The sequence below is a fragment of the Verruconatronum alginivorum genome (genome assembly GCF_056590205.1).
The window spans coordinates 1,268,770-1,326,440 of sequence record NZ_JBWPVQ010000001.1; the positions used below are offsets into that span (position 1 = coordinate 1,268,770).

The window sequence follows — 57,671 nt, forward strand, 5'->3', positions numbered from 1 at the left end:
CGTAAAGCTCAATGTCGTCGCCGACGCTGTTGGCTGGCCAGAATCCGATCACCCCGCGGGCGGTGAAAATCTTCTCCTCGACGATTCGCTTGAGCAACGCCTGGGCGTCGCGGAACAGATCGCGGGCCTGGGCGCCGACCACTTCGTCGTCGAGAATTTTTGGATACCGGCCGGCCAACTCCCACGCCTGGAAGAACGGAGTCCAGTCAATAAACTCGGTCAGTTCCTCCAACGAGAAATGGTCGAAGCTCCGCAGACCGAAAAACTCGGGCCGGTCGATCGGGAGCGTCGGCCAGTCGTAGACCGGACGCTCCTCGCGGGCCGCTTCCAGGGTGTGGAGTTTCCGTTCCTTCTGACGGCCGAAATGGCGCTCGCGGAGGCGTTCGTGGTTGGCTTCGACTTCCTTTACGTAGCCGTCGCGGGCGGTCTCGCTGAGGAGGTTGCTCACCACCCCGATCACCCGGGAGGCGTCCAACACATGGACCACCGGCTCGGCGTAGGCAGGGGCGATCTTCACCGCGGTATGGGCCGGACTGGTGGTGGCGCCGCCGATCAACAGCGGCACCTTCATGCCGCGCCGGGACATTTCCGCCGCGACATGGACCATCTCGTCGAGCGAGGGAGTGATCAGGCCGCTCAAGCCGACGATGTCGGCTTTTTCCTCGACCGCCTTGTCCAAAATCTTGTCGGCCGGAACCATCACCCCGAGGTCGACCACGTCGTAGTTGTTGCAGGCGAGCACCACCGCGACGATGTTTTTGCCGATGTCGTGGACATCCCCCTTGACGGTGGCGATGAGGAACTTCGCTTTCGGCCGGGCGTCGCCGAGCCGTTTCTTTTCCTCCTCCATAAACGGCATCAGGTAGGCGACCGCCTTCTTCATCACCCGGGCGCTTTTCACCACCTGGGGGAGGAACATCTTCCCGGCGCCGAACAAGTCGCCGACCACCCGCATCCCGTCCATCAACGGTCCTTCGATCACCTCGAGCGGGGCGGCGTATTGCTGCCGCGCCTCCTCAGTGTCCTGATCGATATGGGTGACGATTCCCTTGACCAACGCATGGGAGAGACGCTCCTGGACCGTTCCTTCGCGCCAACTCTCGGTTTCCTTAACCTTGGCCTTGTCGTCGGCCTTGTAGGATTCGGCGAAATCAATCAATTGCTCGGTCGCGTCGGGGTGCCGATTCAAGAGCACGTCCTCGACCTTCTCCAGGAGGTCCTTCGGAATCTCGTCGTAAACCGCCAGCATCCCGGCGTTGACGATCGCCATGTCGAGCCCGGCCTTGATCGCGTGATAAAGGAACGCCGAGTGCATCGCCTCGCGGACAGGATTGTTGCCGCGGAAGGAGAAAGAGATGTTGCTGACCCCGCCGCTGACCTTGCAGTGGGGGAGGGTCGCTTTGATCTCCCGGACCGCTTCGATGAAATCGACCGCGTAGTTGTTGTGCTCCTCGATGCCGGTGCCGACGGTCAGAATGTTCGGATCGAAAATGATGTCGTTCGGGTCCATCCCGACCTTCTCGGTGAGAAGGTTGTAAGCGCGGGTGCAGATCCGGACCTTGTCGTCCTTCGTCGCCGCCTGCCCTTCTTCGTCGAAGGCCATCACCACCACGGCGGCCCCGTAACGCATGACCAGGCGGGCCTGTTCGAGGAACTTTTCCTCGCCTTCCTTCAAGCTGATCGAGTTGACCACGCATTTCCCCTGGGCGCAGCGCAAACCGGCCTCCAGAACCGACCATTTCGAACTGTCGATCATGATCGGAATCCGGGAAATATCCGGTTCCGAGGCGACCAGGTTGAGAAACCGGGTCATCGAAGCCTCGCTGTCGAGGAGGGCTTCGTCGAAATTGACGTCGAGAATGTTGGCGCCGTTCTCCACCTGCTGGCGGGCGACCGTGAGCGCGCCGTCGAAATCATCGGCCTTGATCAACTTCTTGAACCGGGGCGATCCGGTGACATTGGTCCGCTCGCCGACCACGATGAAACCGCTGTCGGGCCCGATGGTCAGGGCTTCCAAACCGCTCAACCGGGTGCGGGGCGGCACCTCCGGGATTTGGCGGGGTTTGAAATCGATCAACGCGGTCCGGATCGCCGCGATGTGCTCCGGCGTGGTGCCGCAGCAACCCCCGATGATGTTGAGCCAGCCGTTTTTGGCGAACGGCCGCAGGACGCTCGCCATGTGCGCCGGGTCCTGATCGTACTCGCCGAAGGCGTTCGGCAAACCGGCGTTCGGATAGCAACTGAGCGCGCAATTCGCCAGCCCAGAGAGTTCCTCGATGTAGGGACGCATCTCCTCGGCGCCGAGCGCGCAATTGATCCCGACCGCCAATGGCCGGGCATGGGCGACCGAATTCCAGAACGCCTCGACGGTCTGCCCCGACAACGTCCGGCCGGAAGCGTCGGTGATCGTCACCGACAGCCAGACCGGCAGCCGCACCCCGGTATTTTCGAAGAACGATTCCAAGGCGAAAATCGAGGCCTTCAGATTGAGCGTGTCGAAAGTGGTCTCCGGCAAAAGCAAATCGACGCCCCCGTCGACCAACGCCTCGATCTGTTCGTAGTAGGCGTCGACCAACTCCTGGAACGTGACCGCCCGGTATTCGGGCCGGTTGACGTCCGGGGAGAGGGAGGCGGTCCGGTTGGTCGGCCCGAGGGCGCCCGCGACGAAACATTTCCGCCCCGGATTTTCCTTCTGGAATTTCTCCACCGCCTGCCGCGCGACCTGCGCCGACGCCCGGTTCAACTCCGGCACCAGATCCTCCATCGCATAATCGGCCTGGGAGATGCGGGTCGAGTTGAAGGTGTTGGTCTCGATGATGTCGGCCCCGGCCTCGAGAAACCGCCGGTGGATTCCCTCGATTACATCCGGACGGGTGATCGAGAGTAAATCGTTATTCCCCTGCAAATCGCTCGGATGATCGGCGAACCGCTCGCCCCGGAAATCGTTTTCCCCCAGCTTCTCCTTCTGGATCATCGTCCCCATCGCCCCGTCGAGGACCAGGATCCGCTCCTTCATCAACTCACGGAGCTCGTTCGCCACCGGATGTTCCTTTTGCTGTTTCGTCATATCTCGAAAAAATCTGTCGCCGCTCCCGTCTCCCAACCGACTTCCGGCCGGACGGTTCTTCGCACAATAAATCAACATATTTTGATACGTTGATATGAAATAGCAAACGGAAATACTCCCGTAGCGATGAAGCCGCGCTTCATCGACCGCGTCCGCTCACCGTAGTCGGGTTGGCTCCGCCGCCCGACCGCAGCGGTCGGAGCGATCCGAACGATATTGATGTCGCGCGTCGCGGCCGAGACGGCTCCCTCGTCGTTTCGTGATCTTTTAGCAGACGGGCTCTTTCGCCCGAGGAACCCTCGCGACATCTCTCCCCTTGATCCATCGGGCATCCTCCGCTATTCTTCTCCTCAATGTCATCCGGTTCGCCCATTCGCATTTTATCCGATCTCCACGTCGGCCATCCGGCCTCGCTGGTGAAGGACGTCCGGCAAATCGCCCCGCTGGTGGAGGGAATGACCAAAATCGTTTTCAACGGCGACACCGTCGAGCTCCGCTTGACCCGCCTCCGTTCCCGCGGGTTGCAGGCGCTGAAGGAATTGCGCCAACTCTGCCAAATCCACGAAGCCGAAGCGGTCTTCCTCAACGGCAACCACGATCCCGACGTCTCCTCCCGAAACCACCTCGATCTGATGGGCGGCCGGGTGTTCGTCACCCACGGCCATGCGCTGTTTCCCGCGATCACTCCATGGGGACGCGACGCCGACCGGCTCCGGGAACACCATCGTTTGGCCCTGGAAGAACTCGTCGGCGACCGCGACCCGACCTTGGAGGAACGGCTCGAAGCGGTCACCCGCGCCGTGCTCCGGGTGCCGCCGAAGGAAGGACGATCCCCGCAAACCGCCCTGGAATGGACCGCCGCCGCCCTTTCCGAACTGGCCCATCCGCTCCGGACCTTCGAAGTGTTGCGGGCTTGGTTCACCGCCCCGCGGCTCGGCCACGCCCTCGTCAGCCGGCATCGCCCTCTCGCCCAATGCGTCGTCACCGGGCACACCCATTTTCCCGGATCCTGGCGCCGCGAGGACAAATTTTTCATGAACACCGGGGCTTTCCTCCCCGGATTCGGCCGCCGCCTGATCGACCTCGCCCACGACGAAGTGGTGATGCGGCAAATCGAATGGACCGGCACCCATTTCCGTCCCGGCCGGGAAATTGGCCGCTGGACCATCGGCGCCACCGAGATCGATCCCACCGGAGCCCGCCAAGCCGGCGCGACCAACTGGTAAAGGGGAGCGCCCCCCTCACCGACGGTCTCCGGTAGCATCCCGGCTTTCGCCGGATGAAGGGGAGCGGCGCGCTTCAGCCGCCGGCGTTGGACGGACGAGAGTTACGGACGATCCCCCTCACCGACGGTCTTCGGCTAAAGCACGAAGGTCCGGTAGCATCCCGGCTTTCGCCGGAGGAGGGGGCGGCGCGCTTTCGCCGGATGAGACCGTTCCGCAAGAATTACGTTGAGCCGTCCGGGGAAAGCGGTCAGAACGTTTTTCAAATCCCGATGAATGCCAGAAACGAACTTTCGGTGGCGAAATGGCCTTTTTTTGTGGCGGATGGCGTGCTGGTGGCCGCCGCCGGACTCACCCTCTGGTTTTCCTCCTCGCCACCCGGCCCCGGGGCCGTCGCGACCGCCGTCCTGCTATTGGTCGCGGGCGCAGTGGTCTCATTGATTCCTTTCTTCGTCGAATTCTATTGGAATTGGCAGGAACGCGAGAGCGCCATCCGCGATCAACTCGACTCCCGCCAACACCACCTCGCCAAACTCACCGCCGAGGTCGAAGCGGTCGTCTCCGCATGGGAACGGGCCTCCGCCCACGGTCCGGCCACCGCCGAACCGTCCAGAAACCCCGCCGCCCAATTCGAGGAAATGGCCCAGATGCTCCAACAATGGCAGGCCCAACTCGAAAAACGGGAAGAACGGCTGTCCGCCGAATTCGACCGCCTTCTCGAGCAGATTTCCGCCTCCCGGATCGCCCCAAACCCACACGCGCACGTGCAACTGCATGAGCACCCGAATGCGACGGCAGACTCCGGTCCCGACGATTTTGACGCGGAATTCACCGCCGATCCAAGTCCCGAAACCGATTGGGACGAAGCACCCGAAAAATCTTTCGACGAAACGCCTGACGAAGAGGATTTCCCCGAAGCGGTCCCCGTGGCCAGCAACGCTCCCGATGAAATGGATGCGGAAATCGAAGCAGAGGCGCCGGAGGAACCGGAAGCTCCCGCTCCGACGCCCCGCAAGCGGAAGTCGGCCGGCGCGAAACCGAAGATTAAAGAAGAGACCGGTATTTCGCTTTTCTCCACCACCACCCTGATCGCCACCGCCTTCATCGGCGCCGGAAACCGCCTGTTCATCCGCGGCGACGGCCCCGGGCTCAGTTGGGAGGAAGGGGCGATGATGCAATTCGTCGAAATCGGCAAATGGAGTTGGACCACCGCCGACGCCGACGGTCCGATCAAGATCCAGGTTTTCAAAAACGACGAGGAACCCGACAAAGCCGGCGTCATCACTGTAGAACCGGGCCAAACCGTCAACCTTCGCCCGGAGTTTTGATCCGCTCCGGACTTCCGCAAACACCACCCTCCCGCCCCCGTCGGCGGGACCCGCGCCACCGCATTATCGTGAATCATTCCGCACTCCTCCTCGACCGCCGGGAATTGACCCGCTCCAAACAAGCGGCCGCGAACGGCCATCCGGCCCTCGCCGCCGCCCTCGCCGACCTCCGCCGCGCGGCGGATGAGGCGCTGAAAGCCGGACCGTTCTCCGTAACCCACAAGTCCGGACTCCCCCCGAGCGGCGACCGGCGCGACTTTATGTCGGTCGGACCGTATTGGTGGCCCGATCCCGTCCAGCCGGACGGCTTGCCCTACATTCGCCGCGACGGTGAAATCAATCCGGAGAGGACCAACGACACTTTCGACAACGTCCGCGCCGACGAAATGGTCGAAACGGTGAAAACCCTCGCCCTCGCCTATCACCTGACCGGCAACGAAACTTTCGCAGAGCGGGCGGCCGGGCTGCTCCGGGTCTGGTTCCTCGACAACGAAACCCGAATGAACCCCCATTTGGAATACGGCCAAGCCATCCCCGGACGGGTGGAAGGCCGCGGCATCGGCATCATCGACACCGTCGGATTCATCGGTCTGGCCGACGCGGTGCTGTTGTTGCGCGACTCCCCGCACTGGTCCGACTCCGACCACCAAAAACTGCAAGCCTGGTTCGCCGACTATCTCGACTGGCTGAAAACGAGCGACAAAGGGGCCGCCGAACAGCGTCACCATAACAATCACGGAACTTGGTTCGACGCCCAAATCGTCGCCTTCGCCCTTTTCGCCGGTCAACCGGACCTGGCCCGGCAACAGGTGGAAAACTTCACCCTCGCCCGTCTCGAAGCCCACATCGAGCCCGACGGACGACAACCGCACGAACTCGAACGGACCTTGTCGTTCGATTACAGCATTTACAATCTCACCGCCTTCCTCCAGATCGCCCGGATGGCCGAATCGATCGGGCTCGATCTGTGGAAACACGAAAACCAACGGGGCGGAACCCTCCGCAAAGCCGTCGATTTCCTGCTCCCCTACCTCCGCGAGCCCGCGAGTTGGTCGCATCAACAAATCCGCGCTCCCCGCCTCGACGAGCCGGCCGCGGTCCTCCTCGCCCTGGCCTTCCACGGCTACCGCCTCCCGGAATACCTCGAAGCGATGCCCGCCCACGGCCCGACCCACCTGATGTTTCCAGCCACCCTCCTCGACCACTGAAAATAAGAAAGTGGGAAAGTGGGTGAGGTGAGGCGTCCCGCCTCCGAGCCGAAGCCTTTTCCAACGCACTGAGGCGGGACGCCTAACCCACTTTGGGACCTTCGGCTCTTACGCCGGATCCAGAGTTTCGCATAGCCCAACGGGCTTACACCCCTCCAGCCCAGGGTTGAGCCGAGGGAAACGAGGCCTACCCTGGGAACCGATCCCCGACGCCATCGAACCGCAACGCGGTTCCGCCCGTCTTCGATCACGGTCGATCTCCCCATACCGCGGGCCGGGGCGCAACCTCTTCGAGGTAGATCCTCTCGCGACCGATACCCAGGGTAGCCCCGCATTCGCGCGGCAACCCTGGGCTGGAGGACGAAACGCCGTTGGCGTATTAACCCAAAGTGGCGGGACCGTCCCGGCTCCGTGCCGAGCATCAAACCTCGACCTCAACGGACCAGACGGAGCTGGTCCCTCCCCCGAATCCAACGCACTGAGGCGGGACGCCTCAGCCACTTTGGGACCTTCGGCTCTTCCGCCGGATCCAGAGTTTCGCATAGCCCAACGGGCTTACACCCCTCCAGCCCAGGGTTGAGCCGAGGGAAACGAGGCCTACCCTGGGGACCGATACCCGACGCTACCGAACCGCAACGCGGTTCCGCCCGTCTTCGATCACGGTCGATCCCCCATACCGCGGGCCGGGGCGCAACCTCTTCGAGGTAGATCCTCTCGCGACCGATACCCAGGGTAGCCCCGCATTCGCGCGGCAACCCTGGGCTGGAGGACGAAACGCCGTTGGCGTATTAACCCAAAGTGGCGGGACCGTCCCGGCTCCGTGTGTCCCAAGCCAACTGATCTGGCCGCCGCAGCCCACGGACCGCACCACCACCGCACACGGAGGCGGGACGCCTCCGCCACTTTGTGGCGACCGACACCGGTGCCGCAGTTCCATAGCCCAACGGGCTTACGCCCTCCAGCCCAGGGTTGGGCCGAGGGAAACGAGGCCTACCCTGGGGACCGATACCCGACGCCAACGAACCGCAACGCGGTTCCGCCCGTCTTCGATCACGACCGATCCCCCATACCGCGGGCCGGGGCGCAACCTCTTCGAGGTAGATCCTCTCGCGACCGATACCCAGGGTAGCCCCGCATTCGCGCGGCAACCCTGGGCTGGAGGACGAAACGCCGTTGGCGTATTAACCCAAAGTGGCGGGACCGTCCCGGCTCCGTGCCGAGCATCAAACCTCGACCTCAACGGACCAGACGGAGCTGGTCCCTCCCCCGAATCCAACGCACTGAGGCGGGACGCCTCAGCCACTTGGGACCTTCGGCTCTTACGCCGGATCCGGAGTTTCGCATAGCCCAACGGGCTTACACCCTCCAGCCCAGGGTTGAGCCGAGAGAAACGAGGCCTACCCTGGGGACCGATACCCGACGCTACCGAACCGCAACGCGGTTCCGCCCGTCTTCGATCACGGTCGATCCCCCATACCGCGGGCCGGGGCGCAACCTCTTCGAGGTAGATCCTCTCGCGACCGATACCCAGGGTAGCCCCGCATTCGCGCGGCAACCCTGGGCTGGAGGACGAAACGCCGTTGGCGTATATGTCAAAGTGGCGGGGCCGTCCCGGCTCCGTGTGTCCCAAGCCAACTGATCTGGCCGCCGCAGCCCACGGCACCGCACCAGCACCGCACACTGAGGCGGCACGCCTCACCCACTTTGGGACCTTCGGCTCTTACGCCGGATCCAGAGTTTCGCATAGCCCAACGGGCTTACACCCTCCAGCCCAGGGTTGAGCCGAGGGAAACGAGGCCTACCCTGGGAACCGATACCCGACGCCAACGAACCGCAACGCGGTTCCGCCCGTCTTCGATCACGACCGATCCCCCCATACCGCGGGCCGTGGCGCAACCCCTTCGAGGTAGATCGTCTCGCGACCGAGACCGAGGGTAGCCCCGCATTCGCGCGGCAACCCTGGGCTGGAGGACGAAACGCCGTTGGAGTATATTCCCAAAGTGACGGGGCCGTCCCGGCTCCGTGTGTCCCAAGCCAACTGATCTGGCCGCCGCAGCCCACGGCACCGCACCACCACCGCACACGGAGGCGGGACGCCTCCGCCACTTTGTGGCGACCGACACCGGTGCCGCAGTTCCATAGCCCAACGGGCTTACGCCCTCCAGCCCAGGGTTGAGCCGAGGGAAACGAGGCCTACCCTGGGAACCGATACCCGACGCTACCGAACCGCAACGCGGTTCCGCCCGTCTTCGATCACGGTCGATCCCCCATACCGCGGGCCGGGGCGCAACCTCTTCGAGGTAGATCGTCTCGCGACCGAGACCCAGGGTAGCCCCGCATTCGCGCGGCAACCCTGGGCTGGAGGACGAAACGCCGTTGGAGTATATTCCCAAAGTGACGGGGCCGTCCCGGCTCCGCGTGTGTCCCAAGCCATCCGTCCGAGCAAACATCCGTGGTTCCGCACCGACGCGGGACGCCTCACCCACTTTGGGACCTTCGGCTCTTCCGCCGGATCCAGAGTTTCGCATAGCCCAACGGGCTTACACCCTCCAGCCCAGGGTTGGGCCGAGGGAAACGAGGCCTACCCTGGGGGACCGATCCCCGACGCCATCGAACCGCAACGCGGTTCCGCCCGTCTTCGATCACGGTCGATCCCCCATACCGCGGGCCGGGGCGCAACCTCTTCGAGGTAGATCCTCTCGCGACCGATACTCAGGGTAGCCCCGCATTCGCGCGGCAACCCTGGGCTGGAGGACGAAACGCCGTTGGCGTATATTCCCAAAGTGACGGGGCCGTCCCGGCTCCGCGTGTGTCCCAAGCCATCCGTCCGAGCAAACAGCCGTGGTTCCGCACCGACGCGGGACGCCTCACCCACTTTGGGACCTTCGGCTCTTACGCCGGATCCAGAGTTTCGCATAGCCCAACGGGCTTACACCCTCCAGCCCAGGGTTGGGCCGAGGGAAACGAGGCCTACCCTGGGGACCGATACCCGACGCTACCGAACCGCAACGCGGTTCCGCCCGTCTTCGATCACGACCGATCCCCCCATACCGCTGGCCGTGGCGCAACCCCTTCGAGGTAGATCGTCTCGCGACCGAGACCCAGGGTAGCCCCGCATTCGCGCGGCAACCCTCGGCTGGAGGACGAAACGCCGTTGGCGTATATTCCCAAAGTGACGGGGCCGTCCCGGCTCCGCGTGTGTCCCAAGCCATCCGTCCGAGCAAACAGCCGTGGTTCCGCACCGACGCGGGACGCCTCACCCACTTTGGGACCTTCGGCTCTTACGCCGGATCCAGAGTTTCGCATAGCCCAACGGGCTTACACCCTCCAGCCCAGGGTTGAGCCGAGGGAAACGAGGCCTACCCTGGAAACCGATACCCGACGCCAACGAACCGCAACGCGGTTCCGCCCGTCTTCGATCACGACCGATCCCCCATACCGCGGGCCGGGGCGCAACCTCTTCGAGGTAGATCGTCTCGCGACCGAGACCCGGGGTAGCCCCGCATTCGCGCGGCAACCCTGGGCTGGAGGACGAAACGCCGTTGGCGTATTAACCCAAAGTGGAGGGGCCGTCCCGCCCTCCGCGCCGAGCACCAAGCCTCGACCTCAACGGACCAGACGGAGCTGGCCCCCCCCCGAATCCAATGCACTGAGACGGGACGCCTCACCCACTTTCCGCCGCCCGGGCCAGCAACCAAAGGAGGTCCGACAATCGGTTCAAATATTGCAACAGAATCGGGCGCACCGGAAAGCCCGTTTCCGTCAACCCGACCAATCGGCGCTCCGCCCGCCGGGCCGCCGCCCGCGCCGTCTCCAAGGAGGCTTCGTGCAAATTCTTGCCAGGAAGCGCCCACCCGTTGAATCCGCCGGTGACCGCCTCCAATTCATCGACCCAACGATCGAGCGCGGTCAAATGCTCCTCCCCGATCCGGGGGAATTTCGACTCTTGATACCGGTTCTGGTCGTCCGCCGACGCCGATATTTCCCCCATCAATCCAATCAGATCGCGCTGAAAGGTCTCCAAACGACCGACCGCCTCCCCGGGGATAGTCGGGGCGGTTGCTTTCGCCATCGCGAGCGCCGCACAGAGTTCGTCGACCGCGCCGCCCGCTTCGATCTGGGGATGCGATTTCGGCACCCGCTGGCCGTAAAGCAGGCTCGTCTCTCCGGCATCCCCCCGCCGGGTCGAGATCGACCCGCCCCCCTTTCCTGTCCGTTCCGTCATAACCGCATAGGCTGCCAAGCGTCGTCAAACAAGGCAACGATTCCCGGTTGCCCAAAAGTATTTTGCGGTTTTGTTCCCGAAGATTGACTCGCTCGATCAAACCGAGAGTAACTTGATCGCATGTCCGAGACACGCCCTGCTCGACCCCACGAATACGATGCCATCCTGCGTTTCCTGGCTGCCGCCTACCGCCAGCCTTACGATTTCTTCCCCCTGAATTACCCGGGATGGTGGGGGGAGCACACCGACTTTTCCCGAATCTGGCTGAGCCTCACTCCCGACGGGATCGCCGGCCTGGTCCGCGTTTTCCCGCTCCGGCTGGTGATGGGCCAAACAACGATTACGGTGGGCGGCATCGGATCGGTCGCCACCTCGCCCGCCGCCCGAGGCCAAGGGCACATGCATCACACGATGCGAAAAGCGGTCGTCGCGATGCAAGGAGAATTCCCCCTCTCCGTTCTGTGGGGAGACCGCCACCGTTACCGCCCCTGGGGATACGAACACGGCGGTAGTTGCCCACATCTTCGGATCACCCCCCGGGGACTGATGAAATCCAACATCGTCCCGGCCGACCCGATCCGATTCCGGGGAGAACCTGAACTCCTGCAACGTATCCAAACGCTTCATTCGGAATGGCCGTTCCACCGCCTGCGGGAGCCCCACGAGGACGCCCTCTCCTATGCCAGGCCCGATCTGATCACCTGGCTGGCCGGGCGCACCGACCCCGACGGCTACGTCGTGTACTCAAGCCATAACGACCAAGTCAAAATCATGGAATTCGCGGGGAGGCCCGGAACCGTCCTGTCGCTGTTGGCCGCGGTTTTTGCAGAGACCGGCTCTTCCGAAGTGACGTTGGTATTTCCCGCCCGCGAAGTCGTGGCCGAAGCCTATTGGAACGTCGCCACCGGTTGGTCGATCCAAGCCGGAGGGATGATCAAAATCCTCGATCTCGGGGAGGTGATCGACCGGTTCCGTCCCTGGCTGCTGGAAGATCATGCCGCCACCGATTCGACCCTGTCGACCTTACCCGACCCGCAGGTGGTCGACCGTATTTTCGGGGTCGGACGAACCGGCGCGGCCCCCTTCTTCTGCTGGCCGCTCGATCACATTTAAGAAGGCGCCAATTCGGTCGCCGCCCCCCTTTGCCATAGCCAGGTTGGCTTCGCCGTCCGAGACGCAGCCTCAACGTCCGCGCTGTTGGCCCGCCGGCTCGGGGGCCGAAACAAATTGGCCCGCGTCGATCTCTTGACCGTCTTTCCAGAGGGAATCGAGGCGGTAGAGGTCCCGCATGTCCGGGGTGAAGAGATGCACGATCACATCGTGCGCGTCGAGAACGGTCCAACCGGTTTGGGGGTTCATTTCATGCCCGACGATGTGATGCTTTTCCTCTTTCAACACCCGTGCCACCTCTTGGGTGAGGGCTCGCAAATGAGGTTCGGAGTTTCCGGTGGCGACAATCAGGTAATCCGTGATCGAGGAGAGCCGGCTGACATCGAGGATTTTGATGTCTTCCGCCTTTTTGTCATCCAAGGCCCGGCAGCAGAGCCCGACCATTTGAAGCTTAGGATCGCTGGGCTTTTCCTTTGGTTTTTTCATTTATTGATAGAGATTCCGTTCATAAATGTAACTTATTACGGGTTCAGGGAGAAGAAAGTGCAATGGCCGTTTTTCACGAGTTCGCTGGCGAACCTCCGTCGAGCTGATTTCGACCTGATGGGAACGGAGCCGGTGCAGGCGGAGCCCCGGGATCGGCGGGGTTTCCGGATCCGGATAACCCGGACGCCGCAAGCAGGCGAATTCGGCCATGCGACAGAGTTTTTCGATTTCCTTCCACCGATGGAGTTTTTCCACCTGGTCGTGACCGATGATCCAGAGCAAGGTGGCATCCGGATGTTGTTTTCGCAAAGCCGCGATCGTCTCCACCGTGTAACTCACCCCCCCGCGCGCGAGTTCGATTTCGCAGACTTGGAAGGCCGGATTCAAACAGGTGGCGAGCCGGATCATTTCCAACCGGTCCTCGGGAGAAGTCCGGTAACCGGCGTCGCGCAACGGAGCCTGGGCCGCCGGAACGAAGTGAAGGGAAGTCAGCGCCAGCTGTTCCAGCGCATCTTGGGCGGCGATCAGATGTCCATGATGGATCGGATCGAAACTCCCGCCGTAAAATCCCAGCCGAACGCTTTGGGTCACACTTTTACCCTGTTCCACCGGAGGGCATTAGGCAATGCAAAAGGTTGAGGCGCTCCCCTCAACAAACAGCTCATCACGTTGGAGTTCGGCATTCATGCGACCTTCGGACCCTCGGAAAAGGCCCGGCTGTCTGAAGCCGGATGGGTCTCCTTCCTCAGGTAAAAATCTCCGCCAGATACGGGGCCAGAACTCCTTCGAGCTTTTGCAGCGCCCGCTTTTCGCGCATGCTGACCTGTTGGTGGGAAATCCCGATCGCCCGGGAGATTTCCGCCAACGTCTTCCCCTCGCCGTGGCCGTTCAAGCCATACCGCAACTCCAGCACCTCGCGCTGCTTATCGGTCAGGCCGGCAATCAACATCCCGACCAAATCCCGGAGGTCCTTCCGCATGATCTGCGACCGGGGCGAACTGGCGTCCTCATCGGGAATCTGCTCCGCCAGACTGCCACTCTCGTCGTAAACCTCATTTAATGAGATACTTGGTTGGCGCAGTTGCTCCATCAACACCGCCATCTTGCGGGCGACCTGCTCGTCCGGCTGACCCGGCTTCGAATCGGCTTTGGTGTCCTGCCGTAACGTTTTCGAGGCCAGATTGATCGGAACATGAACCGGAAACCGTTCCCCCATCATGTAATTCTTCACCTGACGGCGAATCCACATCTGAGCGTAAGCCCCGAGAGAAGTCTTCGAGGTGTCCGCCTTGTCGATGGCATGGAGCAAAGCCAAACAACCTTCTTGCATACAATCGTGGCGCTTCGACGAATCGAAGACGATCCGATTGACCATCCGTTCGATCAAATCCTGGTAATTGAAAAACAAGAGCGCTTGAGCGTGTTTATACCGCCGGTGCTCCTTGGAAAGGGCGAACAACAAGGCCTGCTGAAACTTAAGCCATTGACTGACAGACAAATGCTCGTCAAGATCAAGGCTCGAAAACAGATCGAGACCAAAATGAGCGCTCAAACGGACGGCGTGACAGGCCGGAAACAGGTGCCGGTATCGCGGAAGCATCCACCGGATGAGTGAATACTTGTTCTCGATCAGCAAGGCATTGAGCGCCGGACGGAGCCCGATCCCTTTGCGCGGACCAGGCAGTTGCAGTTCCTCAAGTCCCTCGGCCAAAAGCGCTTCCCATTCCGGGACCCGCAGCATCCATTCGAGACGTTCCCGATAGGAAGCAATGATTTGCCGGGAAACAGTTTCCTCAAGGCTCGGCTCAAAAACTTGCGCGCGAGCCCCATCCATCGCTTCTGACTCAGGGGAATGCATCGGAGGAATTTATCTTACCCGGGACCTTCCGTCAAGTTAGCGGCCGGAACAGCCCCCAGGTTCAACGCAATAGCATCGACGAGTTGTCGGCCGATGCCGAGAAAAAAAACCGTTTGAATCTAATGGAAGAAGCGCCGCCTACCCGCACGATAAGCAGGACAAAACGGCGTCGATTGGAGCCGCGGCCGATCCAATTATTCGTGACCGGCTTGAATCGAAATCCCCGGAAACATTGACACCCCATCCCGAACGGTTAGTTCAGAAGGTTTCCATCGCTCGCCCGGGTGGCGGAATGGTAGACGCTGCGGACTTAAAATCCGCTGGCCGTAAGGCCGTAGGGGTTCGAGTCCCCTCCTGGGCACCAACGAGTTAGGGAATACACGGGCGGGAAGAAAAAGGGGCCGTATGCCTCTTTAAGAGCAACCTTTGGCATTAGCCTAACAGGGCAATCGGGGTTTTGCGGTCTCCGAGCTTCCGAGCAACCGCTCTCCCCAGGATTTCGCGATTCAGGTAGGCGACCGCCTCCTCCTCTGACCGATGGCGTATTTCTCTGGCATCGGACTTGAACCCAGGCCGGCAACCTGGGGAAAAATGAACCCCACCCAGTGGGTTCGCTTATTCCCCTGCTTCAGCTCCTGCAGAGCGGAGTCATAATGGTCAGCCTGAGCGGCCACGAAACGGTGGAGATCGAATGAATTAATCTTCCTGTTTCAACTACCAAACTTCAAGAATGATGGCGATCGGTAGTAAAACCGCTGCCAGGCCGAGTGACGCCACAGCTAAGACAGGGAGAAAGTCTTTAATTCGCGTGTCCAGAATTTTTCCACCAAGGAAGGACAAGCCCGAAACAAAGATCGACAAGTAGGCGAGCGCCAGCAATCGGGCAGAAAGTCCGGTATAGTGGTGTGATCCCATTCTTCCGATAATCAATATTTCAGCCCGGACAAGGCCCGCGACTCCCTGATACAGGAGGAAGCTCATCAATGCTAACCCGGCACCAATCGTCACCAGTTTTCCTATGGGCGTCGTGGTAAGATCTTTCGTCCAGATCGAGGTGGATTTCTTCATTTCTCTTCCGTCGAACGTGAAGGCCTGGGACAACGCCTGCGGCTATCGCTCCTCGCGGAGCGGCTTCACGCCGTTCCCTTCCCTGATTGGTTCGGCCATCGGTCCGTGCCGTCCAATTCGCATCAACGCGAGGGAAACCCCCACCAGCATGACCGCCCAGAAAGCTGTATTCATCAGGAGTCGATCCATATTCCACCCGCCCATAATACTGATTCCCGGAGCGCTCTTATAGAACCAGATGGGGAAACCGCAATACTCGATAATTCCGACTGTGCTTAATTCCTCCTCGGAAGTTCGGCGCACGAGAAGACCGGTAGAATAAGATACGGGGCCAGCCAATAAGGCAGCAAGAACGGCTGCAATAAACTTCCTCATTTCCTCATCTTTCTGCCGAAGGTCGAGGCCACTCGTAGAATGGGCGCAAGCCCATTCTGATGAGCGCTCCGATTTCTTCGCACTTTTGTTCAGTAATACTCGGAAGGTTCGATCGCTATCCGGTATGCCCATTCTCCATTTCTTCTATTGCAGCCTTCTCAGCCGGTCGAACTACTCGACTCCGGAAAATCTGTCCAACAACTGAGAAGACGACAAGTCCCACGACCATCCGGAGAATAATATGTTTCGGTTCAGGAGTTCCGACGAGCGAATTGTGCCAGTAAATGAAAAGGATGAATCCGACGACGGTCGGCAATATCAGGATAGCAATCCACGCAAAGAAGAGCCCGGGGCGAATGTGACGCCCAACCCGTTTCCAGTAGCCAGGACCGATCTCATTCATTTTAACCACTCTTGCGAACTTCGAGCCTAGGCATACTGAGAGGCGCCAGCCTCTCAGGGCTGCCTACGACGATCCGTTCTGTCACCGAGGCCTTGATTGGTCCATGTTCGCTTCCCACCATGTTGCGAGCGGGGGACGATCTGAAGAAGTCGCATACCATCGGCTCAAGGATTCATCAAGCTGAGGATCGTCCGCAATCGCGAAGATGAGCGTTCGCCACTTTTCGGTCGGATTCGGGAATTCGAAAAGTTCCGTGACCAATGTCTCGTCATTCAATAACCGCATCAAAATCTCCGGGCCGGGCATCGCTACGCCTTACAGCTTACCGCCAACCCATCGACGTTCCACGGTTTCCAAAAAGTAATACCGAATCCATTCATGATCACAGTCGCTCCGATCTAAGGCCGTTGACATGGCTGTGGGGCGCAAATCTTCTTCCCGAGACAAGTAAACGATTCCTTCAACACGCCATTGGAAACGCACCCCTGTAATTGCGCAGCCGGCACATACACGGCGCTCGGACATTCCATATCTCTGGGCAAACCCGTAGATCAGGATGGAAACAAGGAAGACAATCGCTGAAAAAGAATAGATAAATTGCTTCTTCACTTTGCAGACGTCGAGGACACTGAACAGAATGGGCGGGAGCCCATCCTGTTCAGTGCTCCGATTTGTTCTCGCTTTCTTTCAGGGTTCAAAGTGGTAACCGCAACACTCCCCAGTATGCAATCAATACCGCCGCGCCAAACCCCCAGGGGAAGAAAACAGCCCATCGTCTGATGAATCCGAGATTTCGGCGACAGATATGCGCGAGGACACCCATGGCAACGACGAGGGGGGCGAGGAAAAAACTAGCATTTTGAAACTGTCCGTATCGCCACATCAGTATTGTCCCGCACCATCCTCCACGACCAAGGGAATTCAAATATTCATTCCCACTGGCCATAGTGGAAAATGCAATTGTCAGCGTGACGACAGCGAGGCAGCAAAGTATCCGAGTAGTCCGGTTCAAACCACCGTTCTCTGTCGGCCTGGTAACGCGGTTCTCCGAAATCTGATTCATTCAAATTTCTGTTTCGAGTGTCGAGACATGGCACGCCGCCTATGGCTTCCCCTTAACACCGGGCGGCTTCTCGGCGTTGCCATCGCCGATTCACTGGGCTCTGATTCTTTCAATTGGCTGAAGGACTTTACGTCCGGCTAGAAGCAGGAAAATCGAAATCAATCCATGCGTCAGCTTCCCCCACCAAGTAGAGGAATCAATCGAAATCCCCAGTATCGCAATGTATGGACCTGTGACATCGGGAGATCCGAAAAGGCCAAGATCCTGGAAAATGAGGTGAGAAAGAACTCCCAGGATACCAAGTGTTCCCATAGCTACCAGGAGCACGCCTCCCGTGAATCTCAAACCTATTCGTATCATATTATCTCCTCGCCAAACGTCGAAGGGAGGAACCCCGCCAGCGGCTTTCGCTATGGCAGCGCGGCCTCACCCGTTGGCATCTCCGATTTATTTGGGCTCTCTGTCTTCTTTGTCAGATGTTCGTGAGGAAAGGAATCCGCACTCGATCAGCAACCAAAACCATCCCGCTACTGGAATCAATCCGAGAACGACCGTCCACGCCGGTCGACCTCGATCCCGAAGTCTTCTAATCGTCACTGCGATCACCGTCCAACCCAGCGCGATCGGGATGACTGCAATTACGAAAACAACAAAATCGATAACATCATTCCGGAAGAGCGGTGCGAAGGTGAAAATAAACGCCCAAACGGTTGTCACGATGTTCACCAGAATAACTGCGATCCACCATTCCACGAGATCGGCAGTCCCAAATGGAGAGAACAAATCCTTAATCATTGGCTCTGCCTAACGTCGAGGTGACTCGCGAGATGGGGCGCAAGCCCATCTCGTTGGGCCTACCGATTTGTTAGGGACTCCGTAGCGACCTTCTCTCCGGAACGGATTCGTCCTCCCACGGAGCCCGTTTCAGCGTCATATTTCCATCCCGGTGACGCCAGGAATACCAAAACCTCTTTTCCCCTTCGTCCAAAAACAGAGTGCCATATGCATCGATAGAGGCGAACTGGATTGTTCTCCTGTAAATTACGGAATCAATGACGACTTCCGTTCCGGGTTCGATCCAACCGGATTTTCTCCAGGCATTCGAATCTTCCCTTCGGTCATACAGCTGGAATGGAGCACCGCGAAACCAATCCTCCTCACCCTCGGTGACTTGATCCCACGAGGATTGGCCCGAAGCTAAAAGGCAAACTCTTTTAATTTCCAAACGGGTATGAAGCTGGTCAACGATGAGGGGATGCGAGGAAACATCTCTCACGGTCGTGCAACCGGAGCTGAGCAGGACGAATGAGACCGTCAAGAGTAGAGATACGATTGAGTTTTTCATTCTGCTCTAACGTCGAGGCCATGCGCGGTGAGAGGCGTCAGCCTCGCGCCGCGCATGCGTCGATTTGTTAGGCTGGTGTTCGTTTGGCGGTGGGCCCTCGCGCTTTCGTCCAGAGCGTCACCATCCCGATCTTGAATCCGAACAAAATACCCGCGTAGATCAATCCCGGAATCCATCCAAATAAAAACCAAATCGCATCATACATTCCCATGCTTCGCTCTGGATCTAACCTGTTCAATAGTCTTCCGCTTCCGTCCAAGATCAACCAGAAGCACACAGCCGCGAGGGGGATCGCAATCCACCATTTCTTCACAGCCACTATCGTAGCGATCGGCAAGATCAAGGCGAACGCCAGATAAAGTAGATCCGCATGCTCAGGTTCCATTTAATTTTATCTTTTGCCTAACCTTGAGCAGGGGCATGCGAGTCATTGACTATCGCTCTCGCCGGGCGCGTACATCGCATTGCCTCCTGCGTCTGGTGGCCCATCACTCTACGAGTTCGAAAGTTTCAAAGAAGACGTTAGCGTCCCAAGTGTGTCTTTCTCCATCGGCTTGTCGTAGCCAAATAACTTCAGCCTCACCTTTGACTCCGGCGAGGACCGTCCAAATTTCGCCGATTGGATACACCTTACCCGTAGGCTTCCCTTTCTGATTAAGCACTACAATCTCTTGCTTTATTCTTACTTTCTGCCCCGCAACTATTCCGCAGGGATACGCTGAAAGTCCGTATTCCGTTACCAGTCGATATTTGTCGGAATTATCACTCATTATATTTCTGCCCAACATGAAGGGGAGGTGCGAGTGAAAGTGCCAGCTTTCACTCGTTACCTTTCCCCACTAGCGTCCAGTTAAAAGTCCTTGAATACCAGTTGGTTCGAAATATCATTCGCGGGTTTTCCGTTATTATAGTTTGCAAATAGCTGATTCATAGGGGTCTTCTGAAATACGTTGACGCTCAAGATTTGTAGAATTCGGCTGAGACTTTCATCGAGTCCATGGACCTTATTGAGACAGGCCACCATGAGGTAGACGCACGTGGCGATCCATATCTGGGTGCGCACCGCGTTGTCACTGGTTCCGTAGAATGCTTTTATTCGAAGATTCTGCTTGATCCATTTGAAGAAGAGTTCGATCCGCCAGCGGCTCTTGTAAATCGCGGCGATGGTTAACGCAGGCAACGTTAAATTGTTTGTAAGGAATGTCAGGCGCTTGTTTGTTTCGGTATCGAAATAAGAAATACGGCGAAGGCGGTCAGGGTAATCCCGTTTTCCCTTTTTCGTCCGCAAGACGATCACTTGATCGCATCTGAGACCAGTGGATTTATCAACCTGCCGAGATTCACACACGGTGAATCGGGTATTGGATTTACTGCGAATAACGAAGAATGCACCAGCCAGATGGATACGGAAAAGGCGGGCGAAATCCAGGTAGGCACGATCAAAAACATAGATGCTTCCCTCCTCAAATGCCATGCGATCGAGAAAGTTGACGTCATGAATTGATCCATCGGTAATGCTGATGAACACAGGGATCGAGCCGGCAAGATCGATCTGGGTATGCAGCTTGATCGCCGCCTTCGTTCTTCTGAACTTCGCCCACGGGAAAATAGAAAGGCACAGGTCGATAGTCGAGGCGTCAACCGCGTAAACCATCTCATCCATCTCCAAGCCGTTCGGCTCGTTGACGTAAAGGCGGCGCGCCTTACGAATGAGAATTTGGCCGAGCGCTTCATAAATTCGCCAATCCCGAAACTCGTTCGCGTAAGCAATGTTGGTTCGGGTGATGTTGCCCCGAATTCCCATGGCGTAGAGATGTTGACTGTTACGTAAACAAGCTTCGATATCACGCAATCCTTCGCGAAATGTGATCTGCGCAAATGCCATTGCCAGGAATTGGTCACGTGCGCTCATTCCCCGACTCTGGCGAGGCATCGGGTAGAGAGCAACGCAACGCTCAAACTGCTCGCGGTGCAGCGTATCCATTACTTGGGTGAAAATGAGACGGCCTTCGTTCATGAGGCCAGTCTCAATAAGCCCGCCCCGAACACCAGACCAAGCTTCAAATGCGTCACAACAAACTCACCTCTTTAGATCATGAAAATCCGTTACTTACAAATCCGAGGTGGCCCCTTAGCTGGACGCTAGTGACCTTTCCCGATTGGTTCTGCCATTCGCTTTTCGTGTGAAATCTTCCAAGAACTCAAAAACCTTCGGTGACCCCGGAACCTCTTTCTTGAGGAGTCCCAGCAAGACCGAGAGTTGATGAATTCCCTCCGAGCTGCAAAAGTGTCCCTTATTCTCAGGAGGGTAAACGAAATCCAATGACCCACAGAAATATCCAATGAGTTCGCCTTCTCTACTTTTCTTTGGGCCAGTCATCGCCCAGTCCCAGTCATAATCTCCGGCAGTCCCCGAGATGAAGGCGTCTATACTTTTAATTATGTCCGTTCTTTCATCAGACGGCATATTTCTCGGCAGACGGGTTATTGTCTCGTCCCAAGATTCGAATCCGAATATCTGTTTCAGTTTCTTAAACATTCTGCAGAACGTCGAGGCCATGCGCCATGAGAGGCGTCAGCCTCTCGCGGTTGCATGCGGCGATTTGTTCGGTGAATTCTACCGCTGAACCGATGACGAAGCCGAAAAACGCGACGAGAACCGGTTTCAAATAGATCGAATATGACCACATCGGCGAAACAACCATCTCTATCCTGTAGAGATAGAAATATAGGGCGGATCCAATACCTCCGAGAATCAGCGTGAGGAAAAATGCGATTCTTCTTTCGGGTTCGAATCCCGCGATAAGCGCCCCTCCGACAGCAAACGGCCAGGAAATCGGAATCGCTGAAACCAAATCCAGAAGGATGAGGGAAGTAAATACGCGGTCCCGGGTCGTGACGTCGTGCCAGAAGGAGGACAGGCTAATCTGGGAAATGAAGGCCAAAATTAGGACCCCGATGAAGATCGAAAAAATGGTCTTCTTACTATTCATTCTTACTACCGAACGTCGAGGAATGGAATGAGGGCCAGTCCGAAAACTCACGAACCTTGCCGAGGGCGCGGATGGCCCTCATTGCCATCTCCGGTTTGTTGGGCGGTTCGGTCGGGAGCGATCCACCGATATAGCCCAGCCGAGACGAGGGCCACGAATGCTGTGAACGGGATCAAGAGTAGAAAGTAATTCAGCAGAAGGGAAACGGTCGCTCTGCCCCACTGCGTCCCAGATGGATGACGCGCCGCAGTAATTACTTCCAGAATCGTGATCCCAATGGCGAGAACGAAAAGGAGTCGCGAAAATGTGATCCAAAAAACTCGATTCGGTTTCGATGGCCATTGCGAACGGGCATTGATCCTCCGGACGAGGATGAATGAGAGGCAGACGGGAACCGCCAAGACCGCTGCATTGAGAACCACCCATACCAGATCTCCAATCATTTATTCATTTCTGCCCAACGTCGAGACATGGCACGCCGCCTACTGCGACCGCTCATCGCCGAACGCCTTCTCGGCGTTGCCATCGTCGATTTGTGTGCGCCCAGCATGGGCGCGTTGTAAACGGGGTGCAAGTCCCCTGTAGGAAAACCAAACATGAAAACTCATCATGACGAGACTACTACCTGAGGCCAAGGCGGAAAGGGCAAACGATCCGCTGGAGGAAGGCTAATTGGGAAACCTGCGAGCTTATGGACAAGAACCGCATAGAAGGCCGACACAGGGCGACGAGCTGGCACAACGCAGCGAAGTCGTTTGGTTTGTCCGTGGAGGTAAATGCGGAGGTTGTGCAGGGAAGCAACGCGCTCTTACCTGGGGAGATCCCGCTGCCCAAAAGGCGGCGGGAAGTCAGCAGAGGTCGTAGTAGTGAGCGAACAAGCCGGGGGCTGGAATACGCCCGTTTAAACTTGGAAACCGGAAGTCTTGATCGATCATGAAGGGCCGAACCGAAGAGGAATCTCCTGACCCCGCGAAGGACGTGGCAGACGCTCAAGCCGGACGGCCCGCGTCGCACGAGAGCCTTCGCGGCGGGAAGCATGAGGGGGTTCAAGATCGATCCTTGATGGAGCAAGTTCTCGATCGGGAAAACCTGAATACGGCCTGGAAACGGGTCAAAGCGAATAAAGGAGCCCCCGGTCTCGACGAGATGTCGATCGAGGAGTTTCCCGCGTTCCTTCGGGCCAACTGGACGAGGCTTCGCTTCATGCTGGTGAAAGGAACCTATCGCCCGGCGCCTGTGCGCCGGGTGTTTATTGCGAAACCGGACGGGTCTGAACGCCCGCTCGGAATACCGACGGTGCTGGATCGATGGATTCAACAGGCGTTGGCACAAGTGCTGGGGCCGCTTTTCGAGTGCGACTTCAGCGATAGCAGCTACGGTTTCCGTCCCAACCGATCCGCTCATCAGGCGGTGAGACAGATGGAAGCCTGTTGGAAGGAAGGACGCGTCCATGCGGTGGACTGCGACCTCAAATCCTTCTTCGATACCGTTAACCACGACCGGCTTATGGAGCAACTGCGAGAAAAGGTCCGGGACCCTCTGGTCCTTGGCTTGATTCGCCGCTACCTGCAAGCCGGCGTCGTGCTGCCCGAGGGAATCCGCGAGGCCACGCCTTGCGGCGTACCGCAGGGAGGGCCACTGTCGCCCCTGCTGGCCAATATCGTGCTCGACCCGCTCGACAAGGAGTTGGAGCGGCGCGGACATCGTTTTGTCCGCTACGCCGACGACTTTCTCGTCATGGTCAAAAGTGCAAAAGCGGCCGAAAGGGTGAAAGAGAGCCTGACGCGATTCATCGAAGGAAAACTGAAACTGGTGATCAACCAAACCAAAAGCAAAGCCGCTCCCCTGCGCCAATGCTCCTTCCTCGGCTTCTGCCTTGGAAAGCGCGGCCAGATCATGTGGACGGACAAGGCACTCGCCCGCTTCAAGCTGCGGATCAAGGACGTAGCGGAGCGGAGATGGAGCGCCGGCAGGCGGCCCGAAGGGTGGCGAAGCCATCAAATTACCTCCCGAAACCGCGGTCGCCGGGTCGAGGACGTCATCCTTGAGCTTCGCCGGTATGTCACCGGCTGGCTCAATTACTTCGGGATAAGTCATACCTGCAAAACGGTATTTGCACTCGATAAATGGATACGTCGGCGAGTGAGGTTGTATTATTGGAAACAGTGGAAGCAGCCGCGGACGCGCCGTCGTCGCCTGATCGCCCTGGGTATACCGCCCGAGGAAACCAAACGAGCGACGCGCAGCCGGAAAGGCTACTGGAGAATGAGCAACAACAGCATTCTTCAACGCGCTCTGACCAACAACTACCTGACAAAACAAGGGGTTCCCGATCTACGCAAACAATGGATCGTTCTTCACTACGGGCCAAAAGCCCGGGTCTAGTCGGAACCGCCCGGTGCGGACCCGCATGCCGGGTGGTGTGGGACCTGCTGCTGATTGACTTATCCGTCAGTCAGCGGTGGGGGCTCCCAATTCGATCGGATAAGTAAAGCAACAAGCGTCCTTGTGCGTTCGACCGGAAAGACTCCACGATACAATATCCACAGGCAAAGAGGTTCAAGGCGATGAGGGTGAGGCTCAAATGAATAGGAATCATAGCATGAATCGAAGCGATTCGAATCACTTCGGCGGAAGCACCCTCTGAGATCTCCCACGTATCTATCATCTCGATTATGCCGTCAACTCGTGAGTAATGCCAAAAGGCGACAGCAGCGAAAATCATTGCAAGGAACGGCCAGAAGACCCGTCGATATTTCAAGTCACGGCGTACGCGTTGAACAAGCTTTTCGAATTCCTTTCGATCTTTCATTCACTCTTTTCAGCCAACGTCGAGGCCATGCGCCGTGAGAGGCGTCAGCCTCTCGCGGTTGTATGCGTTGATTTGTTGTGCTATTGCGCTTCAGAACGGGTCGTCGTGATCGTCACTATCGACAACGCCCCCCGCCGCCTTATTTCGTTCCATTTCTCTTTCATGCAGGATCTCAAAATAACCCTCCTGCTTCAACCAGATGTCATCAGCATTCAGTCGGATAAATTCCTCGGTATCGATTCCGTCAACCGTACGGACCTCTTCCGCTTCTGTTTCCCTCCAACGAAGTAAGTCTCCCACCGGAATTGACCCTTTTCATCAAAATGCAGCTTTGGCTGCTTCTTCTTGGGGTTCTTCTTCTTTCCCATTATTCTTCTGCACAACGCTGAGTGGAGGCATCCGAGCCAGTGAATACCGTTCCTCGCCGGGCGCGTAAATCGGATTGTCTCCCACGATTTGTTAGGGTTCCGGTAGCCTCCGAAGGCAGAGGGGGACAGAAACGACGATTCCCGTCAGAATTACGAGAATCGGATACTTCCATAATCCCTCGATTGAATCCTCTCTAATCTTAATAGGATCACGGTCTACCCAAAGAATTCGGATGCTGTCCTGCGGTGTAAATACCCCCTTTCGAACCCATCCTTCTCTCGTCACACCTTTCGCGTCCGCGAAACGAACTTTCAAATACTTTTCGGAGTGATTCGGGCGGCTATAGTCAATAGCTCCGATCATTTCGCCGATGGCGGATTCGGACTCACTGAGAAAGAGGAGAGATGGTGTGGCGAGCAGGCCGGCAAGGCAAAATGAAGACACCTGAAGAATACATATAAATCGAATCTTTCTTCTCATTTATTCATCCCTAACGTCGAGGTGACTCGCGAGATGGGCGCTAGCCCATCTCGTTGAGTCCACCGATTTGTGTGTGCCCGGCATGGGCACGTTGTGATGGGGTTAAAGTCCCCTGTTTCATGAACTCAACTCAACAAATGAAACTAGATTATGGCAACTGCGGAGTCGCGAGGCTCCGTGGGGAGGAAGCCTATGTCAAAGATGTGAGCCCACGTACAGAAACGCGGTACAAGGCCGACGGCACGGGTAAGCTGGCACAACACAGCGAAGCCCTGAGTTCACTGCCGGAGGTAAACCGCGGGGTTGTGCATCGGAACAACGTGCTCTTACCCGGGGAGGCCTCGATGGGGCGCAATGCCGGTTTCAATCTACCGTCAAGGCATTGCCGCCGGTCCAGTAATGGGCCGGTTGTCCATCGAGGAGTCAGCCGAGGTCGTAGTAGCCGCATCGAACGAGCCGGGAGTAGCTGCCGACGGGTAACCCGTCCAGCGTTCCGAGGCCGAAGGCCGACAAGACCGGGTGCGAAGCGAGCCGGACCAATGGACCGGAGGCCTCAGGAGTGGTGAAGGACCGAACTTAACGTGCGGGACCAACCGTGAGAGTCTGCGAGTCATCGTGCGACTTCTTGCGAGGAGAACCGTGTTCCGTGGGACGATTCGCTTCGGCGGATCGTCTGGTTAGGAACCGCCGTGATACGGACCCGTATGTCCGGTGGTGTGGGGGCCGGGAGAGTTAATGCTCCCGGCTACCCGATTCTCGGTTCTTAGCGTCGGTATGCCTCCCCGCGATGAGCTACCCTGACCACAACGATGGTAATCAGTGCATCGTTGATCTCATACAGGATGCGGTAGTTCCCTTGGCGAACGCGGTATTTTTCTTCGCCGGATAGCTTCTTTACCCCAGCAGGGCGAGGATCATTCTCCAGTGCCAAGATCCGCTCAATGATTCTTTTTCTGTCCTTCTGTGAGATCTTTCCGAGTTCCTTTTCGGCGGAACGTCGAATCTGGATCTTATAATTTCCCATCCGCCTTCAACTTTCTCAGGAACTCCTCGAAATCCACAGTCGGTTCATTTGCCCGATCTCTAAATGCCTGCAGATCTTCAAGATCCTCAGCGAATGACTGGCGAATAGCGTCATTCACCAGATCAGAAACTGATGACGACGCTTCCGCCGCTTTCACTTTCAGTGCCCGGTGCAGATCTTCATCGAAATAGACGGTTGCTCGTTTCATACTCTCAAAATGGAGTTAAAACGTCATAACGTCAAGGGGTGATTTACTTTTCTCCGAGAACGTCGAGACATGGCACGCCGCCTACGGCTTCCGCTCATCGCCGGGCGGCTTCTCGGCGTTGCCATCGTCGATTGGTTGGCTGTTCTCGTCGCGTTCCCAGAATTCCGAGAGCGCCCGCCTGATCTGAGGACGCTCATGGTGAAATGCGCGATTGCTCTCCACCCACTCCAGATACATCACTACCGCCCTCTTTTGCTCAGCGGTGAACAGCGAGAAACGATCAAAATCCGATTTCGTAAGCCAGTAGACCGGGTCATGGTCAAAATCGTAATCGAAGCTAAATATTAAATACGGCGGCAGGAGAAACCTCATGCCTTCATCATCCGTAAAAGACAGGCAACTGTGTCCGCGATCGATATCTTCCTTTTTGATCCGCCTCCAGTCGAGGCGCTCATCTCTTTCCCTCGCTTTGCTCCTTACTTCTTCACTCTGATAATCGTCGATCGCTTGACTTTCCCACAGGCCGATCCCGTTACCAAGGGCAACGTCTCGAAATGCCCGATGGATCGCATCTTTGATCTCATCTGGTTTCATATCCTTTTAGCCAACGTGAAGAGGAGGCATGGAGAGTAGCGCGTCAGCGCTACTCGGAATTGTCTCCCTCGTCTGGTTGTGCCTCCGAGATCGTCACCATGGCCAGGCAGCCGCGATGAAACTCGTAATGGCAGGAGTAGGTTTGGTAATCGAGGCGAATCCAATCTCGGCGGACTCCCAATAGGTCTGAAAATCCCTTCTTTATTTCAGCATCCCCGGATCTGGCGTGATCTTCGGCCTCTGAAACAGACGAGAAGAACGGAACATCACATTCATCTTGGGAAAGTGGTTCAAATCCATCAAGGGGCTCAAGGTAGAGAAAGACCGTGACAAGTCTTTGCTGCTCATCAAACCGGAACTCGAATCCTTCTGACTTGGCCACAGACGAATAGGAATCCAGCTGGTTCTCGTGCAATCGGTCAAAATCGTATAGCACCTCCATTTCGAAGGTTTCGAGAACATTCATGATGTCGTCACTCTTCAGCGGTTGTCCAAGGAGAGGGAGGAATCTCATTTCTTATTCTTTCTCTGCACAACGTGAAGAGTAGTCGCGGAGAGAGGCGCCAGCCTCTCGGAGTTGACTTCCGGGTAAAGACCGGGGTTGCCCCCGATCCTCCCCACAGACCCGTACGTGAGCTTTAACTCATACGGTTCCTCAGGGTCCAGCCCTTTTCAGGTGGACCATCCTTTGGTAACGACTCCGCTGGACGCATAACTTTCACTTCCCGGCATGGCTCAGACTTGTTTCATGATGCGCGGTTTCGGTAATGGGTAGGTGTTGAGGATGGTGGCCTTAAAGCAGGCTGCACTTTTGGGATCTTTGCTGTTGCGGCGGTTCGTCCACCGTCGCCAGGCCTTGATCACGTGTTCGTAGTAGACTTCCATCTGCTTGTAGTTTCCGATGATGCCGTAGTATTGGTAGTGCCCGCGCAATTTCGCCACGAGCGTCTTCCACTGCTCTTTCATCGGCTCGTGCATTTGCTCCTTGCACCATTCCCAGATCCGGGTCATCCCGCGTTGCTGACGCTTCTTGCAGGTGCGGCGCTTGATCGTCCAATTCCCTTTTAACGACTTCGCCCAGTAATGAGTGAAGCCGAGGAAGTCGAAGCTTTCCGATGGCTCGCCGACGATGCCCGGAGGCATGAAGCGGACGCATCGGGTCTTCTCCGGATGGATGGTCAGACCAAACTTCTCGAATCGCTTCGAGAGCACCCGCATGACGCGCTTGGCGTCGCGGGGTTTTTCGAAACCGAGAATGAAATCATCGGCATAACGGATGAGAAAAATCTTTCCGTTCATGACCGGGTCCACCTCAGTTTCGATCCACAGATCCAATACATAGTGCAGGTAGATATTGGCGAGGACAGGACTTACAATCCCGCCCTGCGGGGTGCCCGTTTCCGGGTGGATCAGCTCACCGCCTTCCATCACCCCCGCCTTTAACCATTTGCCAATGAAGCGCAGCAACGTTCCGTCGTTCACCCTTCGCTTCACAAAGCCTACCAGTTGTTTGTGATCGATCGCGTCAAAATACCCTTGGATGTCCGCATCGATAATGGTCGATGCATCCCCCCGGAAGCAATTGTGACGCAGGGCCGCCAACGCGTCATGGGCGCTGCGACCTCGCCGGAAACCGTAGGAACAATGACTGAAGTCGACCTCATAGATCGCTTCCAGAAGCATCGCCACGGCTTTCTGCACGATTTTATCCTCAAAGGCCGGGATTCCGATGGGGCGCAGTTTCCCGTCGTCCTTCGGTATCCAGCCGCGTTTTACCGGCGGCGCTTTGTAGCGCCCGCCTTTCATGCGCCGGTGCAATGAACGGATGTTTTCTCCAAGCGCTTCCGCGTAGCTCCCGGCAGTTTCTCCGTCCACTCCACTGGCCCCATCCTTGCGGATGAGTCGATGGGCTTCCCAAAGGAAGTTTTCATCGATAAGATGCATCAGGTTCGTAAACACGAATCCCGCATCCCTCTTTGCCATTTGCGTGATGCGGTTCAGCTTTGTTGAGACGCTTTCCGGGGTTCGATCTCCCCACGTCGTTCCGCCGACCCGCTCGTTATGCCCGGCCTCGACTTCGCTGTGGCATGGGTCGCTTGGGACACACTTCCCCATGCTTGCCGGTTCCCCTTTCGGAAAACCTTCGCTACTATTCTTGGCTAAGACTGCCATACGACTATCTCACGCCCCTCGCTTTCGCTCGTCGGCGCGATACCCTCCATATCCGGTTCGTTCGCTCGTCGAGGGCTCCGGCAGCCAACGACGCCCGGGGACTTTGCAAGCGCCTCCCCGCTTCGGCGCTGTTGTTCTTGTTCTGGAGGGAGGCCTGCATGGCTCTCCCGGAGTTCCCGGACAATCCCATTTGAGTGCATGAGTGGTTCTAAGAACCCGACGGTGCTTGGTCGCGTTCGTCAAGTTAAACGACCTCCCTTTCGCCTTCGTCCCGAAGCACAGACTCGGCGTTCGTCCCGTGCGGACGGGACTACTTCCGCAATTATACAGTTTTCGTGGGCTCAATAGCACCCCTACACTCTCGCTCCACACAGCTACGATCACGGTCGGTTACCCTTCCGCAAGTGTGCTTCGCTTCCGCATGGGATGACGAGTCCCTTTGCGGGTTGGATTTGCCGCCGCCAATGGCAGCGACTCACCAACTGGATTGATATGACAGGTTTCATGAGTCTTCACTCAATCCCCCTGTCCCGTGCTCGTCCGGCACGAACCTCGCCTTGTTCGGTCCTCGGTCTGTGTCAGGAGTGATTCCGCCTTCCGCTTCGTCGGTGGGCGAATCCCATTCCATATCAAATCCTTTCCTGATCCTCGCAAGGACTTCCTTTCGATCCATTCCTTCCTCCTCAGCGTAAGCATTGGCAACGTGCTTCGCCAGATCTACAAGCATCAGTCCCCACGCTGTCGGATCTTTCCATAGTCCGGTTCGCAACGAAACGTGCTGCTGTCCCGTAGCCGCCCAGATCCGAGCAATCTCTAATCCTTTCGGGTCACTCTTCGCGATAGGTGGAATCTGAAGTTCACTCATAGGGATATTCTTCAAGTTTTTCTGACCGAACGTCGAGAGGATGCACGGATCAATGGCGTCCGCTCAACACCGCCGCGTTATTCCGTTGCATCCCTCGCCTTGTTCGGTTGTTCCTCGAAGGCCGAGAACTGCCAGAGAAGCCAGGTCACAAAACCAAGTGCGCAGAGGGAAACAATCATATACCATAGATCGCCGGATCCAACGGAATAACGCCACAATATTCGGATGAGCATTAGAATGCTCGCAATGGAAATAATAAGTCGCGACCGGGAATGTCGTCGGTAGATACAGAATACTGACGCGGCCAAGAAGATCCCGCTCAAGACCACCAACCAGAGAAGAAACGGATCAGTCTGTATCATGTTCTTTTCTTCCGCTTTCCTTGTCTTCTTTTACCGAACGTCGAGCACACTCGCAGAATGGGCGCCAGCCCATTCTGTTGAGTGCTGCGATTTGTTCGCCTTATTGGATTATACCCTTTGATCGAGAAGATCCTCATTACTCACCGATCTGCTTCTGGAGCATACAAAACCTCCCCTTCAGCTCTGATAAGTCGCATTCTTAGGCCTCCCGAATCAACGTTTGCCAACCATCGCAAGTTATTTGACAAATTATTAAAGTCTACCACGAGTCCGTCGTCACTCGGAGTCACATGAAAAACCATATCAAAACTATCCGAACCATTATTATAGAAAAAAACGACACCTCGTTCTCCCGATTCTACATCCCCGGAAGCAAATATCTCAATAATTTCATCACTATAAACAAGAGGAGTTTCGCTCAGATTAGCGGATGATGTAATCGAAACTGTGTTCATGGAATCGTCAGTGCATGAGCAGCAAATCGCGACCAGAGGGATAAGAAGGTTTCGAAATTTCATGGATCTTGTCGTTCTTTCGTTTTCTTAGGCGAACAATATTATTCGGGGAGCAGTTCCCTTTTTCCAGGACCTTCTTCCCCTAGGATCTTCCTTAACCGACTGAGAGGCAATCGATTTTACTCATCCTCGGGAAAGTTCCCATATCAATTATGGGAACCGATCCGATAGGGAACTTTCGAAATCGTTCCCCGAATCCGTTTTTTGCCGGGAAGAAGGAACTTTAAAGTTTCCCGATCACCTGTTCGTGGAACCCCGTTTCGTCCCCTATCACCTGTTCGTGGAACGCTATTTGTCCCCGAACGGGCGAAAGGGAACTTTTCCCTTGGCATCGCGCCCCTTTTCAGGGTCGACCGATGGCTATTATTCAAAATTCTCGCAATCAGCGTGCGCAATGGAGTGATATTGAGGCCGGGGTGGCACGGCTGAAATGGATGACTGAACGGCAGCGCTCCTTCTTTCGCGGTCATTCCCAGGTGGAGACCACCATGGTCTATACCCCTGTGATGAACAAGCCGAGCATGGATGCCAGAAGCCCGCTCGACGAGATGTAACAGCGAGCGACGTTTTCCGTTTTATTCGATCAGGCAGCTCAAAACGGAATCTCTTCCTCTTCCAACAAGTCTTCTGGCTGGGCGTGACGATGCCTCACCCTTTCCTCCTTGGACAGGCTGGAGGAGACGCCTTCCTGCAAGAACAGGAGAGCCTCCATCTCCAGCTGTTCCGCCGGATAGTCGCCGATCCAGTCATCAGGTCCATCGTCGTCCTCCAACGGTCCACGATTGGCACGATAAATTTCCTCTGGAATCCAGTTTTCGAGCAGCCCTGCTTCTCCGCAGGCAATCAACAACGCCTTGTCAGTCTGGCCGACTTTTCGCCATCGTTTACGCTTTCCTTCGGCGATCTTTGCCACCCGGATCAGCAATTTGGCCTGCCTGGCCACCATCGCATCGGAATGGGAGGTCAGCTCCTGCAATCGCATAACGTTCTTTTTTGAAATCCGCGATTGTCTTAGAAAACCAGACAACTCGGCTTCGAGGTCGATCTTCTCACGCTCCGCTTTGGGGAGCCGGTGGCACTCCTTGCAGACGTGGGTCCTGTGTCCCTTGCCGGAAAACTTCTCGTTGGGACGAACTCGCCCGCAGATTCTGCAAAAATGGCCCATTTCTTTGCTTTTACACAGCTTCGCCCCGTCACTTCCCCTCTGTCTTTCTTGGACGCAGACGACGAAAAGATCCTTGGACAAACTTTTCCCCGGAATCCGCCATGGGTCAGTGAGGTAACACCAAGGGGGAAACCGATAAAGCGTTATGGTGAAAATCTGATCAAAACCGGGGTTCGGGCAAGTCTCTTGTGCCAGAGAAGGTTCTTTTGCTCCGGGGCCGCGGACATGTTCGAAAAACGAAATAATTTCGCTTTTGCTCTATTTGAACTCTCAGGGATCATCGTTCCCGCAGGTAAAATATCCCGTGAATTATCACCACGAATCCGGAGAACATTCCAATGAGGATCCAAATCTTCCCGCTGTATGCATCCGGAATGAGAACCGCTATCCCGGGGTTCCCCGGCTTGTAGTAGGCTCTCCACTCGTGCTCTCCTCTCAAAAAGACTGGAAGGGGTCCTCCATTCGGGGTGGTGCGAGTCCCCTCGTATTCAACGCCTTCGACAAAATATCGAAACCGCGCCTCCCGGGTATCGATCGCAACCGTTCCGGATCCAGTCCGAGTTTCAGTTCGTTGGGTTGAGACCGATCCGACCTCCCGAACATCATAAGCCTCGACACTCGGCCACTCCTGGACACCCGCGTAGCGAACATATCCTCGAATCAGAAAGACGAGGGAAACGAGGAGCATGATGTAAAACAAAGAGACGATTCGTAGCTTTTTCATCATTTATTCCCCACACGGCTGATGAATACACCCAGTCTGTGCCTTTATCGCTTGGTCCAAAATCAATCCGGCTCCGCCCCCTTCTTCCAGAGCAGAATGCGATTTTCCTCGAAAACGGTCCGTGTGACCTCGCTGTACCAGTGATCGGGAAAAGAACCCAACTTCTCATCGAGCACCTTCAGCAGAGAAGCATAGCCCTCTGCATCTTCGTAGATTTCGTAATAACGGTCTTGGAGATGCACGACCAACGCAATCATCTCGATGGTGAAAAGATCAACCTGGACGGCCTCGATCTTTGGAATGGAAGCGAGCGTGAAGGAAAAGCATCTTTCCCGATGCCAGAATGATTGTTTTTTCCGGACAGTCACAACATTTCCTGCCAGTTCAACGGTTTGGCCGATGATCGATTTCTTCATTCTCCCAAATCCCCCAGAGGCGCAGGCTTGTGTCTCGTGGCGTTAAAGTCAGAATGAGCCTAACGCGAGGAGTCCTAGGAGAACAAGAATTCTCGTCAGTGGAATCGCCACGAATAAAACGATTCCCTTAATCATCCGCCCCTCACACTGCAGGTTCCGAAGGAGCTCCGGGATGCTTTTGGAGTACGGGTATCGCCAGATCTCTAAAAACAGAATGAGTGCCACGATGTAAATCAAGAGTGAGGAAATCCGAAGAGAAGGGATATAAACGAAATAAGTGAACGACAAAACAAAGGCCGCTGCCATTCCAACATACCACGCCGGTGTTGCGATGTTTCGCCTGTATACTCGAATACGCTCCGCTTGGTCCTCTTCGTGCTGAAAGCGGATTTCGGCAAGCCTCTGCTGGGGATCCTGTGAATTCATTGATAGATTTTTCGGCGGCGCGGTTTCGCGCGGTTCACTCATCGGGTTGGGAGCGATTAACCTCCATTCTTCTTCCTGCCACGAAGCACGGCGGCCGTCCCTGCGTAGCCGGCGATGAGAGCGAGCGCCAGGAGAATGACCGGTCCAACCGCGACGCGCTCCAATTCGGTTACCGCCCAAAAGAAAAAACCGATCGAAAGCACTCCCGCCACGACAGGCAATCCCGCCGCGCTTCCCGCGTTGCCAGTCTCTTTCAAAACGACCATTTGAATCGCGGCGAAAAGACCGGACACAATTGAGACGATTGTGAAGAGAAAGACCATCAATCATTCTTTCGCAAAATGACCTCTGAATGCCGATCACCGAGCAACCAATGAGCGATCGATTAAAAACTGTTCGAAAACGCCGGTCCGGGCAAGCCACTTGTGCGTGTTTGCCGTCGGCTCGGAAAGGACGAAACCATCCGCCCGGCCAGGGTCTCCGGGCGCATCACGGCAGTGAGGACCAAAGGTCAATCAAGATCGCGGTCCTTTCCGGACAGAGTTTCTGACCTGAGCGGATCTGGTCTGGACCAAGCGCCGGGTTGCATGCTAAGCTCGGTTTCGTGGCCATCATGAACAAGAGTCGGGACAACCATGGAAGGCTTCCAACGAGGAGGGCCTTCCTCCAAAGTGGAGCGCTCCTGCTGGGCGGTTTCCTGTTCAGCCGACCGGCCTGGGCCGAAGAACGGACGAAACGTCCCGCCCTGCGAATCGGCATGATGGCTGACGTGCATCACGCCGACTTTCCAAAACGGGGGCGCCGGGGCGGCCCGGACAACCTCAATCTCTACCAACAGTCCAAAGCGAAGTTCCAAGAGGCGATCAATCGGTTCAAAGATGAAAAGCCGGATTTCGCGGTCGAATTGGGCGACTTCATCGACTCGGCGGATACGCTCGAAAAAGAAACCGAACACCTCCGGAATATCGAAAAGATCTTCGCCCAACTTCCCTGTGACCGCCACTATGTCCTGGGCAATCACTGTCTGGACGCGTTGGTCAAAGAAGAGTTTTTCGAGCTGACGCGGGCCATCGCACCCCATTATTCCTACGACGTCGGCGGATTTCACTTTGTCGTCCTTGACTCCTGCTTCACCGAGGAACTCGAGCCCTATGGGCGGAGTAACTGGGACTGGACGAACGCGAACATTCCGCCGGAACAACTCCGGTGGTTGGAAAGGGATCTGGAGAAAACCGGGCTGCCGGTGATCGTGTTCGCCCACCAGCGCCTGGACGGCGATACGCGTTATGACGTTCGGAACGCGGCGGACGTGCGAAAGATAATGGCGGACTCCGGAAAAGTCGTCGCGGTGTTCCAGGGCCACAGCCATCGAAACGACTACCAGCAGATCGACGGAATCCATTATGTGACCCTGGTGGCCATGGTTGCGGGCCATGGTCCGGAAAACAGCGGATACGCCCTGGTCTCGTTGTTTGACGACGCCTCGATCCGAATTGACGGATTTCGCCTGCAGCAAAATCTCGAATTGCAGCAAATCGGCGGGGTCACTCGCTGAACTCCTCGAAAGCGCCCCGCGCTCTCGAAACTCGAAAAAAAAGCGCATTTTGAAAAAAAGGGCTTGCACGGAGCGAATTCTCCTCTAGCCTCTTTGGTAGATAACAGATTTTCCCCCGCATAGCGGGGGTTTTGGGGTAACTAAGAAAGCAGCTGGCGGGTCGTTTAGGGGTAGGCGACCCGCCTTTTCTTTGCCCGGATTTCACCAAACCACCCTCCCAAACCGAGTGACTCTACGGTGCTTGTCGTCCCCACGCAAACGGAGGCGGTGCTTTCGCAGATTTTGAGGCAATCATACCAAAAATCCGTTTCCATACTTTGGGAACAACCAAACAGGCAGGAATGCCTGTGCCACTCTGCGGCAATCACGCCGCAACCGGGACCTCCATAGATAGCCCGACGGGCTTACACCCTCCAGCCCAGGGTTGAGCCGAGTGAAACGAGGCCTACCCTGGGGGGACCGAAACCCGACGCCACGAACCGCAACGCGGTTCCGCCCGCATTCGATCCACCACCGCCCGAAGGCCGGGACGCAACCTCTTCGAGGTAGATCGTCTCGCGACCGAGACCCAGGGTAGCCCCGCATTCGCGCGGCAACCCTGGGCTGAAGGACGAAACGCCGTTGGCGTATTAACCCAAAGTGACGGGGCCGGCCCGGCTCCGTGCCGAGCACCAAGCCTCGACCTCAACGGATCAGACGGAGCTGGTCCCTCCCCCTTTTCCAACGCACTGAGGCGGGACGCCTCACCCACTTTTGGGGCCTTCGGCCCTTACGCCGGAACCGGAGTCCCATAGCCCGACGGGCTTACGCCCTCCAGCCCAGGGTTGAGCCGAGTGAAACGAGGCCTACCCTGGGGGGACCGAAACCCGACGCCACGAACCGCAACGCGGTTCCGCCCGCGTTCGATCCACCATCGCCCGAAGGCCGGGACGCAACCTCTTCGAGGTAGATCGCCTCGCGATTGAGACCCAGGGTAGCCCCGCATTCGCGCGGCAACCCTGGGCTGAAGGACGAAACGCCGTTGGCGTATTAACCCAAAGTGACGGGGCCGGCCCGGCGCCGTGCCGAGCACCAAGCCTCGACCTCAACGGACCAGACGGAGCTGGTCCCTCCCCCTTTTCCAACGCACTGAGGCGGGACGCCTCACCCACTTTGGGGCCTTCGGCCCTTACGCCGGAACCGGAGTCCCATAGCCCGACGGGCTTACGCCCTCCAGCCCAGGGTTGAACCGAGTGAAACGAGGCATACCCTGGGGACCGAAACCCGACGCCACGAACCGCAACGCGGTTCCGCCCGCGTTCGATCCACCATCGCCCGAAGGCCGGGGCGCAACCTCTTCGAGGTAGATCGTCTCACGATTGAGACCCAGGGTAGTCCCGCATTCGCGCGGCAACCCTGGGCTGAAGGACGAAACGCCGTTGGCGTATTAACCCAAAGTGACGGGGCCGGCCCGGCTCCGTGCCGAGCACCAAGCCATCCATCCGACCAGACAGCGTGACTCGGTGCTGAGGCGGGACGCCTCACCTCTCCTCAGTCCACCAAAGTGACGGGGCCGTCCCGGCTCCGTGCGGTTTCTCAGCCCCTGATCCACAACCGCAACACCGCCCCAACAAGGCAAACGGAGGCGGTGCTTTCGCAGATTTTTAGGCAATCATACCAAGAATCCGTTTCCATACTTTGGGAACAACCGAACAGGCAGGAATGCCTGTGCCATTCTGCGGCAATCACGCCGCAACCGGGACCTCCATAGATAGCCCGACGGGCTTACACCCTCCAGCCCAGGGTTGAGCCGAGTGAAACGAGGCCTACCCTGGGGGGACCGAAACCCGACGCCACGAACCGCAACGCGGTTCCGCCCGCGTTCGATCCACCATCGCGGGGAGTCAAAGGCGCAACCCCTTCGGGGTAGATCGTCTCACGATTGAGACCCGGGGTAGTCCCGCATTTCGCGCGGCAACCCCGGGCTGGAGGACGAAACGCCGTTGGCGTATTAACCCAAAGTGACGGGGCCGGCCCGGCGCCGGGCCGAGCACCAAGCCATAACTTTATGCGGCATGCGACCAGCCGAGCTCGGTCAGGTGGCGAGAGCGGCGGACTCTTCCGTGCCGGGGAGCCCCTCGGATTCCCATTTGGCGGCGCGATATTTTTCACGAAGGGTTAAGATCGATTCCACCGTCTCGACGGCACCGGAAGTCAACCCGTCCAGCGATTGCTGGATCTTGGCGTTATCTTGAATCCGGCTTTCCAAGGCCGACCTCTTTTCCGCGTAGTCCGATTTACCCGAGGAAAGTTTCTCCCGGATCTCGGTACCGAGAGTTTCGAGATAACGGTCGAGCAGTTGTTCGGAGACCCGGGCTGCTTCGTTCGGAAAGAGCAACGACATCCGGGTGGTCACAAGATCGCGCAACGCTTGTTTTCCTTCCTCGCCGAACCGTTTCTGTTTCACCTGGGGCGCCACCGGAAGATCCATCTTGCCGGGTTCGCCGAACAGGCGGCGGCGGACCGAGGCCAAACTGCGGAACAAGATCCAGTCGAGGATGCTTTTCTGCACCTTGAGGTCATCCGGCCCGATCTTCACTTGACAGTCCTCCACCTTCGGCCGAACCGCTTCCAGCGCGGAACGGGCGGAGCCGATGGCCGGCTCGAGGATTCGGTCGAGTCCGTCGACCGCCCGACGGACTTCCGGGGTCAACTCGATGCCACCGTAGGAATCGGCGACCAGCGAGGAGGCTCGGGCAGCGCAATCGGTCTCCACCCGGGTGCGGCACGACTCGAAAATCCCATCCCACTCTTTTTGCAGGGCGGCGAGGCTTCGGTCGGATTCGAACCAGGCGTCGAGCGTCTTCAGGGCGTTTTGCTCGGTTTCCTCCCGGATTTGCAGGGCGAACTTCTCGGCCCCTTCGCGATTCTGGCGGCGCAAACCGGTGAACGCGTTCTGCCAATCGAGCGATTCGAGTTTCTCGACCGCGCCCAAGCGGGTTTCGATTTCCTGCAGTTCCCGCCGCAGGGCCGCCTGACGTTCGCGGAAGGGCGAGGTCGATTCGGTGGAGCAATGGCCTTGCACCTCCCCGGCCAACCGTTTGCCGAGGTGGAGACTGTCCCCCATGAATTCATGAAGATAGTCGTTGCTGTTGAGATAATCGGTGAGGTCCCGAAGAAACACCGAGAACGATTCCACCGGATGGTTGACCGATCCGACCGCGACAACCGGTTCCGGCGCGGATGATCCGGCGGACTCGACGGGCTCCGCAGGCTCGGCGGACTCGGTGGATTCGGCGGATTCGGCAGGTTGGTCGGCGGAGACGGCGGATTCGTCCGACGCCGTTGATTCGCCGCCGTCGGCGACGTCCGCCTCACCCTCCGTTTTTTCGCCATCGGCGGCCGCGGTCGAAGTTTCTTCCGGCCGCGCCGCCTCGGCCGTCGATTTTTCCCGCGCTTCGCGGGCTTGGACCAGCGACGCGGAAGCCGAGTTCAACAGGTCGATCGGATAGATCCGCAACCGCCCTTCCTCGGCCGCCTTGCGCAGAGGGGCGCTCATCACCAACGACTCGAACGCCTTGATCACCTCGCCGGGCGACTCGCTTTCGAGACTCGGCTTGAAGGAACCGTCGGGTTCGAGGTCGCGTTTGTTGGAGTCGACGTTGACCACCAGGAAAATCCGGCTGAAGAGGTTGAGCAAATCGCCAAACTCCTCGAACACCTGCTCCAGGAAGAGGGTGTCGGTTTTCACCACGAATACCGCACAGGCGGCGCTGTTGCGGAACTCCCGGGTCATCAGATCGTAGCCGAACTTCATCCGGGAATAGAGTCCCGGAGTGTCGACCAGCACGGTGAGGGAGTCCTTCAAGTTTTGGGCCGGGACTTCGACGTCGATCCGGCGGATCGCCTCCGGATAATGCACTCCCGGCTCGAATTCCTCCCCCTTTTCCTCGGAGGCGCGCAGGCGTTCGGCCAATTGGGTGTGGCTCTCCTGAATCAACATCTGCAACGACCGGTTGTCGGCATAACTCAGTTTCTCGCCGCTGTAACGGGAGGCGACGAACTTGTAGTCGTCCCCGTGTTTGACGTGGACCAGGCAAGGATAAGCGGGCAAGGAAGTAACTTCGCTGACGTAGGTCGCGCTGATTGCGTTCATCAGCGTCGATTTCCCGCTCTTGAGAGGTCCGAAGATGATCACGTAAGCCTGCTGCTCCTTCACCTTGTTGATCAAGGTTTCCAACCGATGGTGCACATCCGACAATCCGGCGAGCGGCCGTTGCAACACGTCGGCGTCGGCCTTGCCCTGAATCTCGGCGCGGGCGCTCCGCAGGGCGGATTCAAACGGAGCCAGGACTTGGGCGAACTCCTGGCAAAAATCGGAGATTTCGGTTTTGATCGATGGGAATTGGCTGGATTCAGTCGTCATAAGTGGGAGTTGTGGTTTTCTTGCTCCGGCCGCACGGCCCGGTGATGGAAATGAATCAGAACGCCCGCATCATCGGAACCGGTCCGGGCCGTGTCAAAGGGAGTCGACGGGCCGCCCAGCCAAAGGCATGGATCCTTCTCCGTAAGCTCCTGATTGTCGCAAAGATCTATCACCCGCCTTCGAGAAATTTTTTTGGGCCCCCACGAAAGGCACGGCATTGAGCCATCGCCCCATGGCTAGAGGGTATCCGAAAAGGGTTGCGGCCGTTCGCTTGGCTGAAACAGCGGGGACACACCCCACCATGCTCGCGCATGGTCCCCCCTCTCAAGAGGGGAATGGCTTACAAAAAGATCCCCTCTTGAGAGGGGGGACCGCTCGCTAGAGCGGTGGGGTGTGTTTCCAGGCCGGTCCGGTCGCTGCGAACCCTTTTCTGACGGGACCTAGCTAATCGGATCAAACCCCGACTTTGTTGAATATCATATTTTCATAATTTGAAATTCAACAAAATATCGACCGACGGCAGTTGATTGAAAACGTTCGCGTTCGGCTCGAGGAGTCTCCCGCCGTGGCACTGCTTGGCGCTCGGCGGGCAGGAAAAACGACCCTTGCGATGAAGATTGCGGAGACCCGGGCCGGGGAGACGACGGTGTTCGACCTCGAAGCCCCTGCGGGACGGACCGCCGACAAATCACCGCCCTCCCTCTCCGCAACATTGCCGATATCCAATGGAATCGAGCCGTCACCTAAGAATCCGTTCGAAACCGTCGGGAATTTACGTCGTTTTCCCACCCCAACCTCCGCCGCCTGGGGTCTCGATCATCACGCGATCTCCCGGCTCCACCTCAAACCGGACCGCAGGATCGAGGGCCACTTCCTCTCCGCCCTTCCGGATGAGACTTTGCCGCCCGCAGGCCCCCGGCTTTCCGCCTCTGAGACCATACGGCGCCGCCACCCGGTGCTGGGTCAGCAGTGAGACCGACATGGGCTCCTCGAAAACCACCTCCCGGACCACCCCATCTCCTCCCCGGAACTTCCCGGCGCCTCCGGAACCCCGCCGGATGGCGAAGCGCTCCAACCTCACCGGGTAGCGAAACTCCAGGACCTCCGGATCGGTGATGGCCGTATTGGTCATGTGGGTATGCACCGCGTCGGCTCCATGGAATCCGTCGCCGGCTCCCGCGCCGCCACAGATCGTTTCGTAAAAACTGCACCGCTCGTTTCCGAATACGAAGTTGTTCATCGTTCCCTGGCTGCAAGCCGCTCCTTCGAACGCCAGCAGCAACGTGTCGACGAGCCGTTGACTCGTCTCGACATTTCCCGCCACCACCGGCGGACACTCCTCCGGATCGGGACGGAAAGCGGGATTCAACAATCCGGTCGGAAGTTCGATGTCGATCCTTTCCATGAGCCCTTCGTTCAACGGCACCGCCTCGCCCAGCAGCAGGCGGATCACGTAAATCACCGCACTGTGAACGATGGCCGGGGTCGCGTTGAAGCCGCCCGGATGTTCGGCGGCGGTCCCGGCGAAATCAAAAACGACCCGGTCCCCCGCCCGTTTCACCACGACTTGGATGGCCGACCCATCGTCCAACTCTTGGCGCGCGCGCAAGGGAGTCGTCGGCAGTTTCTCCAAAAACCGGCCCGCGGCGGCCGTGCTCATTTCTTTCAACCGGCCAAGGTAATGACGCAATCGGTCGCCCCCACCCGACCGGGCCAAGGCCACCAGGGCCTCTACCCCGCGAAGGTTCGCCGCCGCCTGCGCCTGGAGGTCCGCCAAATTGTCGTTCACCGCCCGCGAAGGCCACGGCGCGCTCCGGAGGAGTTCCGCGATCGCTTCGTAGCGCGGTTCGCCCCGGTCGAACAACAGGACCGGCGAAAGCACCACGCCTTCTTCCGCCAGCGAACCCGCCCCGGGCGCCATCGAGCCGGGACGAAGGCCTCCCATTTCCGCGTGATGCGCCCGATTGGCGACGAAGCCGATCCGATCGTCGCCGAAAAAAACCGGCGCGATCACCGTCAGATCGGGGAGATGACTCCCGCCAATGCCCGGATGATTCGTCAGAATCATATCCCCCGGACGGAACTCATGCCATTTCATGATCTCCCGCACGCAAAGCCCCATCGCCCCCAGATGGACCGGCACATGGGGAGCGTTCACCACCAGGTATCCGCGTTCGTCGAGAATCGCGCAGGAATAATCGAGACGCTCCTTGATATTGGTCGACAACGCCGTCCGCCTCAACTGCACCCCCATTTCCTCCGCGATTCCTTTCAACCGGTTCGTGTAGAGCTCCAACTGCACCACCTCCGCGCGTTCCTCCTCCCGCTCGACGGAGGAGGCCGTCGCGGATGTATTCAAAACCTTGATCGTCCCGTCGTCGCCGACCACGGCTTCCCATTCCGCCTCCACCACGAACGTGCTGAAACGGTCCTGGATAACGGCCGGGCCCTCGACGACCTCGCCCGGAGCAAGGCTCGCCCGATCAAGCAGCGGCCAATCCAGATTCCCTTGCCAGGAGACTTCCCGGACGGTCGCCCGACGAAATTCCTCCTTCACCCCGATCGGTGGTTTTCCGGACACCACCACCCGGATCGACGTGACTTCCACCTCGCGCCCCTGGGGATAATACCCGAAAATTTCGCGGTAGCGACGTTCGAACAACTCCGCCAGTTTCCCTTTCCGATACTCCACCGAAACCACCGATTCCTGCCCGCGCAGGCGCAACTCCACCAAGCGGCGTCGGACGACCACCGCATCCCCCGCGAACCCTTCCTCCCGTTGCACCGCCGCGAACGCATCCCCCGCCAATTCGTCGATCCACGCTTCGATTTTTTCTTCGCACTCCCTCAGCGGCTCCAACACCTGCTTTTGCGCAATACGCTCCGGGAGGGCCTGACGCAATCCCCCGGCGCTGAGCAACCCGGCATCCGTCGGCCAGACGATGGTGGTTATCCCCAGAAGTCGGCCCAACGCGCAGGCGTGCAGTCCTCCCGCGCCTCCAAACGCAACCATGGCGTATTCAGAAGGATCATACCCTTCCCGGATCGATATATGCCGGACCGCCTCCGCCATCCGTTCGTTGGCGATGTCGACGAATCCCATCAGCAACTCCCGGTCCTCCGGCACCTCTTTCCCGGCGGCACGGAGTCGCGCCCGCAGTTCTTCAAGACGTTGACGGGCCCTTTCCACGAACACCGGGATCCCGAATCGCTTCGGATCGATTCGTCCTAAAAGGACGTGCGCATCGGTCAAAGTCAGAGGTCCTCCTCCGCCGTAACAGGCCGGTCCCGGAGAGGCGCCCGCGCTTTCGGGACCGACCCGCAGGCTTTCTCCATCAAACGCGCAGATCGATCCACCACCCGACGCCACCGTCTCGATCTTCAGGGCGGGAGCCAACAGGCGGGCGTCGCCGACTTTTTGCTCGAAGGTGTAGTCGAACTCGCAATCGAACCGGGAGACATCGGTGCTGGTCCCGCCCATGTCGAACGAAATCAACCGCTCGTGCCCGGCCTGCCGGGCGGCCGCCACGGCCCCGACCACCCCTCCGGCCGGTCCGCTCAAGAGACTGTCTTTCGGACGGAACCCTTCCCGCGCGATCAATCCTCCGGTGCTGGTCATCACTTGGAGCCGGCCCTTCACCGGCCTCTCCACGCGGTCAAGATAGCGGTTCATCACCGGACTCAAATAAGCGTCGACCACCGCGGTCTCCGCCCGTGGCAACACCTTTATCAACGGCGCCAATTCATACGAGCAAGAGACGAAGGAAAAGCCGCGCTCCAACAAAAACCCCTTCACCCGCCTTTCATGTTCCGGGTTCCGATAGCTGTGCATAAAAACCACCGCCGCCACCTCGTACCCTTCGCGCCGCAGGCGCTCGACCGGTTCCTCCAACGTATTCAAATTGATCGGACGAATCACTTCGCCCGCCGCGTTCATCCTCTCCGCCACTTCGATTACTTCCCCGTGAAGCGGCTTCGGACGCTCGATCCGCAGAGCGAAAATATCCGGTCGCTGCTGGGAGCCGATCCGGAGAAGGTCGGCGAAACCGGCGGTGACGAAGAACGCCGTCCGCGCCCCCTTCCCTTCCAGCAAAGCATTGGTGGCACGGGTGGTCGCCAAGCGCAACTTCACCTCCGGAAGTTCCCGGCCCGCCGAAGTGGCGGTCGCCAAACGCGCGGCCAGCACCGGCGCCTCCTCCCCCGAATCGACGAAAAACGGCTCGCCCTCCAGCGCGCCCGGAGGCAACGGCTGGGCCAGGACCAAGGACTTGTTTTCCGGAGTGTAGGCGGTCACCTCGATCCCCTCGTTTGAAGCGGGCGGGAAAAAGGAGAAGCCACGGATGAAATCGTCGGGGGCGCCCCACGATTCCTCGATCTCGACCACCCGTCGGTCGTTGCCCACCCGAACGATTTTTCCCCGCAACGCCCCGCTGGAGAGCACCTTGACCCGAACGACATTGCCGTCCGCATCCTCGGCCAGACAATCGGTGAACGTCCCACCCGTATCCGCGCTGATCTTCCACATCCCCCGATTGTTGCCGGAAAGCCTCCCGTCTGTAAAGGGACCGATGAAGATCGGTGGAGGAGAGATCCGGAGCTTCGTGCTTTAGCCGAAGACCGTCGGCGAGGGGAGGTCCCCGGAGCCTGTCGATTCAACCTCGTCGACCGGCTTGACTGAATGCCGATCAGGCACACATATTAGGTGAAGTGAAATTTGATTGGGACCCGGACAAAAATATTTGGCTAAAACAGGAAAGAGGTATCGCGTTCGAAGATTTGGCGCTTCTTTTGGCGGCGGGACAACTCTGGAAAACGACCAAGCACCCCAACCAGGAAAAGTATCCGAATCAGCATGTGTTCCTGATTCCCGTAAATGGTTACATCTACTTTGTCCCGTATGTGATTGATAATGAGACGATTTTTCTCAAGACCGCTTTTCCCCACCGAAAAGCTACCCAGGATTTTTTGAAGGAAAAAAAGAGATGAATGACGAAGAAAGAAATCTGTCGGAAAGTTACGACCAAGGGAGGCTCAAACTAGAGAACCCCTCGGATCAACTGTTGCGCCTATTGGCTGATGCCGGAGAGAACACCTTTAAGAAAGACAAACGAATAAACATTCGATTGAGCAGTCACGATCTTATCGGCATCCAACGAAAAGCGGCTCGCAAAGGAATTCCTTATCAGGCCCTCATCTCCGGTTTGATCCATCAATACGTGGAAGGCGAACTCCAGGAACCCAAAAGTGAAACCTAAGGCGCCCCCCCAAACGCCGCGAAGAGACCGCCTAAAGGCGGAACTCCAACAAATCGGCTACCGGGAGCTTCGTGCTTTAGCCGAAGACCGGCGACGAGGGAGACCGGTCCGCACGCTCCGTCCGCCCAATGACGGCGGCTGGAGCGCGCGGCTCCTGCGATCGGAAAAGCGCCGAGCATCGTGATGGCGCAAGGTTTTGCGCACCAAGCAGAAGCTTCGCCATTTTTCCAAAAAACCGGGAACTTTTTTTCATTTTCACTCTCCATAAAGTGTGCCAAATATCGAAACACCTATGGCTGAATTCAATCTCGATGCGATCAACCAAAAGGTGGCCGAATCCAGCTCCTGGGTTTCCCGGCTACGCGCGGAAACCGGCAAGGTCATCGTCGGTCAACGCTATCTCCTCGACCGCCTCCTGGTCGGTCTTCTCGCCAACGGCCACGTGCTTCTCGAAGGAGTCCCGGGGCTCGCGAAGACGTTGTCGGTGACCACACTGGCCGACTCCATCCAGGCCGATTTCTCCCGGATCCAGTTCACTCCCGACCTGCTTCCGGCCGACATCGTCGGGACCTTGATCTACAACCCGCGCTCCGGCGATTTCACCACCCGGCAGGGTCCGGTCTTCGCCAACATCGTCCTCGCCGACGAGATCAACCGCGCCCCGGCCAAAGTCCAGAGCGCCTTGCTGGAGGCGATGCAGGAACGGCAGGTGACCATCGGCGACCAGACGTTCCCGCTGCCAACTCCGTTCCTGGTCCTCGCCACCGAAAATCCGATCGACCAGGAGGGGACCTACCCGCTGCCGGAAGCCCAGGTCGACCGGTTCATGCTCAAACTGAAGGTCGGCTATCCTTCGGTCAAAGAGGAGCGGCAGATCCTCGACCTGATGGCGACCACCGGGACCAAACCGCGGGCGAGCGCCGTCATTTCGCCGGAGGAGATCGTCGCCGCCCGGGGAACCGTCGACTCGGTTTATCTCGATCCGAAGATCCGCGATTACATCGTCGACGTGGTCTTCACCACCCGCTTTCCCGAACGTCACGGGTTGGAGGAGATGGGCAACTTCATTCAATTCGGGGCCAGTCCGCGGGCGACCATCGCCCTGAGCCTCGCCGCCAAGGCCTGGGCTTTCCTCCAGGGACGGGGTTACGTCACGCCCCAGGACGTCAAGTCGATCGCTCTCGATGTGATGCGCCACCGGGTGGTGTTGACCTACGAGGCCGAGGCGGAGGAGAAGACGGCGGAAGAGATTCTCACGAAAATTTTGGAAACCGTGCCGGTTCCGTAAGGTCGATTGTTCCCGATGGTGAACGAAGCCGAAAAGACGCGGGAGATCCTGCGCCGGGTGCGGCAGGTGGAGATCCGCTCCAGGAGAAACGTCGACGACGCCATGGTCGGCGCCTACCACAGCGTTTTCAAAGGAGCCGGGATCGATTTCGCCGAGGTGCGCGAATACCAGCCCGGCGACGATGTCCGCTCGATCGATTGGAACGTCACCGCCCGGATGGATCGTCCGTTTCTCAAGACCTTCAAGGAGGAGCGGGAGCAAACCGTCCTCCTGATGGTCGACCTCTCCGGCTCGGGCGACTTCGGCTCCGTCTCCCAGAGCAAACGGGAACTGGCGGCGGAGGTCGCCTGCGTGCTGGCCTTTTCCGCCTCCCGCAACAACGACAAGGTCGGCCTCCTCCTTTTCACCGACCAGGTCGAGCTCTTCATCGCCCCGCGCAAAGGCCGCCAACATATCCTCCGGGTGATCCGCGAGATCTTGTTTTTCCAACCGGCCCGCCTCGGCACCGATCTGCCGGACGCCCTCCGCACGGTCAACCGGGTGCTGAAACGGAAGGCGATCTGTTTCGTCTTCAGCGATTTCCTCACCGGCGACGCTCTCACCGGTTTCCGGGCGCCGGAAGGAAAACCGCCCGGGGAGGTCGAGCGGTTGCTGCGGTTAACCGCCCAACGCCACGACTTGATTTGCGTCGAATTGACCGATCCCCGGGAGCAGGATCTTCCCGACGTCGGGATCGTCACCCTGGAAGACGCCGAGACCGGCGAACTCCTGGAAGTGGATACGTCCGACCGCCAATTCCGGACCCTCTACGCGGTCGAAAACCTGCGCCGCCTGGAGAATTTTTCCAGCCGGTTGAAGCGAATGGGCATCGACCACCTCCGCTTGTCGACCGGGCAACCGTATGTGACCGAGCTTCGCCGCTTTTTTAAACAACGGGAGATGCGCCGATGAATCTGAACCCGATTTTTGCCGAAACCGGTCTCTCTGACATCCGCGACATCGTCGAATCCCCGGCCCTTTGGCCGTGGTGGGTGGCGGCCGCCCTGTTGTTGATCGCTGCCGGGTTCATCCTGTGGCGACTCCGCTCCCGGTCCTCCGCCGAAGCCTCCGCCGAGCCGGTGGAACCGCCCGACCTGAAGGCGCTCCGTTTGCTCGACCAACTCCAGCGCGATGGCGACCAACTTGATGGCGAAACCTTCACGGTGGAGATCTCCCGGGTGTTGCGCCATTACCTCGAAGAAGCACTCGACCTGCCGGCGCCGGAGCAGACCTCGGAGGAGTTTCTCCAGGAACTCCGGGGCGAAGATTGGACGACTCCGGCGTTGCAACAAACCCTCGAGGATTTCATGCGGTTGTCCGACCTGGTGAAGTTCGCCCGCCAATCCCTCGGTTCGGAGCAGCGCCGCCGTCTGCTCGAAAGCGCCCGGACCGTCGTCACCGCCACTCGTCCCGCGAAACAAACCGAACCCGAAGAGGCCGTTTCCTGATGTTGTTCCGTTTCCTCCATCCCGAACTCCTCTGGCTCCTGCTCCTGGTTCCGCTGGCCGCCCTGCTGGCCGGACAAACCGGGCGCAAGGCGGCGCTCCGTTTTTCCGCCGCTCCGATCGCCCGAAACGTTTCCCGGATGGTCCGCGGACGTCCGGGCCGGGTCAGCCAATGGCTCAAGGTGCTGGCCCTCGCCGCCGGGATTGTCGCCCTCGCCCGTCCCCAGGCGGGCACCGAGGATCGTTCCCACCGGGTCGAGGGGATCGACATCATGCTCACGGTCGACCTTTCCTCCTCCATGTGGGCCCACGATTTCATGATCGACGGACAGCCGACCGACCGGTTGACCGCGGTGAAATCGGTGATGGAGGAGTTCGTGAACGCCCGCCGCCACGACCGGATCGGTCTGGTCGCGTTCGCCGGACTCCCCTACCTGGTGAGCCCGCTCACGCTCAACCACGCCTGGATTTTGAGCCGGCTGGAGGAACTCGAGATCGCCATGATCGAAGACGGCACCGCCATTGGCAGCGCCATCGGTTCCGCGGTCAACCGATTGGCAGAACGGGGCGAAGGGGCCGCCGACGGAGTCATCGTGCTGTTGACCGACGGAGCCAACAACCGGGGTCGGATCAGTCCGCTCCAAGCCGCTGAAGCGGCGGCGGCCCTCGGATTCCGGGTTTACACCGTCGGGGTCGGCCAGGAAGACCCGGCCCCTTTCCCCCGCCTCGACCAACGGACCGGACGCCCTCTCCGGGATCAGGCCGGACGAATGGTGTTCGTCCAGGCCCCGCCCGATCTCGACCTGGAAATGTTGCAGGCGATCGCCGACCGGACCGGCGGGCGGTTTTTCCATGCCCGCGACTCCGACGAGTTGCTGAACATCTACGCCGAGATCGACGCGCTGGAGCGAACCGAGGTCGACCTCCACGCCAGCATCCTGTACCGCGATTGGTTCGTGATCCCGCTCGGCGTTTGCCTGACGCTTTACCTGTTCGACTGGATTCTCCGAAACACCCGCTACCGCCGCCTGCCGTGATTCAATTCGGACAACCTTTCTGGCTCTTCGGCCTCGCCGCCGCGCTTCTCCTGCTCACGGGTTGGGCCTGGTGGAGCGACCGGCGTTCCCGGCGTTTGCTGGAACGGTTCGTCGCCGGAAATCTGATCGACCGTCTTTCCGAATCGTTCAGCCGCCCCCGCCATCGCTTCAAATCCGTCCTCTCGGTGTTGGCCTGTCTCCTCTTTCTATTCGCCCTCGCCCGGCCGCAGTGGGGCACGGTCACCGAAGAGATCGAATTGCAGGGAGTCGACATCCTGTTCGCCCTCGACACCTCCCGGAGCATGCTGGCCGAGGATTACCGTCCCAACCGCCTGGAGCGGGCGAAGCTGGCGATCGTCGACCTCGTCAGCCGTCTGGAGGGAGACCGGGTCGGGTTGATCGCCTTCGCCGGGGACGCCTTTTTGCAATGTCCCCTCACCCTCGATTACAACAGTTTCCTACTCACTCTTGACGCCCTCGACACCAACACCATTCCCCGCGGCGGCACCGACATCGCCGCGGCGATCGAGGAGGCGATGGCTTACTTCGGTGACCGCGAAAGTCACCGGCTCCTGATCCTGATGAGCGACGGCGAAGATCTCGAAGCCAGCGGCATCGTCCGGGCCCGCGAAGCCGCCGCCCAAGGGATCACCATTTTCACCGTCGGCGTCGGCAGCCCCGAAGGCGCCTTGATCCCCCTTCGCTCCCCCGGCGGCGAAGCCGACTATCTCCGAGACCATGCCGGCAATCCGGTGCGAACCCGTCTCGACGAGGAAACGCTTCGAATCATCGCCTCCGTGACCAACGGCGTTTACCAACGGCTCGGCCGGGGCGCGGACCCCCTGGGCGAGATCCATGCCGCCGCCCGGGCCTCCGTCGACGAACTGACCGCCGGATCGTTGACCCGGGAAATCCCGATCGAACGCTACCAATGGCCGCTCGCGCTCGGACTGCTCTGCCTGTTGCTGGAATGGTCCATCGGCAACCGCCGCCGCCTCCCCCGTCCCCGGCCCGCCGTCGCCTTGGGAACTGTCGTGTTCGCCGCGATCCTCGGCTCGACGGCTCCGCCCGCCGACGCTTCGCCGCGGCAAGCCGAAAGGGCGTATCGATCCGGCAACTACGACGAAGCGGCTCGGCTCTGGCAGCAGGAACTGGAACGGGCCCCGGACAACGCCCGGCACCTTTACAATTTCGGCAACGCCCTCTACCGTGCGGGCGATTTCGCCGGGGCGATCGAGGCCTACGGACGAGCCCTCCCACTGGCCGACGTCGCCTTGCAGGAACGCATTTTCTTCAATCTCGGAAACGCCCAGTTCCACCTCGGCCAATCCGAACTGACCACCGCCCCGGCCCAGACCCGAAAGCTCTGGGACGAAGCGATGGAAAACTACGACAACAGCCTCGCCCTGAACCCGGCCGCCGAGGATGCCCGCAACAACCGGCAATGGGTCGAGCAACAGTTCACCTTCCACGGCGCCCGGATCGAGGTCGCTCCTTCCCCCGCCCGGGGCGGCAGCACTTCCCCCGGCGGTCTGCTTCTTCCCGGCATGACCCTCCGCCTGGAAGCGGAAGCGAATCCGGAATGGCGTTTCGTCCGCTGGACCGGCGCCGAGGTCGCGGATCCCGATTCCCCCTCCACCGAGATGGTGGTCCGGGAGAGCGCCCAGGTGATCGCGATCTTTCGGGAAACCCGCGAACTGGTGGTCGAAAGCGCCGATCCCGAGCAAGGAACGGCCGGGACGAGCGGGCGTTACGATCTCGGCGAAGAGGTCCCGGTCACCGCGACCGCCGCCGATTATTTCGCCTTCGACCGCTGGGTCTCGGACGAACTCGAAATCGCCGATCCGACGGCGGCGGAGACTACGGTCAAGTTGACCGGCGACGGACGAGTCACCGCGACCTTCACCGACGCCTACCGGTTGGATGTCGTTGCGGAACCGGCGATCGCCGGAAACGTCGGCAACAGCGGCTTCTTCCGGCGTTACTCCGAGACCCCGATCCAGGCCCAACCCCGCGACGGCTTCGAATGGATCGGCTGGACCGGCCAGGATATCGCCGACCTGCACGAACCGCAGACCACCGTCACGCTCAACGGCGACCGGACCGCGACCGCCCACTTCGACCGTATTTGGAATCTGGTGGTCCTTCCCGACCGCGACGAACATGGCCGGACCACCGGGGGCGGCAATCACCCGGCTGGAACCCTGCAACCGATCGAAGCGATCCCGGAAGAAGGCCACACTTTCCTCCGATGGGAAGGGCCGGGCGTCACCGACCCCGAAGCATCGAGCACCACCGTGGAAATTTCCTCCGACCCCCAGGACATCATCGCCATCTTCGAGCAGGACGACGAAAACGAAAACAGCGAGGGTGAGGGCGAGGGGGAATCGTCGGAGGAGCCGGACGAATCCGATGGGTCGGACGAGTCCAACGATTCGGAGGAATCCGACGGTTCCGAAGAACCGAGCCAACCCGAGGAACCGGAAACCGCCGAGCCGGAACCGGCCGAACCGGAGGCCGCCGAAGAAACCACCGAACGCGAAACGCCGGAAAGCCTCACCGAAGAAGAAGCCCGGCAACTCCTTCAAATGCTGCATCAGGATGAACGGCAACTGCCGTTGCGAATCCGTCCTCCCGGCGACGACGAAACCACCACCGGCCGCGACTGGTAAAAATGAATACACTTCGCTTCCACCTATCTTGTTTTCATCTCCACCTCCGCCTCCTGCTCGGATGCGTTCTCCTCGGCCTCCTGCCGGCAACCCATGCGGCGGCTTCGGTTTCCGCCGAAGCATCGGTCCGGAGTTCCTCGATGCAGATGGGACAAACCAACTCCTACACCATCACCATCCGCCACGCCCGGAACGTCCCCGATCTCGGTGCGCCCCAGGTCCGGGGTCTCTATTTTTCTCCCACCGCCTCCACCCAAACCTCGCACACGATCATCAACAACCAGGCTTCCAGCGAAACCCGCCTGACGTGGAATTTCCAAGCCGAGCGACCGGGAACCTATACCATTCCGGCCCGCCAATTCCGTCTCGGAGACCAGACCATCCGGATCGACGCCGTCACGGTTGAGGTCCGCGAGATGTCGGCCGAGATGCGGGAACGTTTCTTTCTCCGCTGGAGCGTTCCCGACAAGCCGTTCTACGTCGGCGAATCCATTCCCGCGACTCTTCAGCTTTACGTCCGCGGCGATCTCAACGCCAGCCTGGCCCGGAATCCGGAGGGATCAAGCGACCAGTTCATCCTCCGTCCCTTCGAGGGCCAACCACGCCAGCGCCAGGGACGGATGAACAACGAACCGTTTACCGTCGTCGAATGGGATACCGTGATCACCCCAATCCGCTCCGGCCCGGCCGCTCTACCGGTCAGCCTGGTTCTCGCCTACAACACCGGGCAAGTGACCCGCGACTTCTTCGGCGCCCGCCCGGTCCAGGAAACGATCCGGCTCACCACCGAAAACAGCGACTGGGAGATCCGCGACCTGCCTCGCGCCAACCGTCCCGCCGGATTTTCCGGAGCGGTCGGGTCGTTCGAGGTCTCCGGTCGCCTCTCCGCCACCGAAGCCGAGGTCGGGGATCCGATCACCTTGGTGCTGGAATTGAGCGGCGAAGGAAACTTCGAACGAATTCAGCCGCCCGAGATTCCGGAAACCGACGGCTGGCGGATTTTTCCTCCCCGCACCCGCATGACCGAGAAAGAGGCCAGCTACCGGGGTGTCAAAACTTTTGAATACATCCTGACCCCGACCCGCGACACCGTCACCGAAGTCCCGGCGGTCGCCTTTTCCTGGTTCGATCCCCATCGGGAAGTCTGGGAAGAGCGGAGCCTCGGATCGAAACCGGTCCGCATCCGGCCCGACTCCGGCGGCGGAACCTCGCGACCGGCGACGGCAGCCACCGGCACGGCCCGAGACTCCCGCAGTCCCATTCCCGACTCCCTCCTGCAAGTCGCGCCGCTGGCGGCGACCGCCGGACGACCCGGGAGTTTGACGCTTCCGTGGCGGCAGCCGACTTTCTGGATGGTCAACGGTGGCATCGCCATTCTGGCCGCCATCGCCCTCGGAGGCGTGGTCCGGCAACGGAAGCGCGACCGCGACCCGTTGGCGCGAATCCGCCTGGAACAGAATCAGCGGGCGCGCGCACTCGCCCAAAGCGCGTTGGCCGCCGCGAACCGGGGCGAGGCGTCGAAATTTTACGCTGCCGCCACCGGCTCGATCCGCCATCATCTCGCTGATCCGGTCCCGGGACGGACCAAGCCGGAGAGCCTGGGCTGGGACGAAATCGAAAGCCGTCTGCGGCGCTGCGGAACCGACGACGAAGCCGTTACCCGGGCGCGGATCCTGTTTGACCGCCAAGACGCCGCGCACTTCGCCGGATGGACCGCCTCCGCCGAAGATCTCGACCGCGACTGCACGGCTTTCGCCGCCCTGCTTGACCAAATCAAACGCGCCAAGTCATGAAATTTCTCACCATAGTTTTCCTCGCCGCGGTCCTCGGCTCGCTTTCCGCCGCAGCCAGAACGACCGCCCCCGACGAACTCTTCTTTCACGCCAACGAACTGGCGGCGAACGAGGCATGGGATGAAGCCATCGCGGCCTATCTGCAAATTCTGGAGGTTCGTTCGTCACCGAATATCCACTACAATCTCGGAACGGCCTATTACCATGCAAGGGACCTTGGCCGGGCGCGTATCCATTGGGAAAGGACACTCGCCATGGACCCTCGCCATCCCGGTGCCCGCCACAATTTGCATCTCCTTTTCCGGAGGACCGGTATCGAGGAACCATCCGGCGGCGCGGCCGCCCGTTTCGCCGGTTTATTGTCGGCGGGCCAATGGATCTGGTTGGCGGCCGTCGGATTTTGGTCCGGGGCTTTCTGTCTGGTCGGAATCGTTTGGAAACGGAGGCCCGGATTATATGTCGGGGCTGGCGCCGGGACGGTGGTTTTCGTTGTCGGATTGATAGGAACGGTTCTGCTCGCCGGGACGCTTGACCGGGCGATTTTGGTGGGAAACCAAGTAGCGTTGAAAGTCGCCCCGACCCCATCGAGCCCGGAAGCAGGCCGTTTGGACGCGGCTCAATCGGTCCGGATCATCGAAACATTCGGAGATTATTTCAGAGTCCGATTGCCGAATGGACAGGAAGGATTCCTCCCCGCCAGACAAGTGGAACCGATTCTCCCGCGTTAACGATAGCCGGAGCTTCGTGCTTTAGCCGAAGACCGTCGGGCATGGGAATCGTCCCGGGATTCCACACCGAAAACGACCGCGGCTGAAGCGCGCGGCTCCCTCATCCGGCGAAAGGCGGGATGCTACCCGAACCGGAGCTTCGTGCTTTAGCCGAAGACCGTCGGTCACGGGGAATCGTCCCGGGATTCCACACCGAAAACGTCCGCGGCTGAAGCGCGCGGTTCCCTCATCCGGCGAAAGCCGGGATGCTACCCGAGCAGGAGCTTCGCGCTTTAAGCGAGTCGCGGGCACCGTCTACGAAGTTTTACCTAGGCCTTTATCGGGTGTCGACCCGGATCGATTGCCGGCGGCTTTGTGCTACAGTGTTGGGGATTGGTTCCATTTACCCTGGAGCCACCAATCAACGCGCCAGCGAAATGGGAAGGAAAAGCATGCGAACACTTAAGGAATCGACTACAGAATCGACCAATTGCGACGCCGGGGAGGACCGCGGTGCCGTCGCCCTCTACCTGGGGGACATCGGCAAAATTCCATTGATTACCCCGCAGGAAGAAGTGGAGTTGGCCGCCGAGATCAAGGCGGGCAATCTGGAGGCCCGCGACCGGATGATCCGGGCGAACCTCCGGCTAGTCGTCAAAATCGCCTACGATTACTCCCACTACGGCGTTCCGTTCGCCGACCTGATCAGTGAAGGAAATCTCGGCCTGATGAAAGCGGTGGAGCGTTTCGACCCGGCCAAGGGCGGGAAATTGAGCACCTACGCTTCCTGGTGGATCAAACAACGGATCAAACGGGCGCTCGCCAACCAAAGCAAAACCATCCGGCTCCCGGTTCACCTGACCGACCGGATTACCCGGATCCGGAAGACCGCCTCGCAACTGAGCGAAAAACTGGGACGGGAGGCGAGCGATGAAGAGATCGCCCGGGCGACCGGAATTCCGGTCAACCATGTCGCCCATCTCCGGACCGTCAGCCTCCGTCCGGCTTCCCTCGACGCCCCGATCGGCGAAGAGGAAAACACCAGGTTGAGCGATCTGGTCGGCGACGAAAACGCCGGTTCCCCGGCGGAGGATCTGATCGAGAAGAACTTGAAGGAAGATGTGACCGATACCATCGCCAATCTCAGCCACCGGGAGGCGGAGGTGATTCGGTTGCGTTTCGGGCTCGACGGAAATCCGCCCCGCACGCTCGAGGAAATCGGACGGATCTTCGGGGTGACCCGGGAACGGATCCGCCAACTGCAAAACATCGCGTTGTCGCAGGTTCGCAAACGTTTGGTCGATCGGGAAAAACAATCAACCACCGACGATCTTGAGGAAGAAGAACAGATGCGGCGACGGATGGAAATTCTTCGCGATTTCCTGCAGCGGGAAGCGTCGTGAGGGTCACCCCGTCCCGGCGGGAGCCGGCACGGGATTCTTCGCCATCTGCCCGACTTCGTTTCCGTAGAGCCCCGCTTCGAGCGCGCGCAAGGCGGCTCCGGCAGCGACCGCTTCGACCCCGACGGATGAGGTGAGGATCCGCACTTTCCGGTTCTTGACCGGAATGAGCCGGGCATTGAGTTCGGATTCGATGGCTTTGAGGAACGCCCGGCTGCGCATCGGTTGCTCGCTGCCGAGAACGATCGCCCCCGGATCGATCAGGTCGGCGACCGGAGCGAGCGATTTCGCCAGGACCGAGGCGACCTCCCGGACCGGCTCTTCGACCGCGCCGTTTTCATCGGCGAGCGCCGCCACGATTTCATCCGCTTCCTTGGCGGACAGATGAACCTTCGGCGCGAGGATCGAGTCGAGTTCTCCGGCCGCGAAGTGGAAACCGCGGTAAACTTCATCGGACAAGTGCAACGCGGTGCCGAACGAAAACGAGGCGCGTCCGTCGCGGTCGAGGGAGCGGTTGACCATGAAATAAAGAAAGTCGTGCAGTCCTTTCGCGCACCCCAGGTGACGTTCGGCGTGGGCCGCCAAATGGACGTTATGATCGACCGTCACCGGAATGTTGAACCGTTCGGCGAGCTTTTCCCCCAAGGGATAATCCTCGAGCGCAAAGCGGCGGGAATACCGCACCACCTGACTCTCGGTGTCGACGATCCCGGGAAGACCAATTCCCAACCCGAGGAGTTTTCCTTCCTTTACCGGGCGGACCAACACCTCAGCTAACGCCTGGTGAAGGTTCGTGGCCAAATCGGCGCTGCCGGTCGGAACCGAGACCCGCTCCTCTCCGACGATTTGTCGGGCGGCGTTCATGAAAACCACGTCGACCGCGTTGTTCTGTTGCAACGAGACTCCGGCCAACCAGCCGAACCGGGCGTTGACCTCCAGCAAGACATGGGGACGGCCCGCGCCGTTGCCCTCCTCCTTCCCGGCCGTTTCCAACAGTCCGTGTTCGAGCAGGTCCCTAATGATATGGGTGACCGTCGAATTCTGAATCCCAGTCAGGCGGGCAATCCGGAGGCGGGAATGAGGCCCTTTGTCCGTAAGCAACCGCAGGATCAACCGCCGGTTCCACAATCCGGCGGCCTGTTGGTTGAACGCATGATGGCTGATTGGTCGCTGAGCCATACGTTCATCAAATACCAAACGAAGGGAAAAGAAAGATCATCTTCATGGAAATCAGCCGATCAATCGACCGGATCCCCCGCCCAACCGTCAAGCAGCGGACGCACCGTGCGATATTGATGCAAAAGGATGCCCCCGAACGCCGGGTTTTCCGAGTGATGGGCGTAGAGTTCACGGATCGCGGCGACGAACTCGTCCGGAGATCCGTTAGAGAATGTAATCGTCGGCGTGTCGTCCAGTCGGACCGTTTCCAAAGCCAGGTAGACCGGGCGACCGATTTTCTTTCCGTAAGCGAGTTCCGCCTCGGTGATCGAGGTCACCGAATTCGGCCCGAACATCCGCGTCCGGTAGGACATGATGCCGATGTAGTCGGAGAGATCCTGGACATGTTGCTGGAAGTTCTTCCGCTCCCCCTCAAATTCCACTTCGAACTCGGCGCGGCCGGCATACCAAAACGGAATATCGTGGGAGATCGTCAGATCCGGATCGGCCGCCCGGACCATTTCCCGCATGCGCGCGGCGGTTTCCAGAAACTCGAGGATCGAACTTTCGATATCCCCCGCCCTCCAACGTTCGGACGTGTAGGGCTCGATATCGTAATGGATCCCGGCGAAACCCTCGCCTGGCGGCAGAGAGGCGTGGAAGGCGAGGATGGCTTCGAGTTTCGCCAAGGTATCGGCCCGTTGGTCGGCGAAGCCCATGTTATTGGCTCCGTCAAGCGACTCAACCGCGATTCCGGCCTCCCGGCCCTGGCGAATCAAGGTCGCGTAAGCGTCCGGGGTCGACATGACAAAGCCGTCGGCGGTCCGATCGAATCGGACTTGAACCAACAACCGGGTGATCCCGTAAGTGGTGCAGAAGTCGATCAGCCGCGCTCGTTCTGCCGGATCGACCACCTCTTCCCGGTGCCAGACCCACATGCCGATTTCCCCGCCCGGAACCAGGACCCGATTCCCGCTTCGTTCGTCCGTTCCCGCCGCATTCGTGCAAGACATGGTCAACCACCCAGATAGAA

At 59.0% G+C, this 57,671-nt stretch carries 47 protein-coding genes and 1 tRNA gene (1 of these 48 running past the window's edge); 19 read left to right on the forward strand and 29 right to left on the reverse strand.

Annotated features, from left to right (window positions below; translation table 11 throughout):
* On the reverse strand, positions 1-3,067 hold the 5' portion of the coding sequence (gene metH, locus ACWUI2_RS04380) for a methionine synthase (RefSeq protein WP_486981647.1). 665 nt of this gene lie to the left of the window's left edge; only the first 3,067 of its 3,732 coding nucleotides appear in the window; it begins with the start codon at positions 3,065-3,067; its stop codon lies off the left edge, out of view.
* Positions 3,068-3,420: 353 nt separating this feature from the next.
* On the opposite strand from metH, the gene ACWUI2_RS04385 reads away from it, so the two are divergent.
* The 3 genes from ACWUI2_RS04385 (at position 3,421) to ACWUI2_RS04395 (ending at position 6,826) form a co-directional block, all read left to right on the forward strand.
* Entirely contained in the window at positions 3,421-4,293 is an 873-nt protein-coding gene (locus tag ACWUI2_RS04385; RefSeq protein WP_486981648.1) for a metallophosphoesterase, read from the forward strand.
* A gap of 269 nt (positions 4,294-4,562) precedes the next feature.
* A complete protein-coding gene (locus tag ACWUI2_RS04390; protein WP_486981649.1) occupies positions 4,563-5,618 on the forward strand; it encodes a hypothetical protein in 1,056 nt (351 codons plus the stop codon).
* A gap of 68 nt (positions 5,619-5,686) precedes the next feature.
* Positions 5,687-6,826, forward strand: a complete 1,140-nt coding sequence (locus tag ACWUI2_RS04395; protein ID WP_486981650.1) for an alginate lyase family protein — start codon at positions 5,687-5,689, stop codon at positions 6,824-6,826.
* 3,664 nt (positions 6,827-10,490) lie between these two features.
* On the opposite strand, the gene ACWUI2_RS04400 is transcribed toward ACWUI2_RS04395, so the two are convergent.
* Entirely contained in the window at positions 10,491-11,051 is a 561-nt protein-coding gene (locus ACWUI2_RS04400; RefSeq protein WP_486981651.1) for a cob(I)yrinic acid a,c-diamide adenosyltransferase, read from the reverse strand.
* Between the two features lie 120 nt (positions 11,052-11,171).
* On the opposite strand from ACWUI2_RS04400, the gene ACWUI2_RS04405 reads away from it, so the two are divergent.
* Positions 11,172-12,164, forward strand: coding sequence for a GNAT family N-acetyltransferase (locus ACWUI2_RS04405; RefSeq protein WP_486981652.1), 993 nt, complete (start codon positions 11,172-11,174; stop codon positions 12,162-12,164).
* Between the two features lie 69 nt (positions 12,165-12,233).
* On the opposite strand, the gene rsfS is transcribed toward ACWUI2_RS04405, so the two are convergent.
* The 3 genes from rsfS to ACWUI2_RS04420 form a co-directional block, all read right to left on the reverse strand.
* The gene (gene rsfS / locus ACWUI2_RS04410) at positions 12,234-12,647 is read right to left on the reverse strand and encodes a ribosome silencing factor (protein ID WP_486981653.1); all 414 of its coding nucleotides are present in this window, start codon (positions 12,645-12,647) and stop codon (positions 12,234-12,236) included.
* A complete protein-coding gene (gene nadD / locus ACWUI2_RS04415) occupies positions 12,648-13,238 on the reverse strand; it encodes a nicotinate-nucleotide adenylyltransferase (RefSeq protein WP_486981654.1) in 591 nt (196 codons plus the stop codon).
* 154 nt (positions 13,239-13,392) lie between these two features.
* Positions 13,393-14,505: a sigma-70 family RNA polymerase sigma factor gene (locus ACWUI2_RS04420; protein WP_486981655.1), complete on the reverse strand. Its 1,113-nt coding sequence runs from the start codon at positions 14,503-14,505 to the stop codon at positions 13,393-13,395.
* Between the two features lie 278 nt (positions 14,506-14,783).
* Here ACWUI2_RS04420 and ACWUI2_RS04425 point away from each other — a divergent pair.
* Positions 14,784-14,869, forward strand: a tRNA-Leu gene (locus ACWUI2_RS04425).
* 142 nt (positions 14,870-15,011) lie between these two features.
* On the opposite strand, the gene ACWUI2_RS04430 is transcribed toward ACWUI2_RS04425, so the two are convergent.
* The 8 genes from ACWUI2_RS04430 to ACWUI2_RS04465 form a co-directional block, all read right to left on the reverse strand.
* A complete protein-coding gene (locus ACWUI2_RS04430) occupies positions 15,012-15,179 on the reverse strand; it encodes a DUF1810 family protein (RefSeq protein ID WP_486981656.1) in 168 nt (55 codons plus the stop codon).
* 40 nt (positions 15,180-15,219) lie between these two features.
* Positions 15,220-15,573 carry a hypothetical protein gene (locus ACWUI2_RS04435; RefSeq protein ID WP_486981657.1) on the reverse strand — a complete coding sequence of 118 codons (354 nt, stop codon included), beginning with the start codon at positions 15,571-15,573 and terminating at the stop codon, positions 15,220-15,222.
* Between the two features lie 42 nt (positions 15,574-15,615).
* A complete protein-coding gene (locus ACWUI2_RS04440; RefSeq protein WP_486981658.1) occupies positions 15,616-15,747 on the reverse strand; it encodes a hypothetical protein in 132 nt (43 codons plus the stop codon).
* A 2,114-nt stretch (positions 15,748-17,861) separates the two neighbouring features.
* The gene (locus ACWUI2_RS04445; RefSeq protein WP_486981659.1) at positions 17,862-18,209 is read right to left on the reverse strand and encodes a DUF805 domain-containing protein; all 348 of its coding nucleotides are present in this window, start codon (positions 18,207-18,209) and stop codon (positions 17,862-17,864) included.
* Positions 18,210-18,826: 617 nt separating this feature from the next.
* Entirely contained in the window at positions 18,827-19,144 is a 318-nt protein-coding gene (locus ACWUI2_RS04450; protein WP_486981660.1) for a hypothetical protein, read from the reverse strand.
* Between the two features lie 103 nt (positions 19,145-19,247).
* The gene (locus ACWUI2_RS04455) at positions 19,248-19,529 is read right to left on the reverse strand and encodes a hypothetical protein (protein ID WP_486981661.1); all 282 of its coding nucleotides are present in this window, start codon (positions 19,527-19,529) and stop codon (positions 19,248-19,250) included.
* Between the two features lie 80 nt (positions 19,530-19,609).
* The gene (locus tag ACWUI2_RS04460) at positions 19,610-20,776 is read right to left on the reverse strand and encodes an IS4 family transposase (RefSeq protein WP_486981265.1); all 1,167 of its coding nucleotides are present in this window, start codon (positions 20,774-20,776) and stop codon (positions 19,610-19,612) included.
* Between the two features lie 514 nt (positions 20,777-21,290).
* A complete protein-coding gene (locus ACWUI2_RS04465) occupies positions 21,291-21,704 on the reverse strand; it encodes a hypothetical protein (RefSeq protein ID WP_486981662.1) in 414 nt (137 codons plus the stop codon).
* 981 nt (positions 21,705-22,685) lie between these two features.
* On the opposite strand from ACWUI2_RS04465, the gene ltrA (ACWUI2_RS04470) reads away from it, so the two are divergent.
* Together ltrA (ACWUI2_RS04470) and ACWUI2_RS04475 are read left to right on the forward strand one after the other, a co-directional pair.
* Complete coding sequence (gene ltrA / locus ACWUI2_RS04470) at positions 22,686-24,137, forward strand: group II intron reverse transcriptase/maturase (protein ID WP_486981663.1); 1,452 nt, start codon at positions 22,686-22,688, stop codon at positions 24,135-24,137.
* A 310-nt stretch (positions 24,138-24,447) separates the two neighbouring features.
* Positions 24,448-24,855, forward strand: a complete 408-nt coding sequence (locus tag ACWUI2_RS04475; protein ID WP_486981664.1) for a hypothetical protein — start codon at positions 24,448-24,450, stop codon at positions 24,853-24,855.
* Between the two features lie 1,321 nt (positions 24,856-26,176).
* Here the strand turns inward: ACWUI2_RS04475 and ACWUI2_RS04480 are convergent.
* The 8 genes from ACWUI2_RS04480 to ACWUI2_RS04515 all read right to left on the reverse strand — a co-directional run bounded on the left by ACWUI2_RS04480 (position 26,177) and on the right by ACWUI2_RS04515 (position 31,093).
* Positions 26,177-26,437, reverse strand: coding sequence for a type II toxin-antitoxin system RelE family toxin (locus tag ACWUI2_RS04480; RefSeq protein ID WP_486981665.1), 261 nt, complete (start codon positions 26,435-26,437; stop codon positions 26,177-26,179).
* Complete coding sequence (locus ACWUI2_RS04485) at positions 26,424-26,645, reverse strand: CopG family transcriptional regulator (RefSeq protein ID WP_486981666.1); 222 nt, start codon at positions 26,643-26,645, stop codon at positions 26,424-26,426. Before ACWUI2_RS04485 ends, ACWUI2_RS04480 begins: the two co-directional genes overlap by 14 nt.
* 81 nt (positions 26,646-26,726) lie before the next feature.
* Positions 26,727-27,239 carry a DUF6714 family protein gene (locus ACWUI2_RS04490; protein ID WP_486981667.1) on the reverse strand — a complete coding sequence of 171 codons (513 nt, stop codon included), beginning with the start codon at positions 27,237-27,239 and terminating at the stop codon, positions 26,727-26,729.
* A gap of 49 nt (positions 27,240-27,288) precedes the next feature.
* Entirely contained in the window at positions 27,289-27,705 is a 417-nt protein-coding gene (locus tag ACWUI2_RS04495) for a hypothetical protein (protein ID WP_486981668.1), read from the reverse strand.
* Positions 27,706-27,974: 269 nt separating this feature from the next.
* Entirely contained in the window at positions 27,975-29,354 is a 1,380-nt protein-coding gene (gene ltrA, locus ACWUI2_RS04500; RefSeq protein WP_486985040.1) for a group II intron reverse transcriptase/maturase, read from the reverse strand.
* Positions 29,355-29,913: 559 nt separating this feature from the next.
* A complete protein-coding gene (locus ACWUI2_RS04505) occupies positions 29,914-30,276 on the reverse strand; it encodes a DUF5076 domain-containing protein (protein WP_486981669.1) in 363 nt (120 codons plus the stop codon).
* A 77-nt stretch (positions 30,277-30,353) separates the two neighbouring features.
* Positions 30,354-30,638, reverse strand: a complete 285-nt coding sequence (locus tag ACWUI2_RS04510; protein WP_486981670.1) for a hypothetical protein — start codon at positions 30,636-30,638, stop codon at positions 30,354-30,356.
* 140 nt (positions 30,639-30,778) lie between these two features.
* The gene (locus tag ACWUI2_RS04515) at positions 30,779-31,093 is read right to left on the reverse strand and encodes a hypothetical protein (protein ID WP_486981671.1); all 315 of its coding nucleotides are present in this window, start codon (positions 31,091-31,093) and stop codon (positions 30,779-30,781) included.
* Between the two features lie 416 nt (positions 31,094-31,509).
* On the opposite strand from ACWUI2_RS04515, the gene ACWUI2_RS04520 reads away from it, so the two are divergent.
* Positions 31,510-31,707, forward strand: coding sequence for a hypothetical protein (locus ACWUI2_RS04520; protein ID WP_486981672.1), 198 nt, complete (start codon positions 31,510-31,512; stop codon positions 31,705-31,707).
* 38 nt (positions 31,708-31,745) lie between these two features.
* Here ACWUI2_RS04520 and ACWUI2_RS04525 read toward each other — a convergent pair whose 3' ends face one another.
* The 4 genes from ACWUI2_RS04525 to ACWUI2_RS04540 form a co-directional block, all read right to left on the reverse strand.
* Positions 31,746-32,399 (reverse strand): hypothetical protein, encoded by a 654-nt coding sequence (locus ACWUI2_RS04525; RefSeq protein WP_486981673.1) that lies wholly within the window; start codon positions 32,397-32,399, stop codon positions 31,746-31,748.
* A 196-nt stretch (positions 32,400-32,595) separates the two neighbouring features.
* On the reverse strand, positions 32,596-33,045 hold the full coding sequence (locus ACWUI2_RS04530) for a hypothetical protein (protein ID WP_486981674.1): 450 nt from the start codon (positions 33,043-33,045) through the stop codon (positions 32,596-32,598).
* 59 nt (positions 33,046-33,104) lie between these two features.
* Positions 33,105-33,458 carry a hypothetical protein gene (locus ACWUI2_RS04535; RefSeq protein WP_486981675.1) on the reverse strand — a complete coding sequence of 118 codons (354 nt, stop codon included), beginning with the start codon at positions 33,456-33,458 and terminating at the stop codon, positions 33,105-33,107.
* Positions 33,459-33,940: 482 nt separating this feature from the next.
* Positions 33,941-34,177, reverse strand: a complete 237-nt coding sequence (locus tag ACWUI2_RS04540) for a hypothetical protein (RefSeq protein WP_486981676.1) — start codon at positions 34,175-34,177, stop codon at positions 33,941-33,943.
* Positions 34,178-34,497: 320 nt separating this feature from the next.
* On the opposite strand from ACWUI2_RS04540, the gene ACWUI2_RS04545 reads away from it, so the two are divergent.
* The gene (locus tag ACWUI2_RS04545; protein ID WP_486981677.1) at positions 34,498-35,439 is read left to right on the forward strand and encodes a metallophosphoesterase family protein; all 942 of its coding nucleotides are present in this window, start codon (positions 34,498-34,500) and stop codon (positions 35,437-35,439) included.
* A 2,074-nt stretch (positions 35,440-37,513) separates the two neighbouring features.
* Here ACWUI2_RS04545 and ACWUI2_RS04550 read toward each other — a convergent pair.
* Positions 37,514-39,844 (reverse strand): dynamin family protein, encoded by a 2,331-nt coding sequence (locus ACWUI2_RS04550; protein ID WP_486981678.1) that lies wholly within the window; start codon positions 39,842-39,844, stop codon positions 37,514-37,516.
* A 772-nt stretch (positions 39,845-40,616) separates the two neighbouring features.
* A complete protein-coding gene (locus tag ACWUI2_RS04555) occupies positions 40,617-44,369 on the reverse strand; it encodes a hydantoinase B/oxoprolinase family protein (protein ID WP_486981679.1) in 3,753 nt (1,250 codons plus the stop codon).
* A gap of 182 nt (positions 44,370-44,551) precedes the next feature.
* On the opposite strand from ACWUI2_RS04555, the gene ACWUI2_RS04560 reads away from it, so the two are divergent.
* The 10 genes from ACWUI2_RS04560 (at position 44,552) to ACWUI2_RS04605 (ending at position 55,483) form a co-directional block, all read left to right on the forward strand.
* Complete coding sequence (locus ACWUI2_RS04560; protein ID WP_486981680.1) at positions 44,552-44,830, forward strand: toxin; 279 nt, start codon at positions 44,552-44,554, stop codon at positions 44,828-44,830.
* The gene (locus tag ACWUI2_RS04565; protein WP_486981681.1) at positions 44,827-45,099 is read left to right on the forward strand and encodes a hypothetical protein; all 273 of its coding nucleotides are present in this window, start codon (positions 44,827-44,829) and stop codon (positions 45,097-45,099) included. The genes ACWUI2_RS04560 and ACWUI2_RS04565 overlap by 4 nt, the downstream gene beginning before the upstream one ends.
* A gap of 292 nt (positions 45,100-45,391) precedes the next feature.
* Complete coding sequence (locus ACWUI2_RS04570; RefSeq protein WP_486981682.1) at positions 45,392-46,387, forward strand: AAA family ATPase; 996 nt, start codon at positions 45,392-45,394, stop codon at positions 46,385-46,387.
* Positions 46,388-46,402: 15 nt separating this feature from the next.
* Complete coding sequence (locus tag ACWUI2_RS04575) at positions 46,403-47,338, forward strand: DUF58 domain-containing protein (protein ID WP_486981683.1); 936 nt, start codon at positions 46,403-46,405, stop codon at positions 47,336-47,338.
* Entirely contained in the window at positions 47,335-47,874 is a 540-nt protein-coding gene (locus tag ACWUI2_RS04580) for a DUF4381 family protein (RefSeq protein ID WP_486981684.1), read from the forward strand. Before ACWUI2_RS04575 ends, ACWUI2_RS04580 begins: the two co-directional genes overlap by 4 nt.
* Complete coding sequence (locus tag ACWUI2_RS04585) at positions 47,874-48,908, forward strand: VWA domain-containing protein (protein ID WP_486981685.1); 1,035 nt, start codon at positions 47,874-47,876, stop codon at positions 48,906-48,908. Before ACWUI2_RS04580 ends, ACWUI2_RS04585 begins: the two co-directional genes overlap by 1 nt.
* The gene (locus tag ACWUI2_RS04590; RefSeq protein ID WP_486981686.1) at positions 48,905-51,580 is read left to right on the forward strand and encodes an InlB B-repeat-containing protein; all 2,676 of its coding nucleotides are present in this window, start codon (positions 48,905-48,907) and stop codon (positions 51,578-51,580) included. The genes ACWUI2_RS04585 and ACWUI2_RS04590 overlap by 4 nt, the downstream gene beginning before the upstream one ends.
* Positions 51,581-51,582: 2 nt before the next feature.
* A complete protein-coding gene (locus tag ACWUI2_RS04595; protein ID WP_486981687.1) occupies positions 51,583-53,373 on the forward strand; it encodes a BatD family protein in 1,791 nt (596 codons plus the stop codon).
* Positions 53,370-54,101, forward strand: a complete 732-nt coding sequence (locus ACWUI2_RS04600) for a tetratricopeptide repeat protein (RefSeq protein ID WP_486981688.1) — start codon at positions 53,370-53,372, stop codon at positions 54,099-54,101. Before ACWUI2_RS04595 ends, ACWUI2_RS04600 begins: the two co-directional genes overlap by 4 nt.
* A gap of 431 nt (positions 54,102-54,532) precedes the next feature.
* A complete protein-coding gene (locus ACWUI2_RS04605) occupies positions 54,533-55,483 on the forward strand; it encodes a sigma-70 family RNA polymerase sigma factor (RefSeq protein WP_486981689.1) in 951 nt (316 codons plus the stop codon).
* Positions 55,484-55,486: 3 nt separating this feature from the next.
* Here the strand turns inward: ACWUI2_RS04605 and ACWUI2_RS04610 are convergent, their stop codons facing one another.
* Together ACWUI2_RS04610 and ACWUI2_RS04615 are read right to left on the reverse strand one after the other, a co-directional pair.
* Positions 55,487-56,659, reverse strand: a complete 1,173-nt coding sequence (locus ACWUI2_RS04610; protein ID WP_486981690.1) for an ROK family transcriptional regulator — start codon at positions 56,657-56,659, stop codon at positions 55,487-55,489.
* Positions 56,660-56,718: 59 nt separating this feature from the next.
* Positions 56,719-57,651: a hypothetical protein gene (locus tag ACWUI2_RS04615; protein WP_486981691.1), complete on the reverse strand. Its 933-nt coding sequence runs from the start codon at positions 57,649-57,651 to the stop codon at positions 56,719-56,721.
* Between the last annotated feature and the right edge of the window lie 20 nt (positions 57,652-57,671).

Coding starts and splice junctions, on each gene's coding strand:
- ACWUI2_RS04385 (WP_486981648.1), top strand. CDS start 3,421: ATGTCATCCGGTTCGCCCATTCGCATTTTATCCGATCTCCACGTCGGC.
- ACWUI2_RS04390 (WP_486981649.1), top strand. CDS start 4,563: ATGAATGCCAGAAACGAACTTTCGGTGGCGAAATGGCCTTTTTTTGTG.
- ACWUI2_RS04400 (WP_486981651.1), bottom strand. CDS start 11,051: ATGACGGAACGGACAGGAAAGGGGGGCGGGTCGATCTCGACCCGGCGG.
- ACWUI2_RS04405 (WP_486981652.1), top strand. CDS start 11,172: ATGTCCGAGACACGCCCTGCTCGACCCCACGAATACGATGCCATCCTG.
- rsfS (WP_486981653.1), bottom strand. CDS start 12,647: ATGAAAAAACCAAAGGAAAAGCCCAGCGATCCTAAGCTTCAAATGGTC.
- ACWUI2_RS04420 (WP_486981655.1), bottom strand. CDS start 14,505: ATGCATTCCCCTGAGTCAGAAGCGATGGATGGGGCTCGCGCGCAAGTT.
- ACWUI2_RS04435 (WP_486981657.1), bottom strand. CDS start 15,573: ATGAAGAAATCCACCTCGATCTGGACGAAAGATCTTACCACGACGCCC.
- ACWUI2_RS04440 (WP_486981658.1), bottom strand. CDS start 15,747: ATGAATACAGCTTTCTGGGCGGTCATGCTGGTGGGGGTTTCCCTCGCG.
- ACWUI2_RS04445 (WP_486981659.1), bottom strand. CDS start 18,209: ATGATTAAGGATTTGTTCTCTCCATTTGGGACTGCCGATCTCGTGGAA.
- ACWUI2_RS04450 (WP_486981660.1), bottom strand. CDS start 19,144: ATGGAACCTGAGCATGCGGATCTACTTTATCTGGCGTTCGCCTTGATC.
- ACWUI2_RS04455 (WP_486981661.1), bottom strand. CDS start 19,529: ATGAGTGATAATTCCGACAAATATCGACTGGTAACGGAATACGGACTT.
- ACWUI2_RS04460 (WP_486981265.1), bottom strand. CDS start 20,776: ATGAACGAAGGCCGTCTCATTTTCACCCAAGTAATGGATACGCTGCAC.
- ltrA (WP_486981663.1), top strand. CDS start 22,686: ATGAAGGGCCGAACCGAAGAGGAATCTCCTGACCCCGCGAAGGACGTG.
- ACWUI2_RS04475 (WP_486981664.1), top strand. CDS start 24,448: ATGCCAAAAGGCGACAGCAGCGAAAATCATTGCAAGGAACGGCCAGAA.
- ACWUI2_RS04480 (WP_486981665.1), bottom strand. CDS start 26,437: ATGGGAAATTATAAGATCCAGATTCGACGTTCCGCCGAAAAGGAACTC.
- ACWUI2_RS04485 (WP_486981666.1), bottom strand. CDS start 26,645: ATGAAACGAGCAACCGTCTATTTCGATGAAGATCTGCACCGGGCACTG.
- ACWUI2_RS04490 (WP_486981667.1), bottom strand. CDS start 27,239: ATGAAACCAGATGAGATCAAAGATGCGATCCATCGGGCATTTCGAGAC.
- ACWUI2_RS04495 (WP_486981668.1), bottom strand. CDS start 27,705: ATGAATGTTCTCGAAACCTTCGAAATGGAGGTGCTATACGATTTTGAC.
- ltrA (WP_486985040.1), bottom strand. CDS start 29,354: ATGGGGAAGTGTGTCCCAAGCGACCCATGCCACAGCGAAGTCGAGGCC.
- ACWUI2_RS04505 (WP_486981669.1), bottom strand. CDS start 30,276: ATGAGTGAACTTCAGATTCCACCTATCGCGAAGAGTGACCCGAAAGGA.
- ACWUI2_RS04510 (WP_486981670.1), bottom strand. CDS start 30,638: ATGATACAGACTGATCCGTTTCTTCTCTGGTTGGTGGTCTTGAGCGGG.
- ACWUI2_RS04515 (WP_486981671.1), bottom strand. CDS start 31,093: ATGAACACAGTTTCGATTACATCATCCGCTAATCTGAGCGAAACTCCT.
- ACWUI2_RS04520 (WP_486981672.1), top strand. CDS start 31,510: ATGGCTATTATTCAAAATTCTCGCAATCAGCGTGCGCAATGGAGTGAT.
- ACWUI2_RS04530 (WP_486981674.1), bottom strand. CDS start 33,045: ATGATGAAAAAGCTACGAATCGTCTCTTTGTTTTACATCATGCTCCTC.
- ACWUI2_RS04535 (WP_486981675.1), bottom strand. CDS start 33,458: ATGAAGAAATCGATCATCGGCCAAACCGTTGAACTGGCAGGAAATGTT.
- ACWUI2_RS04545 (WP_486981677.1), top strand. CDS start 34,498: ATGAACAAGAGTCGGGACAACCATGGAAGGCTTCCAACGAGGAGGGCC.
- ACWUI2_RS04550 (WP_486981678.1), bottom strand. CDS start 39,844: ATGACGACTGAATCCAGCCAATTCCCATCGATCAAAACCGAAATCTCC.
- ACWUI2_RS04555 (WP_486981679.1), bottom strand. CDS start 44,369: ATGTGGAAGATCAGCGCGGATACGGGTGGGACGTTCACCGATTGTCTG.
- ACWUI2_RS04565 (WP_486981681.1), top strand. CDS start 44,827: ATGAATGACGAAGAAAGAAATCTGTCGGAAAGTTACGACCAAGGGAGG.
- ACWUI2_RS04570 (WP_486981682.1), top strand. CDS start 45,392: ATGGCTGAATTCAATCTCGATGCGATCAACCAAAAGGTGGCCGAATCC.
- ACWUI2_RS04575 (WP_486981683.1), top strand. CDS start 46,403: ATGGTGAACGAAGCCGAAAAGACGCGGGAGATCCTGCGCCGGGTGCGG.
- ACWUI2_RS04580 (WP_486981684.1), top strand. CDS start 47,335: ATGAATCTGAACCCGATTTTTGCCGAAACCGGTCTCTCTGACATCCGC.
- ACWUI2_RS04585 (WP_486981685.1), top strand. CDS start 47,874: ATGTTGTTCCGTTTCCTCCATCCCGAACTCCTCTGGCTCCTGCTCCTG.
- ACWUI2_RS04595 (WP_486981687.1), top strand. CDS start 51,583: ATGAATACACTTCGCTTCCACCTATCTTGTTTTCATCTCCACCTCCGC.
- ACWUI2_RS04600 (WP_486981688.1), top strand. CDS start 53,370: ATGAAATTTCTCACCATAGTTTTCCTCGCCGCGGTCCTCGGCTCGCTT.
- ACWUI2_RS04605 (WP_486981689.1), top strand. CDS start 54,533: ATGCGAACACTTAAGGAATCGACTACAGAATCGACCAATTGCGACGCC.
- ACWUI2_RS04610 (WP_486981690.1), bottom strand. CDS start 56,659: ATGGCTCAGCGACCAATCAGCCATCATGCGTTCAACCAACAGGCCGCC.
- ACWUI2_RS04615 (WP_486981691.1), bottom strand. CDS start 57,651: ATGTCTTGCACGAATGCGGCGGGAACGGACGAACGAAGCGGGAATCGG.